Raw genomic sequence first — 57,151 nt, forward strand, 5'->3', positions numbered from 1 at the left:
GGCCGGAAGCGAGTCAGCGGACGCTACATCTACTGGTATCACGCTCGATAGCCCGACCCGCTCAGCGGAGAACGCCGATCGCAGGGTCCCTCCCAAGGGATCCTGCGATTCACCGGGGAGGGCTCATGGCACACCGCGAGAAGCGCAGCTGGCCGCCGGGCCCGCGTGGACACTGGCTGAAGGGCAACACCCGCGCGTACGAGGCCGACCGGATCGGCTTCCTGCGCCGCTGCCACCGGGACTACGGTGACGTCTTCTCCTACAACAAGCACACGCTGTTCGTGATCGACCCGGCACTCACCCACGAGGCGCTCATCCGCACCGGTGAAGCGTTTGTGACCGAGCTGGCGCCTTTTGACACGCAGCAGGATTTCGATCTGGCCACCGCACACGCCGCCTCCTGGATGTCGGATCGCCGGGCCGCGTGGCCAGGACTCAACCGGACGGCAGCCGCCGCGACCGACGACCTGACTGTCGCGATCCTCGATACGGTCATCGCCGACGGGGCCGGCCGTGACGTCGACGTGCTCAGCACGATGCGGACACTCACCGCCCGGATGATCTCCGAGTACTGCTTCGGCGCGGACTCCGCCGGCGTCCCCGATCTCCTCCACGAGACCGTCCGCGCCACCCGGCCCCTCGCGGAGTCGTCCCACGAATTCCCCGCATGGCTGCCACTCCCCCGCACCCGGCGCTTCTTCGACACCTCCCGGCGCCTGGCCGAAACACTGACCGGCAAGGTCCAAATGCGCCGCGCAGCCAAGCCCGACTCGCACCGGAACGACCTGCTCGGCTTTCTCCTCGCCGCCGAACCGGCCCCGCCGGTCAACACCGTGGCGTCGACGCTGCACAGCATCCTCATGGGCGGCCACGGAGTCCCCGCCGCCGCCCTCACCTCCCTCGTATGGGAACTCGCCCGCCGCCCCGCACTCGTGGCCGACCTCCGCAGCGAAGCGAACGGTCCGACGGACGGCGGTACCCCGCTGGCCGAGGCCGTGGTCCGTGAGACGCTCCGGCTGTACCCGCCCGTGTGGCTGATGACCCGTACCGCCAGCAGGACAACCACCCTGGGCGACTGGTCGCTCAGCCCCGGTGACGACGTACTGCTCAACCCCTACCTGATCCACCGAGACCCACGATGGTGGCCCCGGCCGGACGAGTTCGACCCCACCCGCTGGCTCAACGGACGCCCCGCCCCCGGCCCGACCTACCTCCCCTTCGGCGCCGGCCCCCGAGTCTGCCTGGGCTCCGCCCTGACCATGCGCCAACTGACACTGACCACATCCCGACTCGCCAGCCTCTTCACCATCGAATCCCCCAACGCCACGTCGGTATCCCTGGAGTTCATCGACCGCCTGGCCCCCACCCACCTCAAAGCCCGCTTCCTACCGACCGGGTAGCGATTGCCCTGGATACTCACCGGAATGGGCAGCCTAAGGGCTGTCCCGTAAATGATCTATGAGTCGCCCGGAACAGATTCGGCCGCTGTGCGGTCGCTGGCCTGTCCGACGAGGGTGAGGTTGTGCAGGCGTGCGATGCCGAGCATGGCGTGGTAAACGCCATCGCCTTTGAGGCGGCAGTTGCGGTGAATCTTCCAGGTCTTCATGCGAGCAAAGACGTGCTCGACTCAGGCGCGGACCTGCTTGTGGGACTTGTTGTGCTCCTGTTTCCAGTCGGGCGGCTCTTTGCCCTTGCCTCGGCGGTGGGGCATGACGAGCCCGGTGCCGGGATAGCCACCGCCGGCAATCGTCGTGGTCGTGCGGACGGCGGCTTTGGTGCCGGATTCCTCCCACGCCTTGCAGTCGTTGCGGTTTCCGGCGAGGGGCCGGCCCACGACGACAACCAAGCGGGTGTCGGCGTCGGTGACGACCTGGTGATTGGTGGAGTACCTGTAGTTCTTGGACTGCTCGGCCACGGTGTGGTCGCGGGTGGGGGCCAGAGTGCCATCCGCAATGAGTACGGTGTGCTTGGCGAGTACGCCGCGACCAGCAGGGCACGGTCCTCCAGCGGAAGCCTCCACTGCCGGCCCTTGCGCACCGGGTCGGTGCCCTCCCGCCGCAGCGCTGTCACGAGCTTCCCGAACTGTTGCGGGCTCAGCCCGGTAGACGGACCTGTCCAGGACGGCTCCGACGCCGTGATCACAGCAGCCACTGCGTGATCATTCCACTGCTTCGGGTTCACCCTGCTCGAACGCGATGCGGCAGCGTTCCACCTGGTCGGCCACCAGCTCCATGAACCATTGCATGATCGCGTAGGGGATGACGTGCTCGTCAGGGCTATAGGTGCGAACGGCCGGCTCCAGATCAGGGTCCTCATCGGGGATGAGTGCCACCAGGAAGGCCGGACCGGGCAGATGGGTCGCCGCGTTGGGCGTCTCAGGCCGCGCGGCTGGCGCAGGCACGGCCTCACTCAGCTCCACAGCCCAGGAATCGTCGGGCAAGGCGTAGTGGAACTGGATGGCGCGTAGTGACGACCTGCATGTTCTCTCAGCTCTGCTGGCATGACGGCAGGCTGCCACAGCACGCGGTCAAAGGCCCGGGGATATCGACCGAGGCCCAGTCTCTGAGAAGAAGCCGCGACTTGCGGGACAGCCCTGAGGAACGTGCCCTATGTGACGAGTAGGGCCAAATCGCCCGTAGCGGCAGATTGTTGTGCCGAGGCCGAGGAGGGCGCGCAATCGCTCACCACCTTCGGCATCCCATTCGTTCGCGGGATTCGATTCCTCTGCGGACGATGCAGACACCGATAAGTTTTCCACAGAGCCATTTATTGAGGCCAGGAACTTCGCATGCTTTGTCTGCGTACAGCTTGCCGGGCTTGTAGTGCCGGCCGTTTTCGGGGGCGTATCTCGTTTGGGCAGTCCATTCCTGTTGGACATGGACATGCCGTCCTGGAAAACCGGGTTTCCCCCGGTCAACGGGCTCGGGCGCCCGCACGTGGGCGGAGTCGAGGCGCGTGGGGAGATGGAGCAGTCTGCACTCGTCGATCCAGTCGATGACAGCCACGTGCAGCCACCAACCCCGCCCAAAAAAGCAACAAGCCAACCCCAACATTAGGACACAACAAATCCACCCGCGTGCGGAAAAAGCCCACCATTGACTCATGCCACTCAATGCAAATACCAAAAAAAGTCCAGGCATCGATCACCCATAAGGGCAGAACCCAAATCCCGGAGGTAGTCGACGTCAATCCAAACTCAACCGGAACAATGTAAATCTAATCAAAATATTCATGAGCCGCGAAGGGGTTCCCTTTCAATAATTCTTGAACAACTTCTATCGATATCACAGGATGAGAGTACTGAGGCGAGTCCGTCAACTTTAGACCAGGACGACAGAGTCTATAACCCTTAGAACTTCTGTAGCAAGAGATCGGAACTCCTTCAGAGTGCAAGCGCAGAGTCAATCTCCACTCCAACTCTCCAGAGACCTCAACACGGCAGCCGTTGCGGCTCATTTCAGGAATCACTTCTCGATACGAATACTCGGATAGTGGATTTCCCGTAACGTCAAATTGGAGCAATGTAGGAAGATTAAGGAGCGGGACCAGGTCTTCGACGAAGTTCCGCGGAAGGGAAAAATTTAGCAGCGACGGCGAGGTGACCCCGAAAATCTCCCTCAATCCACTGTCCTCTACCACCAGCGAACGAAGAACATCAATACCGGAGAATAGACTTGATCTAATTGGGTCGCATCCCACTATGACGAGACGCTGAAGCGCCGAGAAACCGTCCAGGCGGCCAAGATTTTCGGCGTTCCGAATATTCAGACTGGTAACAGACTCTCGCTCTTCCCGGGTTATCGGACTGCCATGACCCACAGCCCGGAACAGCGCCCTTTCCACTGCTGGATCAAGTTCCATTCCCAAGACTCCTCCGAGTGCGAATTCAGAGCAAACTCTTAATATGTGCCTCCGCCAACAAGAAATCGTCGAGCACGCGATAGTACGCATCCTGCTGTGCAGCTATAAGGTCATCGACCGTCAGCGGAGTTTCCCGCTGAGATTCCTCAGTAACTTCACCTTTGACATGGATTGACTTATAGATTGCCCTTATTGGCAAATCTCGCTGTTCAGCAGTGAAGTCGCCAGCATTCCCCCCCTTCCACATCAATTTACCAGCGGTGAGCATTTCTCGCAAATGCGCAAGATACCCAAGCGGTGTTCCGAACTCATTATTTCGGATAAATTCATCAAAATAGTCACGCAAGGGTTTATGCCATTTCTGATCTCTTCCGTTATAGATGGGATTTCCGTCATACGCCATGAACGCCCCCACGTGTGCATCCATGTCATGACTCATCACTTCAGACATATTATCAGTGACTCGCAGCTCCCATATTACGTCCGTAGTGAACGAGCGCAGCTTGTCTTGCAGCTCTATCCAAGCGACGGAATTGTTGGTCGATCCTTGATCGATGGCCGTTTGAACTATCTTGAGCATCTGATTGGTTGGAATCCACTCGTGCTTGCCTTCCGCTTCCCCTCGAAATTCCGCTTTGAGCCATTTCCTGTGCGGATTTTCACCAACGCCTTTCTCACTCCAGAGCCCCTTCAACTCATCCAATGTTAGCCCCTGCGATTTCTTGTCACGCGCCATGTCCTTCAGGAATTCAATTACCCTTCCTCCAGCCGCATGCTTCAGTCTGGGATCCAGCTCTCGCCTCGGAACCGGCAGCGAGGAAAACCTGCCAAACTGATGATCTGTCTGAAAGTTTAGTTCGTCAAGCTTGCTTTTCAGATCTCCTTTTTTTACAGAAGGCTTAGCCCCATCCTTGAGCTTACCCTCTGCACCTTTTCCTATTTTCTCATAGAAAGCCTGGCGCGTTGAATGCGCGGGAGTCGGATTGAGCTCATGAAGAGCATAGCTCTTGAATTTCGGAGAGTCTGCATCTTTATTTTTGCGATTCACGCCACCGTTTTTACTGGAATCGAAATATCCTTTCAGATTTTCGCTTGTTCGCGGTTTGCCGAGTTCATCAATAGCTTCTTCCGCAAACCCGGAAAGGACTTCTTTTTCCTCCCACGCCTGCGTGGGCCCAAGCTGATCAGTCCACCACCTGTCGGCTATTCTTTGAGAAAGTATTTCGCCATACGGGGGAAGGAACCTCGAGATAGCTGGGTCAAATTGAACCACCTCTGCTTCTTCTACCTTTTCAGCAGCACTTGCCCTGGCTAGAATCTCCCACCGATTGACTCCATCAGGTGATGATATCGGCTTGAGGCTGAGTGATTTCAGACCATACGATCGCAGTTGCCTATACACTCGAGAGATGATCGCTTCAAGCTCCGCTTTATTATCCAGAGGTTTTGCGGTCGGTCCTGCCAAAAGCTCCCGAGCCTTTCGCTTGACATTGTAGCTCTTCTTGGTGTTTCCGGTCTCGCCATTCTCGATATACCGATTCTTTCTCTTGCTGGTCTTACTGAAAATCTTTTTGCCGGCCTTGACTATTTTTTCCACCAGTTTGTCTATGGCTCGGTTTACTGGGCGGGATACCTTCTGGAAGGCTTGGCGGACTCGGTTGGATAGGCTGCCTATGCCCAGGAGGGAGGCCAGGAGGCCCAGGAGGAGGGGGATGCTGGTGGCCAGGGCTGTTTCTATGGTTTTGGGGACGCCGGCGGAGGCGCCGTTGGCTATGGCTATGACTGCGTCGAGGCAGGCGTTGACGAAGTCGAAGATTTGGGCGCCCTGGGTGACGATGAAGGTGACCAGGTCGATGATTCCCTTGACCGCGCGGACGAAGGCTGAGGCGGGGGTCAGGAGGGAGAGGATCCAGGTGATGCCTGCTATGAGGACCGTGGGGATGAGGTAGGACTTCAGGTCGTCCAGGATTGTTTTTTTGAGGTCTCCTGTTTCTTCTTTTATTTCGTTTACCGCTCCCGCCGGGCCCTCTCGTGCCAGGGCTCCCGCTACCGGGACCGACTGTTCGACCTTTGCCATCGCCTTTTCCGGGACGCCCTTGCGGGTTACTCGGGCGCGGATGTTGTCCCAGGTCAGGCCCAGGAGGGAGGCGATCAGCTGGATGATGCCCTTGAGGTCGAACTTGGCCGGGATCGCCAGGCCCGTGCTGACCGCTGTGCCCAGCAGCCAGGAGACCAGGCCCTTTTGCAGGTGGTCGGGGATGTTGGCGATGAAGAGGTTCAGGCCGGCGCCCAGGGCTGAGACCAGGTTCTTGAGGAAGCCGATCGGGTCCTTGATGATCTTGGCTATGGCGCTCGCCGCCTTGGCCAGGACTCCCATGAGCATGTTCTTCAGCTCAAGGATCGTCTGGATCACGCCTGCCACCGCGTCCATGACCGCCGCGATGATCCCCTTGTTCTCCTCCTCCAGTTTCTTGATTTCCTCGTCTACCGAGTTCAGTGCCTCCGTGTATTTCTGGGCCAGGTCCTGGACCAGTTGGGTCGACTTGTCGTTGACCTCCGACTCCAGGTCGTCGAACTTTCCCGCGAAGTCCGCCGCCGCTTCCTCGCCGAACCGCTTCAGATCCGCGGGGAGTTTCTCGACCTCGGCCTTCAGTTCGTTCCGGCCGGTCGCGATGCGTGCCTTGGCCCGGCCCAGTTCCTGGCCGATCATGTCGGCGATGGTCGAGATCACCGTCTGCAACTGCTCTACGTACAGCTCACGGGACTGCTTGAAGATGCTCAGGCCCTCCTGCGGAAGGCCCTTGAACTTGTCCTTGATCCAGCGGCCCTTGCCCATGAGGCCCGAATAGCGTTTGTCCTTGTACTCCTTCATCCGGCGCTTGTGATCCGCCGTGAAGTTCTCGCGGGCGCGCTTCTCTCCCGCCGTGAACTGCCGGTCCACCTTGCCGTCCAGGTCGTTCAGGATCTTCTCGACGTCCTTCTGCGTCGTGTCGAAGACCTTCTGGAGCTTGGCCGTGACCTGGGCGCGTTTCTGTTCGTCCGCCGACTTTGTCGCTCCCTTTCCGGAGTCGACGCCCTTGCCCGCCGCGTTACGGTCGGCCGTCATGGCCGCTATGGCCTGGGCGCCGGTCGCGGCGGCGCCCGCCTTGGCCGTGGCCAGGTGTCCGGCTTCGGCGGCGCGGCCCGTGGCCGGGGCCTGGGCGGTGTGCTGTTCGCCCTGTTTCTTCTCCGAGAGGGCCTGGTCGAAGGCGGGTTCGTTGCCCCGGGCCAGCTGGTCCTCGGTGACCTCGGCGTCGGCCATCTCCTGGTCGACCCGCTGGTTGCCCTCGCGGAAGTCCAGCACCGCGTCCGGCTGCCGCGCCGGGACCGCGTCCGCCGCGCTCGGGGCGCCCGGGTTGGCCGGGGGCTGGTCCGGGGTGAGCGGGGTGACCTGCTTCTCCGTGGCCCCCGAGGTGTCCGGCGCGGCGGTGGTGGCGGTCTCGATGGCGTCGGCGGAGGACTCCTTGCCGTCCTGCACCTTGCCGTCGACCGCGTTCTTGATGTTGTCGGCCTTGCCGGAGTCGGCGAACTTGTCCGCGTCATCAAGGTTCTTCGGCGCCTGCGCCTCGATCGCCTCGTTGACCGCCCCGACGAACGCCGCCTTGTTGAACTCGCCCGGCTTCGCGTCGTTCATCTTCTCGGCGTTCGCCGTCTTGCCCTGCGCCTCTCGGTCGTCCGGGGGCGCAACTGCCGCGGACTGGGCCGCCCTCGACTCCGTTGCCGCCGGCTTGTGCTGCTTCAGCGTCTGCTTCTTCGTCGCTACGTCCTGCTGGACCCGCCGGAAACCCGGCGCCTGCGCCGGCGGCGGCTTCACCACCTCCGCGTACCGCTGTGCCACCAGCCTCGACACCGCCGCGTTCCCGGCTCGCGTCTGGAGTCGCTGTACGGTCCTTATGCTCAGGCCCCGGCCCCGTGATGTGGTGGGAGACGCCTTTTGCGGTACGGAATCCGGCGGTACGGAATCCGGCGTCGCGGAGCGGGCGGCGGTGACCGGCGCGCGGTCCGTCGCCACGGAACTCTTCTCCGGAGGCGCCTTCACCCGCGCACCCGGTCACCGGTCCCCGACATGTCAGTCAGCCTGTGGCGGCGGCTCGCCCGCAGGGCAGTGTGCGGGGCGCTGGTCCGGGGCAGTTTTCGTTGCCCTATCGCGCAACCCGCCGCGCATGCCTCTTCGGGCACCCGGCTCGGTACGGCACGGCGGCCGTACGCACGTTCCCGGTGATCTCACCCGCCGCGAGAATCACCCGTGTTCCCCGGTCAAGGAGATATCCGTATGCCGTCCTATCTGTCCCCAGGGGTTTACGTTGAGGAAATCCAGTCCGGCTCCCGGCCGATCGAAGGCGTCGGTACATCCGTCGCCGCCTTTGTCGGATTCACCCAGCGCGGGCCGTTCAACGAGCCCACCCTGATCTCGAACTGGGGGCAGTTCGTCAGCCAGTTCGGCGATTTCGTCGAAGGAACGTATCTCGCTTCGTCCGTCTACGGGTTCTTCGCCAACGGCGGTGGCACCTGCTACGTCATCCGTATCGGCGCGGACGCGGACGCGGTCACAGCCGCGGACGCATCCCCGGTTGCGGAAAATGACGCCGCCACCGGCGCCCGCGGTGCACTCGTTCCCGGGCCCGCCGCCGCGCTCGGGCCGTACCTCGTCCGTACCCTCCCCGGTGTGACGGGTGACATCACCGTCGAGGTGACCGACCCCGAAGCCGAGGACCCGCCGCAGGACGTGTTCACCCTGCTGGTCTCCGAGGGCGGCGAGGTCGTGGAGACGTACGACGCGGTCTCCACCAAGCGCAGCAAGGACAACGTCGTCGCTCAAGTCACGCGCCGTTCCCGGCTGATCGCGATCGAGGAGACCGGGCGCGGCGCCGCGCCCGCCCGGCCGCCGGCGCAGACCCTGACGCTCGAACCCGCCGCCGTCGGCGCGGTTCCCGAGGCCGGGGTCGCCGGGCCGCTCTCCGCCGAGGCGTACGTGGGCGATCCCGACCGGCGCACCGGGCTCGGGGCGCTGGAGGCCATCGACGAGGTCACCATGGTCGCCGTACCGGATCTGATGAGCGCCTACGAACACGGCGCGCTGGACCTGGAGTCAGTGCTGTCGGTGCAGCAGAGCCTCATCAGCCACTGCGAGCTGATGGGCGACCGGATCGCGATCCTGGATCCGCCGCCCGCGCTGAGTCCGCAGCAGATCAGGGGCTGGCGCACGGACACGGCCGGCTTCGACTCCAAGTTCGCGACGCTCTACTACCCGTGGCTCAAGGTCTTCGACCCGGCGGCCGGCCGCAACACCTTCGTACCGCCGAGCGGTCATGTCGCCGGGGTGTGGGCGCGCAATGACGCGACGCGCGGGGTGCACAAGGCGCCGGCGAACGAGGTCGTACGGGGCGCGGTGGCCCTCCAGACCCAGCTGACCAAGAGCGAGCACGACCTCCTCAACCCCATCGGCCTGAACTGCATCCGCGCCTTTCCCGGCCGCGGAATCCGCATTTGGGGTGCCCGGACCCTGGCGGCCGATCCGTCATGGCGGTACCTGAATGTGCGACGGCTCTTCAACTACCTGGAGGAGTCCATTCTGAACGGGACCCAATGGGTGGTCTTCGAGCCGAACGACGACGCGTTGTGGGCCCGCATCCGGCGCACGGTCTCGGCCTTCCTCGTCAACGAGTGGCGCAGGGGCGCGCTGTTCGGACTGACACCGGACGAGGCGTTCTACGTCAAATGCGACCGCGAGACGAATCCACCCGAGACGATCGACGCCGGTCAGGTCGTCTGCGAGATCGGGGTGGCCCCGGTGAAACCGGCCGAGTTCGTGGTGTTCCGGCTGTCGCAGCTGACCGGCGGAATGGGCGCGGTCGACGAGTAGGGAGAGAGGAAAAGGAAGAGGGAGAGGAAAGGGAAAGAGAAAGGGAAACCTTTAACCGTTACGCGCGTATTGGAGGCTCGTCGTGCCACTTCCCGATCTCGACAGTTCCGTCGGACACTCCTTCGGCCTGGAATTCGACAGCGTCGTCATCAAGCAGATCACCGAGGTGAGTGGTCTGAAGATGGAGCAGGACGTCATCGAGCTGAAGCAGAACACCACCGACGGGAAGTACGCCGTCAAGAAGCTGCCGGGGCGCCCGAAGGCCGGCGAGGTCACGGTCAGCCGGGGGCTGACCGAGGACAACAGCTTCGAGCGGTGGATCAAGGACTCCCGCTTCGGCCGGATGGCCGACGCCCGGCGCAACGGCGCGATCATCGTGTACGACTACGAGGGCGTCGCCATCAAGCGCTACAAGCTGATCAACGCCTGGCCGAAGTCCCTGGAGATCGGCACGCTCAAGGCGGGCGACACCTCTGTGCTCACAGAAAAGCTGTCGATCACCTACGAGAGCATGGAAGTCGACTGATGCGGCGCGTGCTGTCCGCCACGCCCGGCGCGCCCGCCACTCCCGGCACTCCCGCACCGGAGTCCTCCGCGCCCTCGGCCTCGCACTCCGCCCCCGACCGCCTGCGGACCGAGTTCGCCTTCGAGCTGCCGCGCGGCTACGTGGACGATTCCGGCACCGTGCACCGTACGGGCGTGATGCGGCTCGCCACCGCCCGCGACGAGCTGGTCCCGCTGCGGGACGACCGGGTACGAGAGAACTCGGCGTATCTCTCGGTGGTCCTCATCGCGCGCGTGGTCACCAGGCTCGGCACCGTCGATGACGTCCACCCGGGTGTCATCGAGGATCTGTTCGCCTCCGACCTGGCGTTCCTTCAGGATTTCTACCGCCGCATCAACTCCGAGGGGCACACCAGGGCCGCCGTCACCTGCCCGTCCTGCCAGGAGAACTTCGCCGTGGATCTGGCGGGCGGCAGCGGGGGCGGCCGGGGCAGCGCGGCCGGCGGGGGTGGTCGCCCGGGGGAATCGTGACGTACGCGGCCGACCTGCTCCACGAGGAGGTCGCGTACCTCGCCTACCACTTCCACTGGTCGCTCGACCAACTGCTCGATCTGGAACACGCCGACCGGCGGCGCTACATCGCGGAGATCGCCCGGCTCACCGGCGCGAAGCATGGAAACCGACCGAGGTAACGAGGGGGGGGCTGAGGGCTCATGGGACTGCTGTCCTGGCTGCGGGGTGAACGGACGGGTACGGCCGCACCGGCCGCCGAACCCGTTGCCCCTCGTCGTACGCCGCACGACGGCTGGCGTGAACTCCCGCCCGTCCAGCGCGTCTTGGGCACACCGGACCTGGTCACCGACCCGAGCGGTTTCGAGTCCTCGCTGAGCAGCCGGCAGGACGCCACCCTGTCCTCTCCCCTCGGCCACCTGGTCAGCCCGGAGGCACCCGCCGGACTGGTGCACGGGCTCACCGCGCCGAGCGGTACGGAGGGACGCGAGCCACCGGAACGGGCCGTCGGGACCGGGGTCATCGCCTCCTGGCCCAGTGCCGTGCCGTTGCAGCGCAGTACGGTCGCCCAGGCGACGGCGGCGGCGGTATCGGGTACGGAAGCAGCGTCGGGGGCGAGCCCAGGGCCGATCCCGGGGCCGATCCCGGTCGCGGAGTCCATGGTCTCCGCCGAGGCCGCGCCGCTCGAACTGCCGGTACGTCAGTTGCTGAGCGAGCGCCCCGTCGAGCCGGTCCTGCCCCCGGCCCCGCCCGCACCGCCCACCCCGGCCGACGCGTCGGCCGGGGCCGTCCCCGACGAACCGGTACCGAATCTCCCCGTACGGAACGACCCGGCCCCCGTTCAGCGCTCCGCCGCCCCGCGCCCCTCGGGGCTCGGGGCCCCGCTCGCCGAGCTGCCGCCCACGGCCCAGCGCCGGATCGCCGCCCGGCTGCCGGGGCCGGGGCCGATCACCGAGGTGGAATCCGCGACCGGCCCCACCGACGATGACGGCGTTGACGCGACCGGTACGGAGGCCCCGCCCGCGCCCCTGCTCGGCGACGTACCGCCCCTCGTCATGCCGCCTCCCGCACCTCACGTATCGCGCCTGCCTCAGGAGTCCCAGGGACTCCAGGCGCCGCACGTTCCACGCCCGCCGCGTCTGCCCGCGTACGAAACGACGGCCACCACCGCCCCCGTACCCCTTCAGCGCCTCGACGTTCCCGGCACCCCGCTGGGTGTCCCGCGCGGTCTCCCGTACAGCACCCCGCAGACAGCGTCCGGTCCGGTGGCGCCGCTCATCGCACAGCGGGCGGTACCCCTCTTCGTCACCGGGCCGGGCGCGCCCATGGACAGCCGGCCCAGCCACCAACCCGCCGCGCCCGCCGCGCCCGTCCGCTGGGACACCCCCGGAACACCCGGACCCGGCCCCCGACCCGGCCCCGGTCCCGAACCCACCACCGTCCAGCGCCGGCTGCCCAGCAGCGGTCCTCCCGTGCCGCCACCTGGCTTCCGCGACGCCGGTTCCGTCGCGGTCGCGGCCGGGGTGGCACAGCGGATGGCCGACGGCAGTGTCGTGTTCGGTGGAAGTGGAGGTGGAGGTGGAGGTGGAGGTGGAGGTGGAGGTGGAGGTGCAAGTGCAGGTGGTGCTACCGCCACCCCGGGCGCCCCGTCCTCCTCCCCTGTCCCGGCCGGCCTCCTGCCCAGCGCGTACGGAAGCCCGAGCTTCCCCGTCATCCAGCGGGAAACGGAGTTCAGCGAGCCCTCGCCGCCGCCCGAGCCCAGCTACGAAGCGGAGCTTCCGGAACCCGCTCCCGATCCCAGTCCCGAACCCGGACCCGGCCCCGGCCCCACCACCGACTCCGAGTTCCCCGACCCGGCCCCGGCCTCCGCCGCCCCTCCCGCCGTCACCGATGAACTCGTACGCGCCCTCTACCCGCCCCTCAGCCGCCTCTTCAAAGCCGATCTGCGGCTCGAACGCGAACGCGCCGGCTTCCTCATCAACACCAGGCACTAGCGGAACAAGTACTGCGAGCACCGAGAGGTAGGTACGACCCATGCCGTCCACCGACCACGACGATCCCGCCGTCAGCGTCTGCTTCGTCGTCACCATCGACGACATCGAACTCGGCTCGTTCAACACCTGCGACGGCCTCGGCTGCGAAGTGGTCCTCGAAGCCCGTGAGGAAGGCGGGAACAACGGCCATGTCTGGCAGCTGCCCACCCGGCTCAAGTACTCCAACGTCAAGCTCTCCCGGCCCCTCACCCGCGAGACCGAGAAGGTCGCCCAGTGGTTCGCGAGCATGACGACCGGCTTCAGCCGCAAGACCGCCCGCATCGAGGCGCGTACGGGCGACGGCCGCAAGGTCGCCCAGTGGGGGCTGCTGGAGGTGGTGCCGGTGCGCTGGACCGGGCCTTCGTTCACGCCCGAGTCGCCCAAGGTCGCCGTCGAGACGATCGAGATCGCGCATCACGGCTATGTGATGGAGGGCTGAGCCGACGATGAGCGGGCCCATCGCCTTCAGCGCCGCCGGTTCGCCCGGCGCCTCCGGTACGGCCGCCGCCGGCTCCCGGGCGGCCGGTTCGGCCAGGCCCAAGCTGGAACACGCGTATCTGGAGCTGCGCACCCCGCCCGCCGGCGGCGGTCTGATGCCCGGCGGGCCGTGCGGCCGGATCGACTTCCAGTTCAATCCGAAGGAGCTGAGCCTGACCAAGGCGGCCTCCTGGAAGCGCACACCGGCCAAGGGGGCGAAGAGTTCGGGGCCGCCGGAGTACCAGGGGCCGCAGCCCAGCAAGCTGACGGTCGAGATGTTCTTCGACGCGAGCGATACGCAGGACAGCAGCGTGGTGACCTCGGTGGAGAAGCTGTTCGCCTGCTGTGTGCCGACCAACGAGACGCGCCAGCAGCAGCGTTCGTCGCCGCCGTGGGTGATCTTCCACTGGGGCGGGCTGACCGGCTTTCCCGGTTACGTCAGCCAAGTGCAGGCGAAGTACACGCTCTTCACAACCTCCGGGGTGCCGATCCGGGCGCTCTGCCAGGTGACGATGGAGGAGATCAGCGGCGAGACCCCGGGCCAGAACCCGACCTCCGGCGCACTGGCGGCGCGGCGCGTGCACCGGGTGCGGGCAGGGGATTCGCTGCCGGGGCTCGCGCACCGCGAGTACGGGGATCCGGCCGCGTGGCGGGTGATCGCCGAGGCGAACGGGATCGACGACCCGATGCGGCTGGCGCACGGGCGGGAGCTGCTGCTGCCCGCGCTGGACGAGCTGGAACGGCTGAAGGACCAGCGGACCCAGCAAAGGGACCAGCGGGCCCAGCAAGGGGACCGCCGGACCCAGCAAGGGGACCAGTGGACCCAGCAAAGGGACCGGCGGACCCAGCGATCCGTTCCACCGCGTCCGGCTCCGGAGCGTTCCCGTCCGATACGGCCGAGGTGAGTGAGCGCCCATGCCCCAGCAGAGCGTCGCGAAGTCGCTGGTCGTCGAGTTCGGCGGCAGCCCGCTGCCGCCCGCCCTCGCCAACACCCTGGTCGAAGGCTATGTGGACGACAGCCGCACCCTCCCCGATCTCTTCGTGCTCCGCTTCCGCGACCCCGCCCGCGTGCTGCTGGAGCGGACCGGCCTGAAGATCGGCGCCGAGGTCCGGCTGCTCGCGCGGGCCGGTGGCGGCGGCCCGTCGCCCACGCCGCTGCTGACCGGGGTGGTCACCGCGCTGGAGGTGGAGATCGACGACACCGGCACCTTCACGGTCGTCCGGGGCCTCGACGAGTCGCACCGGCTGTTCCGGGGCCGCCGGATCGCCGGCTACCAGAACATGACGCTCTCCGACATCTGCGCCCAGGTCGCGCAGCGGGCCGGGCTGCGGCCCGGCACGGTCGACGTGGCCGGTCCCGTACTCGCCCATGTCGCCCAACCGAACATCACCGACTGGGAGTTCGTGCGCGGGCTGGCCGAGGACGCGGGCGCGCAGGCGTACGTACGCGACGGACAGCTCCACATCACCCGGCCCACCGACGCGGGCGGCGCGCCCGACGGTTCGGCGCGGGCCGAGCAGAATCCGCTGGTGCTGGAGATGGGGAGCAATCTGATCCGCTGCCGTGCGGGGGTGTCCGCCGCCGAGCAGGTGTCGGAGGTCGAGGTACGGGGCTGGGACATGGCGGCCAAGCAGCCGCTGGTGGGCCGGGCGCCGGCCGGGCAGTCGACGACGCTGGACCTGGGGGTGACCTCGGCCGAGGTGTCGGCGCCGTTCGGGGAGGCGAGCTTCGTGGTCACGGACGCGTCGTACGGCACCCAGGCCGAGGTGGACCGGGCGGCGAAGGCGGTGGCGGAGCGGATCTCGGGGTCCTTCGCCGAGCTGGAGGCCGTGATCAGGGGAAACCCTGAGGTACGGGCGGGCAGCGCGGTCGCGCTCAACGCCGTCGGCGCGCCCTTCGAGGGCCGCTATACGGTCACGTCGTCGCGGCACGTGTTCGACGCGGTGCGCGGCTACGAGACATGGATCACGGTCTCCGGCCAGCAGGAACGCTCCCTGTTCGGGCTGACGGGCGGGGGCGGGGGAGGGTCCGGCGGTACGGGGTCGTCGGCCGGCGGGAGCTGCGCCGGGCTGGTCAACGGGACGGTGACGGACACCCAGGACCCGGAGGGGCTCGGCCGGGTGAAGGTACGTTTCCCCTGGCTGTCGGACGAGTACGCGAGCGACTGGGCGCGTACGGCGCAGTCCGGGGGTACGGGCGGCGGCGACGCGTTCATCCCCGAGGTGGGCGACGAGGTGCTGGTCGGTTTCGAGCAGGGGCATCTGGACCGGCCGTATGTCCTGGCCGGTCTCTACAACGGCCAGGACAAGCCCTCCCAGGGCGGCGGCCCGGTGGATACGGGAGCCTCCGGGAGCGCCCCCGGAGGCGGTGAGCTGGTCGATCCGACCACCGGAGCCGTCAACCGCCGCGCCTTCGCGTCCAGGAGCGGCAATCAGCTGGAGCTGCTGGACGCGGCGAACGGCCCGCAGGGCGTACGGCTGGTGACCGGCGACGGGAAGCTGAAGATCGATCTGGACCGCCGGGGCACCACCGTGGTCATCCACAGCGACGGCAGCGTGGAGATCGAGGCCGGGCAGCAGGTGTCGATCACGGCGGGGCGCGGCGTGACGCTGGACGCGGGACAGGGTGTGCTCGAACTCAGCGGCGATTCGGTGAAGTTGACGGCCCGCACCGGGGTCCAGGTGGACGGCGGGACGGGCCGGCTGCGGCTGGCCACGGGCGGTGCGCTGGATGTCCAGGGCAGTCAGGTCGCGGTCAACGGCACCTCGCGCACCGAGATCAAGGGCGGCACCACCTGCTCCATCAACGCGCCCCTGGTCAAGATCAACTAGCGCACGGCACCACCAGCACGGCACCACCAGCGCACGGCACCACCACGCAGAACCCTCGAAAGGAGTACGGAGCGATGTCGGCAGCCGCACGCGTCGGCGACCCCACCGGCCACCCCGGCACGGTCGCCCCGCCCGGGGTGACCTCGGTGCTCATCGGCGGCAGACCGGCCGCCACGGTCGGCACCCCGCACCACTGCGCCGCCCCGCCCCCGGCCACGCACCCGCCGTCAACGGTCATCGGCCCAGGCAGCGCGACCGTACTGATCGGGGGCGCCCGCGCGGCCCGTGTCGGCGACCGGGCGGGCTGCGGATCGGCCGTCGTGTCCGGCTGCGCGAGCGTACGGATCGGGGGGTGAGGGAGCCGGATGGGAGAGCAGTTCATCGGCGCGGGCTGGGCCTTTCCGCCGCATACGGACGCCACCGGCTCCATCGCCCTCGTCGGCGGGGAGCGCGCGCTGGAGGAGTCGATCCGGCTGATCCTCGCGACCTCGCCCGGCGAGCGGCCGATGCGGCCGGAGTTCGGCTGCGCCGTCAACGACTACGTGTTCGCCCCGGCCGACGCGGGGACGGCCGGGCAGCTCGCCTACGAGGTACGGCTCGCGCTGGAGCGCTGGGAGCCCCGGATCGAGGTGGCCGAGGTGACCGTCCGGTTCGACGAGGCGGACAACGGCGTGCTGTACATCGACATCGGCTACTCGGTGCGCGGCTCCAACGACCCCCGGAATCTCGTATTCCCGTTCTATGTGATCCCGCAGCACGAGGAGGACGGCGCGTGACGCTTCCCAGCCCCGATCTGGACGACCGCCGCTTCCAGGGCCTGGTCGACGAGGCCAAGCGCCTGGTCCAGCAGCGCTGCCCGGAGTGGACGGACCACAATGTCTCGGACCCGGGGGTGACGCTGATCGAGGCGTTCGCCACCATGGTCGACCAGCTGGTCTACCGGCTGAACCGGGTGCCGGAGAAGAACTATCTGACCTTTCTCGACCTCATCGGGGTACGGCTGTATCCGCCGACGGCGGCCCGTACCGAGGTCACCTTCCGGCTCTCCGCGCCCCGGCCCGAGCCGGTACGGGTGCGGGCGGGCACCGAGGTCGCCACGGTCCGTACCGAGACCGAGGAGGCGGTGGTGTTCACCACGAGCCGGGAGCTGACGCTCCTGCCCTGCGCGTACGAGCGCCTCGCGACCCGGTCCGCCGCGGGCGACGCGACCGACCGGTCGGAGGAACTGGCCCTCGGCCGGGACGTGCCCTGCTTCGGCGCCACGCCCACCCCCGGCGACGCCCTCTACGTCGGGCTGTCCCGGGCCGTACCGGCGGGCGTGGTCGTGCTGCGGCTCGACTGCCGGATCGAGGGCGTGGGCGTCGACCCGCGGCGCCCGCCGCTGCTCTGGGAGGCGTTCGACGGCACGGAGTGGCGGGCCTGCGAGATCGAGAAGGACGACACGGGCGGCTTCAACAAGTCGGGCGAGCTGATCCTGCATCTGCCCCGGACACACACCGCGTCCCAGGTCGTACGGCGCTCGGCCGGCTGGCTGCGCTGCCGGCTGCTGGCGGCGGAGCCCGGTCAGCCGCGCTATGTCGCGTCGCCGACCGTACGCCGTATCACCGCCTTCACGATCGGCGGCACGGTCGAGGCGGCGCACGCGGAGACGGTACGGGAGGAGATCCTCGGCGCGGCGGAGGGCGTGCCGGGGCAGAGCTTCCTGCTCGCGCGGCCACCGGTGGTGCCGGGGGACTTCGTGGTCGAGGTGGCGGATGTCGAGGCGCGGTCCGGCTGGGCGGACTGGACCCGGGTCGACGACTTCGCGCACTCGGGACCGGACGACCGGCACATCACGCTCGACCCCAACTCCGGCCGGGTGGACTTCGGTCCGGCCGTCCGGGAGCGGGACGGCGGACTGCGGTACTACGGCGCGGTCCCCCGCAAGGGAAGTCCCGTACGGGTACGGAGCTACCGCACCGGCGGCGGCCGGCGCGGCAACGTGGCCCGGGGCGCGCTGCGCGTGCTGCGCGGTTCGCTGCCGTTCGTGGCGCGGGTGGAGAACCGGCGGGCGGCGCTCGGCGGTGTGGACGGCGAGACGGTCGAGAGCGCCCGGGTGCGCGGGCCGATGACGCTGCGGACCCTGCACCGGGCGGTCGTGCCGCACGACTACGAGCTGCTGGCCCGTGAGGTCGCCCCGGACGCGGCGCGCGTCCACTGCGTACCGGCGGGCCGGGACGCGGACGCGGGCGGGGTACGGCTGCTGGTCGTACCGTCCGGGAGCGGTGACGAACAGGGCCGGATCGGCTTCGAGGAGCTGACCCCGCCGCCGGACACGATGGAGCAGATCCGGGCCCATCTGGAGGAGCGCCGGCCGATCGGCGCGCGGCTGGTGGTGGAGCCGCCGTTCTACCAGGGGGTGACGGTCGTGGCCCAGGTGCAGGCGCGCCGGGGCGCGGTGCCCGAGCGGCTGCGCGAGGAGGCGCTGACCGCGCTGTACGGCTACTTCAACCCGCTGACGGGCGGCCCGGACGGGCAGGGCTGGCCGTTCGGGCGGCCCATCCAGTCGGGCGAGGCGTTCGCGGTGCTCCAGCGGGTCGCGGACGTGGATCTGGTGGAGGACGTACGGCTGTACCCGGCGGATCCGATGACGGGCCGGCGCGGCGAGCCGACCACCCGGATCACGCTCGACCGGCACGCGCTGGCCTTCAGTTTCGAACACCAGCTGCGGATCCGGGAGGCGTGAGCCCATGCGCGCGACCGTACCCGGGCTGGCCTCGCCGCATCCGCTGGTCGAACTGCTGCCCGCGCTCTATCTGGAGCAGGATTTCGTACGGCGCTTCCTGTCGGCGCTGGACGATGTACTGGCCCCGGTGCAGCTGACCCTCGACAATCTGCCGGCCCATCTGGACCCGCGCAGCGCGCCGGAGGACTTCCTCGACTGGGTGGCCCAGTGGGTGGCGGCGGAGCCGCGCCCGGACGAACCGGTCGACCGGCGCCGGACGGCGGTCACCGAGGCGGTCGCGCGGCACAGCCGCCGGGGCACGCGCGGCGGTCTGTCGGACGCGGTCGCCCGGCTGACGGGGGTCGTACCGGAGATCGAGGAGAGCGGCGGCTCGGCATGGTCCCCGACCCCGTACACCGACCTGCCGGGCGACGAACGGGCCCGGGTGGTCGTACGGTTGCGGGTCGCCGACCCGGACGGGGTGGACCGGGTCGGGGTGGAGGAGCTGATCGAGGGCGAGATCCCGGCGCACATCGGGTACGCCCTGGAGATCCTGCCGAGCACGACGGACGGCACACCCGGCGCGTCCGGCGCACCCGGCGCGTCCGGAGGGACACCGTGAACTGCCCGGAGTGCGGCCACCGCAACACGCCGGGCGCGACGTTCTGCGCGTCCTGCTCGGCGTTCCTGGACTGGACCGACCCGGACGCGGGCAGCGGCGCAGGGAGGGGTACGGGCACAGGTACGGATACGGGCGGCGCACCGGCCCCCACGGGCACGGTCACCGGAGCGGGCCCCGGCGTAAGTACCGCTCCCGAACCACCGTTGCCGGCGCCGGCACCTGACGCCGGATCGAGGTCCGGTACGGACCCGGTCCCGCCCCCGGCACGGCCCACGCAACCGCCCGTACCCCCCACGCCGCCCGCGCCTCCCGCGCCGACCAATCCCATAGGCCCCACAGGACCTGTGGGCCCCACCGGCCCCCGCCGCCCCGGCGACCGGTTGGACGTCCCCGTGCCCGGCCCGGCCGAGGAGCCCGACGCCGGGCCGCCGGATCCGGCGGCCGTCCTCCCCCCGGCCGCAGGCGGGCCGTCCGTCCGCTGCCCCAACTGCCGTACGGAGAACGCGCCGGAGCGTACGCTCTGCCGGCGCTGCGGGCTGCTGCTGGATCCCGGCCCGCCGCCGGACGTACCGCTCCCGTGGTGGCGGCGGATCCTGCGCCGGCGGCGGGGCGGCCGGGTGCTGCCGGTCGCCGGTACCCGCCCCAAGGGGCGGCTGTGGCGCAGGCCGCGGCTGGCCGTGCCGATCGCGCTCGCGGTGCTGGCGGGCGCGCTCTGGTTCGGGCGCCCGTATCTGCCGGAGGCGTGGGACTTCACCCGCGACAGCACCGGCACGCCCGACGAGCTGCGTCCCAGCGGTATCCGCGCGTCCAGTTCTCTGCCGGACCATCCGCCGGCCACCGCGATCGACACGTACACCAACCGCTTCTGGGTGCCGAAGGAGGCGGGGCCCGGGATCGGTGAGTTCCTGGAGGTCGACTTCGAGCGGCCGGTGCGGGTGACGCGGCTGGTGGTGTTCTCCGGGCGGTCCGCGAAGGAGGACGAGTTCCTCGCGCAGTCCCGGCCGGCCGCGCTGACCGTGACGCTGCGCTCCGAGGACGGCGGCTCCGCCGAGAAGCGGATCGCGCTCAAGGACCGTCCTGGCCAGCAGACCTTCGAGGTACGGGGCTCGGACGTCGTCCGGGTGCGGCTCGCGATAGCCGAGGTCTACGGCGCGGGTCCCGGGCGGCGGCCCGCCATCGCCGAGATCGAGTTCTTCGGCCGGAATTGACCGTGCGTGTCATCTTTCGGGAGTCCGTCGCCGTCGGCCGTGCGTGGCTCTTGGCCCGGGGCGCCCGCTGCCGGAGACTGAACCGATGACACAGCGTGTGGATCTCGCGACCGTGATGGACCGGCTGGCCATCGACGAGGTGGTCACCGGATACGCGGTGGCCGTGGACGACGCCGACTGGCCCGCGTACCGGGCCCTGTTCACACCGGACGGCCGTGCCGACTACACCGCGGCGGGCGGGATCGAGGGGCCGGCCGCCGAGGTGGGTGACTGGCTGGCCGGCATCCTGCGCCCGTACCGCGTCCGGCAGCACCTGATCGTCAACCGACGGCTGCGGATCGAGGACCTCGGCGGCTATCCGGGGGACCGGGCCGAGGTGCGGGCCGAGTATCTGAGCCCGCTGCGCCATGAGTCGGGCGAGGACCTGATGTGCGGCGGCGGGTTCACGTTCGGCCTGGTGCGCGGGGACGGGGGGTGGCTGCTGCGGACGGTGGCCGCCCGGGAGAAGTGGCGGCACGCCGCACGCCACCACGGCTGACCCGCCGGTGGGGCCGCCCGGGGCCGCCCGGGGCGGCTTCGCTTCGGCGTCCGCGCGAGGGGGAAGGGAGTGCTGGACCGCCCGACGGCCAGGACGAGGAGGCTCCCGTATGCGGATCCGGTGGTGGCGGGGCGCGGCGGCGGCCGGGGCGGGCGCCCTGCCCGCGCTCGCCTTTCCCGCGCCGTCCCTCTGGTGGTCGGCGTACGCGGCGCTGGTGCCCTGGATGCTGCTCGTACGGTCCGCGCCGACCGCCCGCCGGGCCGCGCTGGAGGGCTGGCTGGGCGGGCTGGGCTTCATGGCCGCCGTGCACCACTGGCTGCTGCCGAGTCTGCATGTCTTCCTCGTGGTGCTGGCCGCGCTGCTCGGGCTGCTCTGGGCGCCCTGGGGAGTGCTGGTGCGGTACGCGCTGGGCGGTACGCCGTCGGTCAGGCGGGCCGGTGCGGCGGTGGCGGTGGTGCCGTCGGGGTGGCTGATGGTCGAGCTGGCCAGGTCCTGGGAGGGGCTCGGCGGGCCCTGGGGGCTGCTCGGCGCCGGCCAGTGGGAGGTGTCCCCGGCGCTGCGGCTCGCTTCGGTGGGCGGGGTGTGGCTGGTGAGTCTGCTGGTGGTCGCGGTGAACACGGCGCTGGTGGTGGCGATCGCGGTGGCCGGGGCGAGGAGGGTGGGGGCTGGGGCACTGGTGCTGTGCGCGGTGGTGGTGGGTTCGGTGGAGGTGTGGCTTCCGCGCCCGTCGGGTCTTCCGGAGCCGTCGAGTACGGGATCGGGCACGGCGGGATCGGGCAGCGCGTCGGCGTCCGCCCCGGTCCGGATCGCGGTCGTACAGCCGGGGGTGGTGGCGCCCGGGGTGGTCGACGGTGCCGATTCCGTCGAGCGCCGGTTCGCCCGGGGTGAGGCGCTGACGCGCACGCTGGCCGGTCAGGATCTCGCTCTGGTGGTGTGGGGCGAGAGCAGTGTGGGCGCCGATCTGGCCACGCGGCCGGATCTGGCGGCGCGGCTGGCGGTGCTGTCCCGGCGGGTCGGTGCCCCGCTGCTGGTCAATGTGGACGCGCGCAGTACGGACGCGGCGGGCCGTACGGGGGTCTTCAAGCGTGCGGCGCTGGTGGGTCCGGCCGGGCCGACGGGCGATACGTACGACAAAATGCGGCTGGTGCCGTTCGGTGAGTACGTACCGGCGCGGTCGGCGCTCGGCTGGGTGACGTCGGTGGGCCGGGCGGCGGGCGAGGACCGGGTGCGGGGCACCGGGCAGGTGGTGATGGTACTGCCGGGCGAGGGCCGGGGCGGGCCCCGGGTGGGGCCGCTGATCTGTTTCGAGACGGCGTTCCCCGATATGAGCAGACGGCTGGTGCGGGAGGGGGCCCAGGTGCTGGTGGGGCAGTCCTCGACGTCGTCGTTCCAGGGGAGTTGGGCGCCGGAGCAGCATGCCTCGCTGGCGGCGCTGCGGGCGGCGGAGACCGGCCGGCCGATGGTGCACGCGACACTGACCGGGGTCAGCGCGGTGTTCGGCCCGGACGGGGAGCGGGTGGGCGGGGCGATCGGTACGGACCGTTCGGCCGCGGCGGTGTTCGACGTCCCGCCGGGCGGCGGGACGACCGCGTACGTACGGTTCGGCGACTGGGCGGTGTACGGCGCGCTGGCCGTGCTGGCGGTGCTCGGCGCGGTGGAGGGCCGGCGGGCGCTCAGAGCCTGTCGGGTGACCTTCGATCGGATAGCGGACGCGGTCTGGCGCGTGCGATTCCAAGGCGCCGGAAAGTCCTCGTAGCGGAGCTACTAGGGCATTTCGGCAACGCGGGAAGCGTGCGTGTCAGGGCGTGGCCGCCCGGTCAGAGGTCACCCGACAGGCTCTCAGACAGCGGCCTGGTCCTGGGCCGCTCGTACCACCCGCTCGCACAGTTCGTGCGTCCGCAGGGCGTCGCGCGCGCTGAGGTGCTTGCCGGCCCGTACGGCGTCGAGGAAGGCCAGGACGCACTGCTCGACGCCGCGCTGGCGGGACACGGAGACCCAGTCGCCGCGCCGCCGGACGCTGGGCTGGCCCTTGTGGTCGATGATCGTGGCGAGGTTGTGGACGGCGCGTTTGGTGTCCTGGCCGGAGACTTCGAGGATCTCCTCGGCCGATCCGCTCATCCGGTTCATCGTGCCGATGGCGGTGAAGCCGTCGCCGGAGAGTTGCAGGACGATGTGGTGCAGCAGGCCGTCCCGGATCCGGGCCCGTACGTCGGTGTGCTCGACGGGGCCCGGAAGCAGGAAGCGCAGGGTGTCGACGACATGGATGAAGTCGTCCAGCACGAGGGTGCGCGGGTCCTCGGGCAGGCCGACCCGGTTCTTCTGCATGAGGATCAGATCGCGCGGATGCTCCAGGCACTGGGCGTAGCCGGGCGCGTGGCGGCGGTTGAAGCCGACGGCGAGGCTGACACGGCCCTCGTCGGCGAGGCGGACGACGCGCTCGGAGTCGGCGTACTCGTAGGAGATCGGCTTGTCGACGTACGTCGGCACGCCTGCCGCGATGAGCTGGCAGACGATGTCGACGTGCGCGGCGGTCGGCGCGTGGACGAACGCGGCGTCCAGCTCCTCGAAGAGCAGTGATTCGAGGTCGGTGTGGCAGCGCTCGGCGGGGATGCGGTAGGTCTCCGCGATCCGGGTGAGGGTGGCGGGGGTGCGGGTCTGGAGGTGCAGTTCGATCTCGGGCCGTGTGGCGAGCACCGGCAGATATGCCTTGCGCGCGATGTCACCGAGACCGATGCAGCCGACCTTCACGTGTGCCTCCCTGACCTGTCATGAGTCTGTTCGGTCCGCGATCACCGTGTCCGTCATGATGTCCGGCCAGATGTCCGTCCCGGTGTCCGGGAAGCATACGGGTGGCCGGGCGGGCGCCAGTCGGCGATCCCCTCCATCGTGCGCAGGACGAGTCCGGGGCCGAACCGGGAGGCGGCGGCCATCAGGTTGTCGCGTACGGCGACGGCCGCGGGGGCGGAGAAGGACGCGAGCCGTCCGGCGCTCGCCGCCCGGCGGACGACCATGGTGGTGCGGGGCAGCCGGTCGGCGGAGTACGCGGCGAGGACCGCCGGGTCGAAGGGGTCCGTACCGCTGCCGGCGTGGTGGGCGAGGACGACGGCGTCCTCGATGGACTGGTTGCCGCCCTGGGCGAGGGTGGGCTGCATGGCGTGTGCCGCGTCACCGAGGAGGGCGGTCCTGCCGCGGTGGAAGGCGGGCAGCGGCTCGTTCATCTCGTACACGTCATGGCGCAGGACCTGGCCGGCCTCCGCCGCCTCGATGACGCGGGGTACGGGGTCGTGCCAGTCCCCGAAGAGCCGCCGCAGCTCGGCCTGTTCACTGTCGGGGGCGTGCGCGCCCGCGGGGGCCGCGGCGGCGGCGTACGCGTAGACGCGGCCGTCCTTGAGCGGCTGGGTGCCCCAGAGCCGGCCCCGGCCCCAGGTCTCGTGCGGCGCGAAGTCCGGTCCGGCGGGGACGATCACGCGCCAGGTGGTGTAGCCGGCGTAGCGGGGGCCGGGGTGGCCGGGGAAGAGCTGGGCGCGCGCGGCGGAGTGGATGCCGTCACCGGCCACGACGAGATCGGCGGCCAGCTCGCCGTCGTCCGTACGGACCACGGCGGTACGGGCGGGCGCCCCGGCCGTGCCCACGGCGCCGCCCGGGTCCTCGATCCGGGCGGCGGCGCCGGTACGGACCGCTCCCGCCGGGAGGGCGGCGGTGAGGAGGTCGACGAGGGTGGCGCGGTGGACCAGGACGAGCGGTCCGCCGAAGCGGGCGGCGGCGGCCTCGCCGCTCAGCCGGTTGAGCCAGCGGCCCCGGGGGGTACGGAGCCCGCCGTCGCCCTGCCAGGCGGCGAGGGCGCGGACACGGTCGCCGAGGCCGAGGGTGTCGAGGGCGCGCTGGGAGTTGGGGGCGAGGCCGAGGCCGGCGCCGACGGGGGCGGTGGAGGAGGCGCGTTCGAGGACGGTGACGGCCCAGCCGCGCTGGTGCAGGGCCACGGCGGCGGTGAGTCCGCCGATGCCGCCACCGATGACGACGGCGCGGGACTGTTGCATGACTTCTCCCTCTCACAACACACGACACGACACGCAAACTCGCGCGGAAACTACAGGTGTAGTGACCTGTCTCCACCGTACTACAGCCGTAGTGGACGGGATAGATTGGGGCCATGGCACCTCGCACCACCAGCACCGCTCCCGCGTCCACCGCTTCCGCGTCCACCACTCCGGCGTCCACCGCTCCCGCGTCGCCCTCCGCGCGCCCCTCGGGCGTCTCCCGGGCCGAGCTGATCGCCGACACCGCCCTCACCCTGCTCACCGAGCGCGGTATGCGCGGGCTGACCCATCGCGCGGTGGACGAACGGGCCGGGCTGCCGCAGGGCTCGACGTCCAACCACGCGCGCACCCGGCAGGCGCTGCTCGAAGCGGCGGTACGGCGACAGGCGGAGCGCGAGGCGCGGGTGCTCACCCCGGTGGGGACGGCCCTCACCGGCGACGGCCGCACGGCGCCGGCCGACGCCCTGGCGCTCGCGCTGCACCGCTATCTGACCGCCCACCCCGAGCTGCTCGTCGCCCGGTACGAACTGGCGCTGGAGGCCACCCGGCGTCCGGAGCTGCGGGCGTTCTACGACGCGACGGGCCGCCAGTTCCGCGACCCGCTGGTCGCGATGATGCGGGCGGCCGGTTCCACCGAGCCCGAGCGGCACGCGCACTCGCTGGTGGCCTGGTGCGACGGGCTGCTGTTCTCCTGCGCGGCGGGCTCGTACCACAGCGCCGTACCGTCGCTGGACGATCTGCGCCGGGGCTTCACCGAGCTGCTGCGCGGCATGCTCGGCGACGGCGCGGCGGAGCGCGGCGCCGAGGAGCGCGGCGCGGGCGGATAATCCCTGGCCGGGGCGGCCTCGCGCACGTGAGGATGGCGGCCATGAACACACCTGAGCGCATCGATCCCTCCACCGTCGCGGGCGAACGCGAGATGCTGGAGAGCTGGCTGGAGTACCACCGCGAGACCCTCGCCCTGAAGTGCGCGGGGCTGACGGAGAAACAGCTCAGGGAAGCGTCCGTGCCGCCCTCCGGGCTGACCCTGATCGGCCTCGTCCGGCACATGGCCGAGGTGGAGCGCGCCTGGTTCCGCAGAACCCTGGCCGCCGAGGAGGCCGGCCCGATCTATTACACGGACGACGACAGGGACGGCGACTTCCACCCCGGCGAGGGCGACACCTGGGACGAGGCGCACACCACCTGGCGGGCGGAGATCGCCCGCGCCCGCGCACTCGCCTCGGGACACTCGCTGGACGACCCGGGCGCCGGCCGGCGCGACCGGGCCACGGGCCATCCGTACAGCCTGCGCTGGATCTACCTCCACATGATCGAGGAGTACGCCCGGCACAACGGCCACGCCGATCTGATCCGCGAGCGCCTCGACGGCGTGACGGGCGAATAGCGGCAGAGGCAGCCGCCCGCCGCGCCCGTTGCCGTGCGGGTCGGTGCGGTCGGCAGCGGGGTCGCGCGGTCAGCGGGGTGGTGGCCGGTATCACCCATCCGGGCCAAATCCGCGCCTTTCCCCTCCCCTACGGCCGCCGCGACCAGCAGAGTTGCCCAGGTGCACAGAACAAGAAGCGCGGCGATGGTCCTGGTCGGGATGGCGGTCACGGCCGTCTCCGGTTGTGTGGCCGTCGAGCCGCTGTCCACAGCGGGGCCCACGCCCTGGACGGAGACATCCAGCGAGGGCCCCGGCCCGGGATCCGCCCCCACGGCCGCCGGTGAGGTAACGCCACCGATCGCCCAGGCGCCGGGCAGGGAGGCGCTGGAGGCGGTCGCTCCCGCACCGGCCCCGCCCGGCGCCCCGCCCGGAGCGCGGGCTCCGGCGTCCGCCCCGCGCGACTCCGGCGCGGCTCCCCCGGCATCGGCCGGGCGACCGGTCCCCGGCGCGCCGGGGACCGCCGGGCACCCGCCGCGCGAGCGGCCCGCCCCCCGATGGCCCACGGCGCTCCCGCCACTGCCGACCGGCGCCGGATCAGGAGCCGGTCCGGGCGCCGGATCCGTACCGGGCGCGGCCGATCTCTGCGGCCTCGGCGAGACGTTGGGAGGCTGGCCGGCGGACAGCCCCCAGGCGCAGGCCTGCCGCACCGCCCAAGCCTCCGGCCCCGGCTCCGGTCAGGGCCAGGGCTCCGGTCATTGACCGCGCGACCGCAGGCTCCGCTCCAGCCGGTCGATACCCGCCCAGACCCCTTGTCCGTACCCCCCGTCCCCCAGCGCGTCCGCCGCCGCCCGCGCCCGGTCCAGATGGAGCCGTGCCGCCTCGGGCCGCTGGAGCTTCAGATAGTCCGCGGCGAGGTTGAGATGGAGCGCCGGGTAGAAGGCGCGCACCGCCGACGCGGCCGACGTTTCCCCCTGCGCGCCGTCGGTGTCCCGCCCGTACCCACCCCTGCCGCCCTCCCCGTGTCCATATCCGTCGGCCGCGGTCAGCGCCCGCAGATCCCAGGCCAGTTCGTCCCCCGGGTCGTCCTGGGTGTCCGCCATGTAGTGCGCGAGTGTGCAGCGGTGGAGCGTGTCCCCCGTCTCGCCGATCTCCGTCCAGAGCGCGCCGAAGCGGTTGCGCGCCTCCTCGCGATCACCGGCGTGGAGGAGCATGACCGCCTGCCCGATCCGGGTCATGACGGCGTCCTCCGACGTCTGCTGCCGCTCCATCACTGCCGCCTCCGCTTGCCCGTCCAGTAAATCCGACAAACAAGACGCTAACCGCAGCGGCGGACAATCCCCCTCAGGCTCGGTCGGCGAGATCCGGGATGCGCCAGTCGATGGGCTCGTGTCCCTGCGCCGCGATCGCCTCGTTGATCCGGCTGAACGGACGCGAGCCGAAGAACTTCTTCGCGGAGAGCGGCGAGGGATGCGCGCCCTTCACCACCACATGCCGCTCCTCGTCGATCAAGGGCAGCTTCTTCTGCGCGTAGGCACCCCAGAGGACGAAGACCGCCGGGTCGGGCCGCTCGGCCACCGCGCGGATCACCGCGTCCGTCACCTTCTCCCAGCCCTTGCCCTTGTGGGAGTTCGCCTCGCCCTCGCGGACCGTCAGCACCGCGTTCAGCAGGAGGACGCCCTGCTCGGCCCAGGGCATCAGATAGCCGTTGTCCGGGACGGGGTGGCCCAGCTCCTCCTTCATCTCCTTGTAGATGTTCCGCAGGGAGGGCGGGGTCCTGACGCCGGGGCGCACGGAGAAGCACAGCCCGTGCCCCTGGCCCGCTCCGTGGTACGGGTCCTGGCCGAGGACCAGCACCTTCACCCGCTCGTACGGGGTGGCGTCGAGCGCCGCGAAGACCTCGTCCCGGGGCGGATAGACGGGACCCTTCGCCCGCTCCTCCGCCACGAAGTCGGTCAGCTCCTTGAAGTAGGGCTTCTCCAGCTCCTCGCCGAGGACGCCGCGCCAGGACTCGGGCAGCATGTCGGTGTAGGTCACGTCAACAACCTCCGGTAGGGGATCACTTGCGAACTGCCACCGAACTTACCGGGCACCACTGACAATCGCCCCTACCAGCTGGTTTTCCGCTCCAGCTCCCACATCTGCATGACCGTCTGAGGGTCGAGCGCGCGCTCCCCGCCGCCGATGTCGTCCGTGGACGCCACGTACAGCTTGCCCTGCCACAGCGGCAGCAGCCGGACGTCCTCCACGAGGATCTGCTGCGCGCGTCCGAAGTGGCCCCCGACGGTCGCGCGGTCGCTCAGCCTGCGCGACTCGGGCAGCAGTTTCCCGGTGATCTCGGGGCTCTCGTACGGCGTGCTCAGCGCGTTCTCCTTGCCGACGAAGGGGGCGACGAAGTTGTCCGGGTCCGGGAAGTCCGGGAACCAGCCGCGGCCGAAGACGGGGTACTCGCCCTTCTGGTAGCCGGCCTGGAACTGCTTCCACGGCTGGCTCCGCAGGGTGACGTCGAACAGCTTCGACGCCTCCAGCTGGCGCTTCAGCTCCACGAACTCCAGCTCCGTACCCGACCCGTAGCGGTCCGAGGTGAACCAGAGCGTGAGCGGTACGGGGGTGCTGATCCCCGCCTCTTCGAGGAAACGTTTCGCCTTGGCCGTGGAAGGGTCGCCGTACTGGTCGAAAAAGCTGGTGGCGTGCCCGGCGATGCCCTTGGGCACCATCGAGTACAGCGGCTCGGCCGTCCCCTGGTAGACCTTGGCGACCAGCGCGTCCCGGTCCACGACCTGCGCCACGGCCCGCCGTACGGCGAGCTTCCCGGCCGCCGGATCCGCGGGGTTGAACACGAGGTAGCGGATGTCCGCGCCGACGGTCTCGACCAACTGGAGATACTCGTTCCCGGGTCTGCGCTCTTCGAGTTCGACGACCTGTTCCGAGGTGAGTCCCCGGTACACGGCGTCGACCTGCTTTTTCTTGAGCGCCTCGAAGACCTTGTCGGAGTCCGTGAAGTAGCGGATCGTGACAGCGCCGTTCTTGCGCTTCGCGAACCCGCTGTAATTCTCGTTCCTCGTCAGCTCCGCCTTTTCCCCGCTGACGTACGAGGCGAGTTCATAGGGACCGGAGCCGGTGACTCCGCCGTCCTGTCTGAGCTTGTCCGCCGGGTAACTCCCGGGAGAGACAAGGGACATGGCGGGCGTGGCGAGAATGAAGGGAAAGGTCGCGTCGGGTTTCTTGAGCCGGAAGACAACGGTCAGGTCACCCCGTGTCTCGACCTGTTCGAGGGAATCGAGGAGTCCGGCCGGTCCGCCCTTTGCCTTGATCGTGAGGATCCGGTCGAACGTGTACTTCACGGCGGACGCGTCGAGCCGTTCCCCGTCCGTGAATTTCAGCCCCTCGCGCAGTTCGCACTCGAAGACCCGCTGGTCTCCGTCGGCGAACCGGCAGGACCTGGCCGCGTCCGGCTGCGGCGCCGAGCTGCCGGTCGGGAAGCTGACCAGAGTCTGGAAGACATTGCGGAACAGCTCCCAGGAGTTGTCCCAGGAAGCCGCCGGGTCGAGCGTGCTGGGCTCGCTCGTCGTCCCGACGACGATACGCCGGCTCGAATCCTCGCCGCCCGGCAAAAGGCCGCATCCGGTGAGCAGCGATATCAGGGTCAATGCCGTAGTGGCCCGGCGGCCGGTCCGGTGGAACACGCACACGCTCCTTGTTCAGCCCGTGGATCCGGCAGACCATACCGCAAAGCCCCGCCGGCTCCTCAGAGAATCCGGCGGGGCTTTTCGAACGGTGAACGGGCGGCGGTCAACCCGCTACCGCTCCGTTCCGCTATGCGGTTCACAGAACTCCGAATTCCGGAACAGCGGCACCGAATTCCGGTTTCACCGTCCCGATATTCGGTTTGCCGGGGCCGGTCAGCCCACTCCGGCGTTGAGGAAGATTCCGCCGTCGATCACCAGTGTCTGCCCCGTGATCCAGTCGGACTGGTCCGAGGTGAGGAACGCGGCGGCGCCGCCGATGTCCTCGGGCACCCCCAGCCGCCCCAACGGGTAGGCGGCCGCGGCCTCGGCCTCCCTGCCCTCGTACAGCGCCTGCGCGAACTTCGTCTTGACGACGGCCGGCGCGATGGCGTTGACGCGGACGACCGGGGCGAACTCGTGGGCCAGCTGGAGCGTCAGATTGACCATCGCGGCCTTGCTCATGCCGTACGCGCCGATGAAGGGCGAGGCCGAGATCCCGGCGACCGACGCGATGTTGACGATGGCGCCGCCGTTCTCCCGCTGCCAGGCGCGCCAGGTCTGCTGGGCGAAGCCGAGCGCCGAGATGACGTTGGTCTCGTACACCTTGCGCGCGACGGCGAGGTCCAGCTCGGCGAGCGGGCCGAAGACCGGGTTCGTACCGGCGTTGTTGACGAGGAAGTCGACCCGGCCGAACTCCTCCATGACGCGTTCCACGGCGAGTGCCTGGTGCGCCTCGTCGTGTGCCTTGCCGGCGACGCCGATGACCCGGTCGGAGCCGAGCCGCTCGACGGCCTCCTTGAGCCTCTCCTCGTCGCGCCCGGTGATACACACGCGGTCGCCGCGGGCGACGAGCGCCTCGGCGATCCCGTACCCGATGCCCCGGCTCGCTCCCGTGACCAGGGCGACCCGGCCGCTCTCCGGGACCTGCCGCGGCTGCTCCGCCGTCGTCACTGTTTCCGTCATGTCCGTCTCCCCCGTTCTCAGTTGAGCGGTCCGCCGGCGACGTACAGGACCTGGCCGGAGACGAATCCGGCGTCCTCGCCCGTGAAGAAGGCGATGGCGTTCGCGATGTCCTCCGGCTTCCCGACGCGCGCGACCGGGATCTGGGTGGCCGCCGCGGCCTGGAACTCCTCGAAGCCCATGCCGACGCGGGCGGCGGTCTGCGCGGTCATCTCGGTGACGACGAAGCCGGGCGCCACCGCGTTGGCGGTGATGCCGAACTTGCCCAGTTCCTTGGCGAGGGTCTTGGTGAAGCCCTGGAGCCCCGCCTTGACGGCCGCGTAGTTGGCCTGGCCCCGGTTGCCGAGCGCGGAGCTGGAGGAGAGGCTGACGATCCGGCCGAAGCCGGCGTCCACCATGTACTTCTGACATGCCTTCGACATCAGGAACGCGCCCTTGAGGTGCACGTTCACCACGGTGTCCCAGTCGGACTCGCTCATCTTGAAGAGCAGGTTGTCCCGGAGCACGCCCGCGTTGTTCACGAGGACCGTCGGCGCCCCCAGCTCGGCGGCGACCCGGGTGACGGCGGCCGTCACCTGTGCGCTGTCGGAGACGTCGCAGGCGACGGCGAGCGCGGTGCCGCCGGCCGCGGTGATCTTCTCGACGGTGTCCTTGCACGCGGCCTCGTCGAGGTCGAGTACGGCGACGGCCCGGCCCTCCGCCGCCAGCCGGACCGCGGTGGCGGCGCCAATGCCCCGCGCCGCCCCGGTCACGACGGCGACGCGCTGCTCGGTGGTGGACATCCCTTGGTTCTCCTCGCCCTTGGCTTCCGCGGCTCTCCCGACCACTGAGCACCGCTGAGCAACCGCTTAGTAGGTAGCAGTCGAAGACGCTAGAAGCCCCGGCACCCGGTGTCAACGCCCACGGCACCCGAGGACCGGATCGGCGCGGGAGATCACACGCCCGCGTCCGCCCGGCCCGTCAGCGCACCAGCAGATCGAGCAGCCGCTCGGCCTCGGCCCGCGGATCGGCGGTCAGCCCGGTGTGTACGGGACCGGGCTGTACGACGGTCGAGCGCGGGGCGATCAGCCACCGGAACCGCCGGCCGGCGTCGTCACCCGCCGCCTGCCCGGCCGCGTCACCGCCGGCGCAGACGCCCTCGACCGCGCGCAGGGCGGCCCGTACCCCCACGATGTCGGCCGTCGGGTCGAGGGCCCTCAGCTTCCCCTCGTCCAGCAGGGTCCTGGCCGCGACATAGGAGTGCGCGCGGCAGTAGACCAGCACCCCGGCGTTGAAACACTCGCCGCGCTCGACACGCGGCACGACGCGCAGCAGCGCGTACTCGTAGACGTCCCGCCCGCCGCTCATCGCCCACCTTCCTTGGCGTCCTGGGCGTCCTGGGCCGTCACATCACTCGTACGCACGTCACGGGCCCGGTCCTGCCGAGGCGTCAGCCGCTCGGCGAGCCAGCCGGGGGCCCTGGACGGGGTGTCCCTGGTGGGCGCGTCCAGGACGATCCGCTCGTGGACGGTCGCGGCGCGCGCGAGCAGCGGCTCCACATACGCGCGGCGCAGCGCGTCGAGCGAGTCGAACCCCGGCTCGTCGATCAGCCACTCGTCCGGCACCTCGGCGGCGATCTCGGTCAGCAGCTCCTCGGTGACCAGCGGCGCGAGCCGCGCGGCGGCCGCCGCGACCTCCGGCCCGAAGGGCGCGAGGGCGTGGTCGGAGGCGTTGTACGGCTTCGCGGCGGAGGTCGCGGCGCCCGGCCAGTTGTGGTGCCAGATCATGGTGGCGCCGTGGTCGATGAGCCAGAGATCGCCGTGCCAGACCAGCAGGTTGGGGTTGCGCCAGGACCGGTCGACGTTGTTGATCACCGCGTCGAACCAGACGACCCGCCCCGCCTCCTCCGGATCCACCTCGTAGGCGAGCGGATCGAAGCCGATCGATCCGGGCAGAAAGTCCATCCCGAGGTTCAGCCCGCCGCTCGCCTTGAGCAGCTCCTGCACCTCCTGGTCCGGCTCGGAGAGCCCGATGACCGGATCGAGCCGCATCCGCGCCAACTCCGGCACCCGCAACCCGAGCCGCCGCCCGAGCTGCCCGCAGATCACCTCGGCGACCAGGGTCTTGCGCCCCTGCCCGGCACCGGTGAACTTCATGACATACGTACCGAGATCGTCGGCCTCGACGATCCCCGGAAGCGAGCCGCCCTCACGCAGGGGCGTGACATAGCGGGTCGCAACGATCTCTCTCAGCACTTTCCCGGGCCACCCATCTCTTTGGCCTTGGGGAGAATCCGGGGAGTTCCGACGGTCATACGCTTCCCCCTCCTTCCTTACCCGGGCGGTCCGTCGACGACGGTGTGCGCCCCTTGCTTCCGGCCTCTGGCATGAAGGGAGCATCGTAACCGAGGGTGATCACGGCGCAGGCGCGCCGCAGCGCACGGAAGCTCCACCTCAACCGGCGGGAACAATGCGCCGTGCCGCTTCAACTCCCCGGCCAGGAACACCCCTCCGGTAGTCGATGTCCTCAGCACTCGATGTCCGGCACGCTCCTCGGAACCCCCGGCTGCGCCCAGAGCCGCCGCCCGCCCTGATGACGATGCCAGCGGCTGCGTCCGCCGCTCCGGCTCCGCAGCCGGACCTCGCAGCCGCCGCCGGCTGCTGGTACAGCGGAAGTCACTGGTGGTGCAACAACCGGTATGCCGCGCCTGTCTACCGATGGCAGGGCCCGGACGGCACCACCCGGACCTTGGTCGGATACATGTACACGACCACCAGTTGGTTCACGGGCCGCAGCTACTGTGCCGGCGGCAATTACGACAACGGTACGACCTCCCCTCACCCCTACCGGTGGATCTACACCCAGGCCGACAACGGTCAGTGGGGCTGGATGAGCGACAAGGACATCTCCAGCGAGACCAACCCGCTGCCCGACCTGGGCTATTGCAGGATGTAACCCTGCTGCAACCATGCTCTCCGGAGCATCTGAGGCTGGACGCAGGCGCCTCTCCGGAGGAGTCCCACATCGTGCCCGCCGGTCCCGTGAACCGGAGAGCAGGGCGGGTCAGCGGCCGGCCGGGAAGAGGTCTTCCAGGTAGAGGCCGACGCGGCCGGTGCGGGTGGCTCGGCCGGTGAGTTCTTGGACGCGGTCGGCGCTGACCACGGCGGACGGTCCGTTGAGCATCCACTCCTGCGCCTGCTCCTGGGTCATGCCCGTGGGCGGCTCACCGGCGTAGGGCAGGACGTTGATGGGGGTGCCGGCCTCGTGGCGCCAGCTGTCGGCGAGTGAGCCGACGTCGAGGGCGTCGTAGCCGAGGGTGTCCATGAACCGGACGGCCTCGGCCTTGGCCTCTGTGTTGTCGCCGGTGAGGGGCAGGGTGCTGCGTTCGGGGTGGCCGGAGGGGCGGGCCGAGCTGTACAGGCGGAGGAAGTCCATGTTGCCGAACGTCTTGACGATGTGTGATCCGGAGAGGTGGCGCTGGAGCAGCTCGCTGCTGGTGGTGCGCCGTTCCTCCAGGTCGTCGATCCGGCCGTCGCGTTCGGGGAAGTAGTGCATCGTGTCGATGACCGTTCTGCCGGTGAGGGCATCGGCGGGGAGCTTGTCGTAGGCGTGGAACGGGAGGGAGACCACGACGAGGGCGGCGGCCTGTGCGGCCTGGGCCGGGGTGGCGGCGCGGGCGGGGGCGCCGAGTTCGGCGACGGCGTCGGCCAGGGTCTCGGGTCCGCGCGAGTTGCTCAGGACGACGTCGAGGCCGGCGTCGACGGCGAGGCGGGCGAGGGTGCGGCCGATGTTGCCGCTTCCGATGAAGGCGATGGTCTGGGGCATGACGGACGTCTCGTTTCTGAATGCTGGGGGGAGAGAGAGCGTGGCTTGTGCAGGGGGCCGGGTCGGCGTGTGCGGTCATGGGCGCGAGGTCGGGTGAGCGGCCGTGGCCGCTGGTGTGGCGGCGGGGCGGGTCACATGTCGCGGTACCGCTTGGCCGCGGCGAGCAGGGGGCGCAGGGTGTCCGCGGTGACGGGTTGTCCCGGGCCGGGGGCGGCGCCCTGGGCGGTGGCGGTCAGGCTGTGGCCGGTGCCGAAGTACGGCTCGCTGTAGGCGGTGGTGTCGCGCTGGAAGCGCCAGCCCTCGGCGAGGGGGCCGGCGTCCAGGGCGTCGTAGCCGAGGGAGTCGAGGAACGCCTCTACGGTCTTCTTGGCGTCCGGATCGTCGCCGGCGATGGCCAGGGCTGAGCGTTCTGGGTGGCCGGTGGGCCGGGAGAGATTGCCGAGGTGGACGTGGAAGATGTTGTTCATCGCCTTGACCACGCGCGACTCGGGCAGGTGGGCCTGGAGCAGTTCGCTGGTCGTGGTGGTCTCGGCGTCGAGCTCGGCGATACGGCCGTCGCGCTGGGGGTAGTAGTTGTTGGTGTCGATGACGACCTTGCCGCGCAGCGGTTCCACGGGGACCGTGCGGTAGGCGTGCAAGGGGATGGTCACAACCACGATGTCGCCCGCGGCGGCGGCCTCGGCGGGGGTGGCGGCGCGGGCCCGGGGGCCGAGCTCCGCCACCAGGGCGGTCAGGCTCCCGGGTCCCCGCCGGTTGCTCAGGACGACGTTGTGACCGGCGGCAACGGTCAGGCGTGCGACGGTGCCGCCGATCAGTCCGCTGCCGATCAGTGCGATGGTGCTCATTCAAGGTCCTTTCGAGACGGGGTGGGACAGGGGGCGTGCGGGAGCCGTAGCCGTTACCGGGAGGCGGAGGCGGGCTCGGGTGCCTCGGCGACCGCCGGGACGTGTACGGGCGTGGCGCGCGGGTGGCGGCGGGTGAGGTGCCGGTCCAGCATGGTGCTCGCGACGGCTGCCAGGGCGAATGCCGCGCCGACCCAGCCGATGCCGGCCAGGCCGGGGCCCGCGTCGATGACCAGGCCGGAGATCCAGGGAGCGACGGCGATACCGCGTTGAAAGCGGCGATGTCCACCGCTCCGCCCAGCGTGCCCCGCGCGGTCCCGGCCGCGACGAACACCACCTGAAAGCAGGCCGGCGCCACGCGGCGGGGCAGCTTCAGGGTGGCCGGCGCCAGCAGCGGAGCGCCGACGACCATGCCGATCGCGAAGGCCGAGACCAGCAGCCCCGCCTCGTACAGCGAGACATCCAGATCCCCGGCAAGGGAGGGGCAGCAGCCCGGAGAGCATGAACTCCGAGGTGCCCTGGGCGAGCGTGCCGAACCCGAGAGCGTAGATGATCAAAGGCATGATGGAGGTGCTCCAGAGGACATCGCCGGGCGAGCGGGGGTGCCGCGCGGGCAGACGGTCGGGCCGAGCGGGACCGCCGTCATCCAGGTTCACGCCAACCGCACAGCCGATCAGCCGCCAAACCTGTCCCAGCCGAACCTGGGTCCAGCTGGGCCACCCTGAGCGGAGCGGCCACTGCCCTCCCGGCGAATACTGGAGAGATGGAGCAGAACGCTGAGCTGGCCGACTTCCTCCGCACCCGCCGGGCCCGCCTGACCCCGGCCGAGGCGGGACTGCCCCCGGGCATCGGTGCCCGCCGGGTCCCGGGGCTGCGCCGCGAGGAGGTCGCCCAGCTCGCCGGGGTGAGCACGGACTACTACACCCGCCTCGAACAGGGCCGCCACCCCAACGTCTCCGAGGCCGTCCTGGACTCCGTCGCCCGCGCCCTGCGCCTGGACGACGACGAACGGGCCCACCTCTTCGACCTCGCCCGCACCCGCACCGCACGTCCACGCGGCCGTCCCCAGCCGGTGCAGCGGGTGCGCCCCGAGGTCCACCGGATGCTGGACGTCCTCAACAGCGTCTCCCCGGCCTTCGTCACCAACCACCGCGGCGACGTGCTCGCCGCCAACCAGCTGGCCAAGGCCCTGATCACCGACTGGCAGGCAAAGCCCTACCGGGAGCGCGGCTTCGCCCGCTTCGTACTGTTCGATCCGGCCGCCCGCGAGCTGTACCGCAACTGGAACGAGGTCGCGGAGATCGTCGTGGCCAACCTGCGCCTCGAAGCCGGACGCCACCCCGACGACGCCCTGCTCAACGAGCTGATCGGCGAGGCCGTCGTCAAGGTGCCCGAGTTCAGCACCTGGTGGGACAGCCACCGGGTGGCCCAGTGCGCCCACGGCACCCAGCACTTCCACCACCCCGTGGTCGGCGAACTCACCCTGAACCACGAGACCCTGGCCCTGCCGGCCGACCCGGACCAGACCATCTGCGTCTACATCGCGGAACCCGGCACCGCCTCCGCACAGGCCCTCGCCCTCCTCGCCAGCTGGAGCGCCCCCGACGCCGTCCGCGGCGACGGCGCGTCCCAGGCCGACCGGCCCGGCACCGCGATACACCCTGAGTGACCGACAAGCAGCAGCCCGCGCACGCGCGGGCTCGTCACTCCCGCTCACTTCCCGTCGCCCGTACCCGTGAAAGGAAGCCATGCCCCACACCACCGCCCCCGCCGACACGTACCGCGGCCCCGGCGACCATCTGCGTCTTCTCTGGCCCCAGTGGCAGGGCGCCGGTGCCGCCGCCGTCAAGGAGCTGGCACCCGAGTTCCCGCTCGGCATCGCCCGCCGCGGTTACGCGCTCGGCACCAAGGTGCTCGAAGCGATCCTGCCGCCGCACGAGGGCCCCACCGCGACCGTCCCCGTCACCATGAGCGACGACGGCCTGGAGGAGCGAGACGGCGTCGAGGCCAAAGCGGTGGTGCTGAAGCAGCTGGCGAGCGCCCTGGATGTGATCCGCGCTCACGATCCGGCACGGATCACCACCCTCGGCGGCGAGTGCGCGGTCAGCGTGGCCCCCTTCGCCGAACTCGCCCGCCGTTACGGCGACGACCTGGCCGTCATCTGGATCGACTCCCACCCCGACGTCGCGACCCCCAGCAGCGCCTACCGTGGGTACCACGCGATGGCCGTCACCGCCCTCACCGGCCACGGCGACAACGACATACGCAAACTGCTGCCCGCCACCGTGGCCGCGGACCGCCTCGCCCTCGTCGGACTGCACGAGTGGACCGACGACGACTTCCCCAACATCGCCGCCTGGGGCATCCACCCCTTCAGCCCCGACCAACTGCGGGCCACCACCGGGCCCCTCCTCGACTGGCTGAGGGCCACCGGCTGCACCCGCGTCGCCGTCCACTTCGACGTCGACACCATCGACAGCAGCGAGATCGGCCTCGGACTCGGGTTCGTTCCCGGCGGACTCACCAGCAGCGAAGTACGACGCATCGTCACCGACATCGACAAAGCCGCGGACATCGTCGGCCTCACGATCGCCGAGTTCATCCCCCGGCAGGTCATGCGCCTCCAGCAGATCCTCAGCGGCTTCCCCCTGCTCCAGAACAGCTCACCTGCCCACTGACGACGCAGGCCCCCCCGGCCGGGCGGCGCCCCCGTACGCACAGGGGTGCCACCCGTACGACACCGGACGTACGCCCCGGGGCTCACGGAGCCCCGGGGGACAACACCGCGAAGCCGGGACAGGACGGCGGGGCCGTGAGTCAGACCAGCTGCGCCGTGCAGCCGATCTGCTCGGCGAGGCTCAGTTCCTGGCACATGAACCACAGGTCGGTGATCCTGCCCTCGTCGTTGAAGTGCAGCACACCGATCTCCTCCCACTCCACGCGCTTGCCCGTGGCCGGAGCGCCGGCGAACGTGCTGGAGTGCAGGGCGGTCATGCGGTAGTGGAGCATGACGGTGTTGCCGGAGGCCACGATGTCGCGGGCTTCCGCCTTCTGGTCGGTCAACGCTCCGGACAGCACCTTCCAGCCCGCTTCGAGCCACTCCACGAAGTTGCCGCTCTGCGGGATCGTGTCCCCGGTGAGCGCGTACAGGTCCGCGAAGCCGGCCCGGCGGATCGGGGCATCCACGGTCACCAGCGAGCGGATGAGGTCGAAGTCGCCCCTCGGCATCGCGTCCTGAAGCAGCAGCAGCGTGTTGTCGAGGTTGCGCTGGACAACGGCGTCGGTCATGTCGGTTCCTCTCACGACGGGGAGACGCCCGGGCGACGCGATCGATCCGCGTCGACGTTCTCCCGCGTGCCGAGCAGCGGGCCGTACGGGCTTGGGACGGCCGCCGCGTGAGCTACCGCGCGGCGCTCGCTCCCGTCGCCGCGGAAGCTCTCGGCAGCGCTTCCCTCCCCGTCGCTTCAGGGCCGCCGTGGCCCGCACCCTCGGGGCCGATCCCTACGGCAGCGGTTCCATTTTTGTGGCCGGTGGGAGAGCCTCTCCCACCGGGTGTACACGTCAGGCATCTTCCGAACTGGACAGGGCTTCGCTGATCATGCGTGTGGCGAAGTCACGGTCGTCGGTGAGGCGGTTGATGTGCTCGGCGAGCAGGAAGGTGGTGGCTTCCAGGGAGGTCATCTCGTCCTTGGTCCAGTACCCGTACTGTTTGCGCCACAGGCTGGGGCTCAGGTCACTGGCCGCAGCGACGAGCAGGCCGGCCATCGTGGGGATGACCTCGGGACGGACGCTCTTGGGCATCATGCGCATCGTGGCCACGAGGTTGGGCACCACGCATGCGATGACGTCCTTGTCGTGATCCTCGTAGGCCATGCGCAGCCACTTCATGAACATGAAGATGAGCGTGCACGTACCGTCCAGCACGTCATCGACTTGCCTGGGCCCCAAGGACGCGGCGAACTGGTCGATCAGCGCCTGCTCTTCAGGGTCGGTCCCGGTCCTGGAGTCATAGATGGCCTTGAGCCGGGAGTCGATCATCATGAGTGCCGCGCCCACATCGCCGGCGGGCGCGTACTGGGGGTCACAGGGCGATTCCACGGAACTCCTCCTCGTCCGACCACGGTAGGTAGCGTGGCGCATCCATACAGTAGGCCGCCGATGAGGCCGGGGTGGCCCCAATTCACGGCACGGAGGCCGATCGACCGCAGCGCTCGCGACTGCCGCTCCGCCGTCGCGCCGCCCCGGTTGGACCCGGCGCAGCGCGGCGGCCTTGTGTGCGGCGCGCCGAGGACTCGTCGCACAGAGCGCTGTGGCCCGAGCATCAATAAGGAAATAGTCTCCGTTTTGTGCGGCGGGCATACGGAAGCAGAAGCAGCCTCCGCATGGGTCAACGGGAGGTGCGAGGGCATGGGTGTCTCAGGCGTGGACGGGCGTCGGCCGCGGACGGACAAGCAGCGCAACCGCTTGCACATCCTCGAAGTCGCGGAGCAGTTCTTCGCCGAGCACGGCATCACCGGCTCCAGTGCCACCATGGCTGACACCTCATCGCCCCAGGCACTCACGACGCTGATGAAATCCGGGTGGCAGATGCCCGCGAACACACGGTGAGACTTCCGTCGAGGTACGCGCTGTGAACGATCACCCAGGTCGGGCAGGGTTCCGCGTCACGTAATCGCCCGTGGGGACAGCGGACTGTCCCTCGCTGTGCGGGCGGGTACGCCCGAGGCTCCTGGTCAGGTTACGGAGCGAGGCGCGTAGAGGGCGGCTGTCGCGGTGGCCTTGCGGGCCAGGGCCTGGCGGAGGTCGTCGGGGGCGAGGACCTCCGCGTCCGGGCCGAAGGCGAGTAGCATCTCGGCGGCCACGAGGGCGCGGAAGCGCAGCTCGATTCTCGTCCAGCCCGGCTCGTGCCCGGCCTCCGGCGTGCCGGTCCGATGGGGTGGGGCGAGGTCGGGTTCATGGATGCGCAGGAACTTGGCGAGGATCTCGTCGCGGACCTTGACGGTGACGGCGAGCGGGGCGGGGATGTCGTCGATGCGGCGGCGCAGGGTGTCCCACACCTCGGCCAGTTCCACCCGGTCGCGGCGGCGGGCCGGCTGGTCGAGGACCGTGGCGGACAGGGCGCGGTCGGTGCGGAAGAGATGGGGTTCGCCGTCGTGGTCGGCGACGAGGTACCAGACGCCGGCCTTGCTGACGAGACCGTAGGGATCGAGGGCGTAGGTCCGCAGGCGGTTGTCGCGGCCGTGGCGGTAACGCAACCGCAAGCGGCGGTCGGTGAACACGGCCTGCTGGAACGCGGCCAGGTCGGTGGCGGGCTGGTCGGGGCCGGGGGTGCCGCGCCAGCGGACGGGGTCGATGAGGATACGGCGGCTGACCAGGTCGGCGTCAAGGCGGTGGGGCGCGGGCAGGGCGGCCATGACCTTGCGCAAGGCGGAGCCGAGCGCCGGCCCCAGGCCGAGGTCGGCGTGGGCGGGGCCGGAGAGCAGCACGAACAGGGCGCGGCTCTCGTCGGCGGTCAGTCCGGTGACGTCGGTGCGGAAGCCCGGGAGCAGGGCGATCCCGCCCTGCGGGCCGCGGACAGTGTAGACGGGGACACCTGCGGCGGACAGGGCTTCCACGTCCCGCATGATCGTGCGGACCGAGACCTCCAGGCGGTCGGCCAGCTCGGAGGCGGGCAGCTGCTGGTGGGTCTGCAGCAGCAGCATGATCGAGAGCAGTCGGTCGGATTTCATGGCTCCAAAAATCCCTCACGTATATGACCAAAGGTGTCATATATGGCGGGGAGGATGCAGTCATCGGGCCGCCGCCGGGGCGGACCGGACGCTCCTGACAGGCAGGCCGGCGGTCTGCCGGATGTACTGGAGCGAACGAGAAGGAAAGGTGCATCCCATGACTTCCACCACCGCATCCGCGCAGGAGATCGCCCGGGCGTACACCGAGGCGTGGATGAACGGCGACGTCGACAAGGCGCTGGCCTATGTCGCGAACGACGCGGTCTGCAAGGCGCCGAACGGCACGTTCGAGGGCAAGGACGGCTTCCAGCGGTTCATCGGGCCCTTCGCCGGCTCGCTGAACGGCGCCACCCTCATCGACGTCCTGGGCGACGCCACCCACGCCGCCGTCGTCTACACCCTGGACGCCCCGTTCAAGAGCGACTTCCCCGGCATGGACTACGTCACCGTCAAGGACGGCCGGGTCACCGAGGTCCTCAGCCACTTCGACCTGTCCCCGCTCATCCAGGCCGGCGGCAACCCCCAGCACTGACCCCCACGTGCCCGGGCCGGTACGCCACAACCCGCCGGCCCCGGGCGCGGTACCCCGTAGCCCACTACGGCACATGATCGAAGGCAGCATGAGCACCGCCGCGCTCACCACCCAAGGCGACACGATCGTCTTCCCCGAGCCGCTGATCCGGGCCAGGATCGTCCGGCGTCCGAACCGGTTCATCATCGACGCCGACGTCGACGGGACCGGAAACGAGACCGCCTGCCACTGCCCGACCACCGGCCGCATCGGCAACCTGGTCCTGGACGGACTCGACTGCCTGCTCTCACGCAGCCGCAATCCCGCCCGCAAGACCCCGTACACCGTGGAAGCCGTCAGCGTCGACGCGCCCGGCACCGGCCGTCCGGCCTGGATCGGGATCAACCAGAGCGCCGTCAACCGGTATGTCGAACAGGCCCTGGTCCACCATCTGCTGCCGAAGATCGTCACCGCGCACACCGTGCTGCGCGAACAGCCCCTCGGCAGCTCCCGCCTCGACTTCCTCGTCGACGACGACACCTATGTCGAGGTGAAGACCCCGCTGGACAACCTCCAGGTCGCCCTGGGCGATCACGTCCGCACCCGCCCCAGCCCGCCGCTGGCCTCCACCGACCGGCTGGTCAAGCACATCGGGGAACTAGGCCGCGGCCTGAAAGCCCATCAGCGCGCCGTCCTGCTCGTCTGCTTCCTCTACGACAACCCCGGCTTCCAGGTCCGCCCCAGCAGCCACCACGACGAGGTCCGGGCGTCCGTCGCCCAAGCCGTGCAGGACGGTGTCGAGATCTGGCAGGTCAACTTCCGCCTCGATACGACCGGCGTCCGCGTCGCGCGCCACCGCGACCTCACCGGCCGGTTCCGCTCCTGAGGGCGACCGCCGCCCGCCCCGGAAACCACGGCGCGACCTGAGCCCCAGTACCCCTCCTCCGCCCAGCCGCGCGGATCTCCTCGAAGGAACACCTCTCATGCGCAGGATTCAGTACCACCGCTACGGCGCCCCGGACACGATGCGACTCCAGGACTTCGTCCTGCCCTCGCCGCGGGAAGGAGAGGTCGCGGTCTCCGTCGTCGCGGCCGCGGTCAACCCGATCGACTGGAAGGTCCGCCAGGGCGAGCTGAAGATGATGACCGGCCGGTCCTTCCCCCGCGCGATGGGCTCGGACTTCGCCGGGACGGTCACCGCGGTCGGCCCCGGTGTCACCGGCCTGAAGCCCGGCGACGAGGTGTACGGGATCACTCCTCTCAAGCCCAGCGGGGCCTTCGCCGAGGCCGTCATCGCCCCCGCGTCCCATCTGGCGCTCAAGCCCGCCGGCCTCTCCTTCGAACAAGCCGCCGCGCTCGCCACCCCGGCGGTCATGGCCTTCGCCGGGCTCGTCGACCGCGCCCGCCTCCAAGCCGGGCAACGGGTCTTCGTCAACGGGGCGACCGGCGGCGTCGGCGAAGCCGTCGTCCAGCTCGCCCGCTCCCTCGGCGCCACCGTCAGCGGCACCAGCGGCCCCACCTCACAACACCGGGCCATCGGCCTCGACCGCGTCTACGACTACACCGCCGTCGACCCTGCCGGCCAGAGCGAGCTACAGGGTGCGTTCGACGTCGTCTACGACACCAACGGCTTCCTACCGGTCAAGACCGCGACGCGGCTGCTGAACAAGAGCGGCGTCTACCTCGACATCAACGCCACCCCCGCCAAATTCGCGCACGCCGCCGTCATCCGCCGCCACAAGATCTTCTTCTGCAAGCCCGACACCAAGACCCTCACCGCCGCCGCCGACCGGGCCGCCGCCGGGGGCATCCGTATGTCCATCGGCGAAACCGTCCGCCTTGAGGACGCCATCGGCCTGATCGCCGGTCTGGAGAAGGGCCGCAAGATCAACGGCAAGGGCCTGATCCTCGCCGGCCCCAACAACTGACACCGCCACACTGTCCCTGGCCGCCGCCTCCTCCGGCTTCCTGTGCATCGAGCTCGCCGCCGAGGCGGAGCGCCACACCCCGCACGCTTGCGATGCGGAGGATGTCTCCGTATTGCCGGAAAGGAAAGCGGATGCATTCTCCGTTTTTCTTTCGCCGTGCCCTGAGGAGCGACCATGACAAGCCGACAGATGCTCCTGGGCATGCAGTTCACCAGCGGTTACGGGGCCGAGCCCGGCGCGTGGCGCCTGCCCGGGGTGAACCTGTCCGGCTACACGGACATGGACCAGTTCGTGCGCTACGCGCAGGCCGCCGAGCGCGATCCAACTGCTGTTCATCGCTGACACCCCGGTCCTTGACGTGGATCTCGATGACCAGGCCCCGCACTTCCCCATGGACCCTCTCCTCGTCTCACCGCCATCGCACGGGAGACGGAGCGGATCGGCCTGGTCCGGCACGCACACGCCACTGGCCGCCTGACCGACGCGGTCATCCACAGCGCCGCGCGCTGCGCGGCACGGCGGATGTCCTCCGCGGGAGGAACCGGGCACCTCCGTCCGGCTACGGACGCCGCCCCGTCAGGTTTCGAACGAAGTGACCTCGACCGTCACAAACGAGACCACGGCGGTAAAGAGCGGTCCCCGAACCGAGGGTGATCACGGGTGAGGGGTTCGCGCCGGCGCCGGGGGCTGGCCGGTGCCGGCGCGGACCGGTGGGATCAGGTCGCCGGCTCGACGCGGAGGTCCACGGAGAGTGTCCCGGAGAAGCTGATGGTGAGGATGCGATGTGTGCGATTGCCCAGGTACGACCGGTCCATCGGCGCGTACTTCGCTTCGCGGTCCACTCCCCAGTCGATGACGAACCGGAGGTTTCCGCGGGTGACGGTGAGGCCGCGGGTGACGGTGATGGTCTCCTGTCCGTAGGGCGCCGCGGTGCCGTTCGCGAAGGCCACGCGGTCCGCGGTGCCGATGATGAGGGGGATGCGTTCGCGGGAGGCTCCCGGTGTGGTGAGCACCCGCCTGATGCCGTCGGAGCGGTGCGTCACGTCCGTGGTCACGGCGCCGTCCGTGGTGACGTATCTCGTGGTGAACACGCCCGTGTATCCGGTCAGCGAGTCCGCAGGGATGACGGCGCCGGACGCTGTCGACCCGGCGTGGTGCGTCGCGTTCACCGGGCCTCGGGAGGAGGCGGTGCCGACGGTGTCGGCGACGGTCGTCCAGTCGTCCGGACCCGTGCTGTTGACGGTGAGGGCGAGCATGCCCGCGACGGGGTGCCAGAACGCGTTCGTCCCCGTCCGCTGGAGCGAGTTCTGCCGTACGCCGTAGAGGGCGGCGGTGTAGTACCCGGGGCGGCGGACGAACACGTACTGCTGGTCGAGGGTGCCCTTGCGGAGTTCGGTGAACGTGGACTCGCGCAGATAGCGCAGGGCGGCGACCTGTGCGTCGCGCTGGGCTCCGGGGATCCCGGTCGGGGCCTGCGGGACATGCATGTGCAGCCGCGGCGACGAGTCCTGCTTCTGCCGGGGGGAGACCGGCGCCGTGGAGGCGCTCCAGGCGTTGCGCGCCTGGGTCTTCTCCTCCGCGCTGGCGAAGAACGCGCCCAGCGCGGGCACATGGGGCACCAGGGTCCGGGCGAGCGCGCTGCGGTCCAGGTCGTCCACCGGGGTGGTGACGAACGTGGCGACGATGTTGCGCGCGCTCGTCCCGGAGAGGATGAAGCCCTCGTTGCGTCCGGGTTCCATGACGACGATGTATCCGAACCAGGCGGCGAACCGCTCGGCCAGCTGGATGATCGCCGGGTCCGGCAGCCGCTTGTACAGCGCGCCGAGATCGGGAAGCATCACGTCGAAGTTGTACCCGGCGTCCGGTGCGACGGGCTCGTGGAAGAACCCGGCGGGTGCCTGTCCGTCCTTGAGGATGATCTGAAGCCGGTTCGGTACGGAGGCGCTGACGGCCGGTTCGCCGAGGATGTGCGCCGCTTCGACGACACCGGAGAGCCCCGCGACGACCTGGTTGGCGTACTGGACCGGGCGGTTCCAGTGCGGACGGGAGGTGTCGACGAGCCACGCCGAGCTGGCGCGGATGGCGTCGCGGATCTGGAGCCGGCGGTCGTACAGCTCACCGGCGGCGCGGAGGTCCCGGAGGACGGCGGAGAGGGCGACGGTGCCGAACCCGGTCGGGGAGAGGTGGTGCTCGGTCGGCGAGTACTCCGGGTACGACCCGTCGGAGTGCTGCAAGGAGAGGTAGAAACCGAGGGCGGCGTCCAGGCGCGCGAGGAGCGCGGGGTCGCGGTAGTACGGGTTCCACGGCCGGTCGTTGGCGTAGAACCACGAGAGGGTGGCGACATGCTCCATGATCCGGGAGTTGTAGGGCTGGTTGGGCGTGCGCTGCCAGCCGTCCTCCATCCACCCGTAGTTCGGCGCGACGTCCCGGATGCTGTTGGCGAGCGGAGCGACGATCATCAGGTACGCGGCGAGTACCTGCTCGTTGGGCGCGAACTGCGTGCGTACCGGCCGCCCGGCCGGGAGCGGGGCGACGAGCGGCAGCACGGTGCCGTCCGAGGTCGCCAGCGCGGGCGCCGCTCCCGCGCTCCCCATGCCTATGACCGCCGCGGCGGTGCCGACGCCGACCAGGAAGTTCCGTCGGCTGAGCGGCGGAAGCATCGGTGGGCGTGTCTGATCCTCATGCGTCATCTCGACTCCTTTGTCGTGCGACCGGGGCGATGAGGTCAGCGGCGGCGTCCGGTCCTCGTCGTCGCTGTGGTGGATCGGCTCATCCCGGGTCAGATCGTCCCGGGTCGGCTCATCCCTTGAGCCCGGTCTGGGCGAGGCCCTGGACGAACTGCTTCTGCGCGATGAGGAACACCACGAGGATCGGGACGACGGTCAGGGACGCGGCGCCGAGCTGTGTGTTCCACATCTGCTCGCCGTAGAAGTCCTGATAGCGCGTGATCGCGAGCCCGAGCGTGAAGTTCTCGGGGGTGCGCAGGAAGATGAGCGCTTCGAAGTACATGTTGAACGAGCGCAGGAACGCCATGATCCCGACCGCCGCGACCGCCGGCGTCGCCAGCGGGAGGGCGATCCGGAAGAACACCCCGGCGCGTGACACACCGTCCAGCCGTGCGGCCTCCTCGTACTCCTTCGGGAAGCTGAGGAAGTGCTGCCGGAAGATGAACACGGAGACGACCGCCGTGGGCCCGAAGATCGGCAGGATGATGAGCGGCCAGTGTGTGTTGGTGAGGCCCATCGCCCGGACCGCGGTGAAGATCGGGATGATCGTCACCTCGGTCGGCACCATCATCGTGGCGAGCATGAGCGTGAACGCCGCGTTGCGCAGGGGGAAGCGGATACGGGCGAACGCGTAGCCCGCCATCGCCGACAGCAGAATCGATGCCAGGGTGACGACCACCGCGATGTACATCGAGTTGCCGTACTGCCGCAGGAACGGCTGCGCGGTGAAGACCTGCGCGAACCCGTCCAGCGTCCACTCCTTGGGGAGCAGTGTGGGCGGCTGGAGGAAGATCTCGTTCGCCGGCTTGAACGACGAGAAGATCATCCACAGCGTCGGATAGAGGAACGGGAGGGACGCGACCACGAGCAGCACATACAGCGTGACGGTCGTCACCCGTGAGCGGCTGCGTGCCGCGCTCGACGGATCAGACCTCATCGTGCACCCACTTCCGGCGGGAGGTCCACTGGAGCATCGTCAGGGCCAGGATGATGGCGAAGAGCACCACGCCGATGGCGCTGGCGTATCCGAACTGCTGGCTGACGAAGGCCGTGCGGTAGAGGAAGAACGGCAGGACGTTGGTGGCGTTTCCCGGCCCGCCGTCGGTGAGCAGCTGTACGGGAGCGAAGACTTCGAGCGAGCCGATGGTGGTGAGGATCCCGGTGAGGAGGATCGTCGGCGCGATCATCGGGACGGTGATCGACCAGAACGATTTCCACGGCGTCGCGCCGTCCAGCTGGGCGGCCTCCCGGATCTCCTCCGGGACGCTCTGGAGAGCGGCGAGGAAGAGCACCATGTTCATGCCGACGCCCTTGAACACCTGGACGACGACGAGGGAGATGAGCGCGGTCGAGGAGTCGGCGAGCCAGCTGGGGCCGTCGATGCCGAGGACCTTGAGCGCGCCGTTGATGCCTCCGTTGGGGGCGAGGAGGAAGCCCCAGGTCACGGACCAGGCGACCACCGACACCACGACCGGCGAGAAGAAGATCGTACGGAACGCGGTGATGCCCTTCATCCGCCGGTTGAGGAGAACGGCGAGGCTGATGGCGATCACGAGGTTCAGCACGAGGACGCCCGCGCTGAAGAACAGACTCGCGACGACCGAGGCGGAGAAGGTCGGATCGGCGAAGAGCCGGGAGTAGTTGCCGAGTCCGGTGAACTCCATCTCGCCGGTGAGCGGCCGCCACTCGTTGAGGCTGTACCAGATGACAAAAAGGAAGGGTACGACGCCGAGGACGATGACGCCGAGGACCTGGGGCGCGACGAAGGCCACGCCGAGCCAGCGGTCCCGGTCAGGACGGGGGCGCGGGTTCGGCACGACTCTTCGGCCGTCCGGTGCGGAGGTACGTGCGGTCACTGGGTTCAGCCCTTGAGCGTCGGCGAGATCTGTTCGCATATGCCGGTGACGGCGGCCTTCACGTCGCCTCCCGACCACACCGAGTCGAGGCCCGCGCGGACCTTGTCGGAGAACTGTGAGAGCACCCGGTGCTGCGACTTCACCTTGGCCTCGGGGACCACATCGATGATCGCCGACTGGATGGCCTCGGGCGAGAGCTTCGGCGCGGCCTTGGCGAGCGTCTCCACATTGAGGAGCGACTTACGGGGCGGCGGGAAGAACTGCGCGAGCAGCTCGGCGTTCGTGGGGTTCGTCAGGTAGGCGAGGAAATCGGCCGCCTGCTCCTTGTGGGTGCCGCGTTCGAGCACGCTCACCCCCGCCTGTCCGACGATGGGGTGGTAGCCCTTCGGGCCCGCCGGGAGGGGCAGGAACGACCACTTGAAGCTGTCGTCGAGGCTGCCCGACTGGCTGAGCTGCGCGATGCTGAAGGCCACGTCGCCGCTCGCGAACGCCGCGGGCTCCGCGTTCCCCGAGACGGCGGGGATGGCGCCGCGGCTGATCTGCTTCTGGTACCAGGTGAGGTACTCGGTCATCTCCGGCGACGCGAACTCGCAGGTGCTGCCGTCCTCGGACCACGGAGTGGCACCCCATCCGCCGGCGAGCATGGTCACCGCGCTCCAGTTCGTGGGGTTGAACGTCGGGATGTTCAGCCCCACGGCCTTTGTCTTGCCGTGCGTCGCCGCGGCGATGTCGCTGATCTTCTGCCACGTGTAGTCCGGGGTCCCGACCAGCGCTGCCACATCGGGCTGGCCGGCGGTCTTCAGGAGGTCTTCGTTGACGTAGAGCGCGAAGGGCGAGTTGGAGAACGGGTACGCGTAGACGCCGCCCTTGTCGTCCTGCCACGGAGCGAGCGCGGCGGGGAGGATGTCGTCGAGTTTGTAGCCGTCGGTGCCCTTCAGTGTGTCGCGGACGTCGTGCAGGACGCCCGCGTCGACGAACTCGGGGCCGCTCGCCTCGGGTATCCAGGCCAGGTCGGGGATGTCGCCGCCGGCGATCTGCGTTGTCAGCCCGGCGATGTAGTCCGGGTTCGTGACGGGCTCGAACGTGATCGACTTGACCGTGTCGCCGTGCTCCGCGACATAGGCGTCGCCGACCTTCTTCAGCAGTGCCAGGTGATCCTTGTTGGACGACCAGAGCGCCATCTTCAGGTCGGCGGGACCTGACTCACCGGTGTCCCCGCCGCTGCACGCGCTGAGGAACAGGGCCAGGACTCCGGTGAGCGCGATGGCGGCTCTTCGGGATCGGGTAGCTCGCATGAAGTACTCCTTCGTACATTCCGCGCCTCGTAGCGCTCCGCGGAAAGTAAAGTACCAGCGCTACCGAGAAAATCAAGCCATATTTTCGAGAACTTGCGGAACCGTTGTCGAGTCGCGAACGATCAGCTCTGTCGCCAGATCGGTGTGGAAGACGGGCGGCGCTCCCCCGAGGAGCAGCTTGTGCGCGACGTCCACGGCGTACGAGCCCATCGCCTCCGACGGCTGTCGGATGGTCGTCAGCCGCGGCGCCGTCATCCGCGCGACGGGCTGATCGTCGAACCCGATGACGCTGAGGTCGCGCGGGACGGAGATACCGGCCCGCCGCGCCGCCTCCAGCACCCCGGCCGCCTGGGCGTCGCTCGCCGCGAAGATCGCCGTGACGCGGCCCGGCCGCTCCAGGAGGGACTCCGCGGCCAGCAGCCCCGATTCGTACGTGAAGTCGCCCTCCTCGACAATGCCGTCGCCGGGCTGGATGCCCGCGGAGGCGAGCGCGGCCAGATGCCCGTGCTTGCGCGCGATCGACGCCTGTGTGTCGGACACACCACCGAGGAAGCCGATACGCGTGTGCCCGAGCGACAGCAGATGCTGGGTGGCCGCCATACCGCCGGCGAAGTTCGTCGCGCCGACAGAGTACGAGTCGCTGTCGGGCAACCGGTAGGTGTCGACCTCGACGAGCGGCACTCCGTTCTTCGCGAGCTTCGCCCGCTCCTCCGTCCTCAGCCGGGACTTCACCGCGATCACGGCCACCGGCCCGTTCCGCTTCGTCCGCTCGATCCACCCCGCGGCCGGCACCCCGTCGGGAAGATCGAGAAGGACCAGCTCAAGCCCTGTCTCGTGGGCCGCGCGCATGGCACCGCGCAGAATCTCCACGGTCAGCGGCGACGACATGCTCGAACTCGCGAGCACCACCACCACCGTCGCCAGATCGCGCCGGGAGCGCTGCTTCGGCGACAGGTACTGCTTGTCGCGCAGCACGGACTCCACCCGCACCCGGGTGTCGGCGGCGACGTCCGGCGCCCCGTTCACGACCTTCGAGACGGTGGAGACCGAAACACCCGCCTCGCCCGCCACCTCGGCGAGCGACGGTCGACGCTCCTTCTCGCGCATGAGTATCCCTTCGATCACTTTGAGTTCTGGAAGTCTACGGCGAACGACGTCACCCAGAGAGATTTTGCTTAAGTATGATCGAGAAACTTATCGAGAGTTCTCGGGAAAGAAAGGGGTTCTCCCGTGACACGACAGCAGGCCGACCTTCTCATCGTCGGTGGTGGCGTCGGCGGCGTCTCCGCCGCGCTCGCGGCTCTGCGCCGCGGCAGATCAGTGATCATGACCGAGCAGACACCATGGCTGGGCGGACAGCTGACGGCTCAGCTGGTGCCCAGCGACGAGCACCGGCGCATCGAGACCACCGGCCGCAACCGCAGCTACGCCCAGTTCCGCGAGCTGGTACGCGAGCACTACCGCACCTACTACCCGCTCACCGCGGCCGCGCGAGCCCACGAGCACCTCAACCCCGGCGCGGCATGGGTCAGCCCGCTCAGCGTCGAGCCCAAGGCCATCCTCGCGGTGATCCACGGCATGCTGCGCCCGTACGAGGCGTCCGGACGGCTCACGCTCCTGCTGGAGACCTCGCCCGCCGCCGTCCACACCGACGGCGACCGCGTCACCGCGGTGACGGTGCGCGACCGCGAGGGAGTCGAGCACGACCTCGCCGCGCCGTTCGTGCTGGACGCCACCGAACTGGGCGACCTCCTGGAACTCGGCGGAGTCGAGTTCGTCACCGGCCGCGAGTCCCGCGGCGAGACCGGCGAGCCCGGCGCACCGGAGACCGGCGATCCCCTCGACATGCAGAGCGTCACGTGGTGCTTCGCGATCGAGCACCTCGCCGGCCAGGACCACACCATCGACCGGCCCGACGACTACGGCTTCTTCCGCGACTGGCGCCCGCCGCAGCTCGACGGCGAGAAGATGCTCGGGTTCCGCCGCGCCGCCCACGACGGATCGATCGCCAGGGAGTACACCCTGCGCGTGAACGACGACGACGACCCGTTCGCCATCGACGTGGACCACCGCAACATGGGCAAGGCCCCCGAGCTGTGGAACTACCGACGCGTCGCGGCGCGGCGCCAGTTCGAGGACGGCGCGTACGAGAGCGACATAGTCATCGTGAACTGGCCGATGAACGACTACGTCGGCGGTACGTTGTTCGGCGGCGACGACGCGGCGGTCCACTGGGACCGGTCGAAGGCGCTGAGCCGCTCGCTGCTCTACTGGCTCCAGACGGAGGCGCCGCGCCCCGACGGCGGCGCCGGCTGGCCCGGACTCCGCACCGTGCCGCGCGTCACGGGGACGCCGGACGGTTTCGCGATGATGCCGTACTTCCGGGAGTCACGCCGTATCCGGGCGGAACGGACGATCCTGGAGCAGGACTTCGACCGGGACTTCCGCGACGGCCGGGGCGCCGAGCGCTATCCCGACACGGTGGGCGTCGGTCACTACTACTGGATCGACCGGCACTCCACGACCGGGGGCAGCGCGGGCGGCGGCGGCCTGCCGGAGCCGTTCGAGATCCCGCTCGGCGCCCTTCTGCCCCGGCGCGTACGGAACCTGCTGCCCGCCGCGAAGAACATCGGCACCACGCACATCTCGAACGGCAGCTACCGGTTGCAGCCCGTCGAGTGGTCCATCGGCGAGGCCGTTGGAGCCCTCGCCTCGTACTGCCTCGAACACGGCCTGGAGCCGTCCGCGGTGCGCTCCGACGCGCGCCGGCTCGACGACTTCCAGCGCGACCTCGAACGCGGCGGCGTACAGCTGCGGTGGGATCCCGCGCTCCGCTGGTAGCGCGCCGCGCGGGTCAGACCTCGGCCGGCGCCCGTCCGGTCGAGGCTCTGACCCGCAACGCCGGGGTCGCGTCCTGATGGGTGGACGGGTCCGCGCCGTCGATGACATCGAGCAGCCGGCGCGCGGCATGGGCGCCGAGGGCGACGATGTCATGGCCGAGCGCCGTCAGTCCGGGCGTCACGAGGCGGCAGAGCAGCGAGTCGTCCCACGCGATGATGGAGACATCGCCCGGGACCGAGAGCCCCAGTTCGTGCGCGGTGGTCAGCGCCACGACCGCCATGACGTCGTTGTCGAACAGCAGACCCGTCGGCGCCCGGGGCGACGACAGCACGGCGCGCGCCGCCGCCGCACCGGAATCCGGTGAGAGATCGGTACGTACGATGTCGTGTGCGAGGCCCGCGGCGCGCGCGGCGTGCTCGAACGCGTCGTCGCGGATGGCCGTGTACGCGTAACGGCGGGGACCCGCGACCCGGGTGACGCGCCGGTGGCCGAGGGCCGCGAGATGCCCGACCGCCCGCCGTGTCGCCTCGGCGTCGTCCGTCCACACCGTCGTCAGTCCGGCCGCGACGCTCGGGTCGCCGACGACGACCGCGGGGATGGCGCCCTCCGACACGACGGAGATCCGCGGATCGTCCGGGACCAGATCGGTGAGCAGGACGCCGTCGACCCGGCGCGATCTGTGCCAGCGCCGGATCGCCTCGGCCTCGGCGTCCGTGTCGGGCACGACCTCCAGCAGGAGCCCCATCGAGCGGGACGCGAGCGTCGTCTCCACACCGGCGATGAACTGCATGTAGAACGGCTCGACGGAGAGATCACGAGGGTCCTTGGCGAGCACCAGACCGATCGTCTCCGCGCCCGCGCCCGCCAGCGTGCGGGCGGCGCTCGCCGGCGACCAGCCGAGCCGGGCCGCCACCTCCAGAACCCGTTCGCGGGTGGCCGAGGACACACCGGAGCGGCCGTTCAGCGCGTAGGAGACGCTCGCGGTCGACGTCCGCGCCTCCCGTGCGACGTCCGCGATGGTGACCCGCCGGGGCTGCGGAGCACTCGTCATCACCGATGCCAGCTCCCGTCATTCGGAGTCGATCGTATCCCTCAGCGAGGCGACGACGAACGCCGCGCGCGCCGAGGCGGCGTCGAGCGGCTCCGGCGCGCGGACCCGGAAGACCTCCGTCTCCCCCGGCAGCACGGTGGTGAAGCCGCGGTCGACCGTCGCCCCGGGATGGATCCGGTCCGGCTGGACGAGTACGTCGCGCGCGAGGTGACGTGAGTGCACACCGATGTCCAGCCCACCGGTGACGGCGGTGACCGTGACCTCCAGCGGCGTTCCGCCGAGCCGCGCGTCCCTCGGCGCGGCGAAGTGCCAAAAGGCCCGCTCGCCGTCGACCGTCGCGAGGAGGAACTCAGCACCGGGATCCGACGGCTCGGCGACGGCCGACGGCAGCGCCATGCGGGTCACCGAACGCGGCGGAACGGAGAGCGCGTACGACCGCTCCGCGACGGGCTCGCCGTCGAGACGCCGCCGGACGAGGTGCGCGGTCGTGTCCCACGCCTCGTCGTCGTCGTTGATGACGCAGAGCTCCAGTCCGCCGTCACCCGGCTCGACGGTCACGACCCGCGGCGCGTAGATGTCGCGCAGGGCGAAGTAGAGCGGCTTGAGGCGGCCGGCGCTGTCGATCGCGGACCACGAGGTGACGGGCCAGAGGTCGTTGAGCTGCCACACGATGGTGCCCGCGGTCCGCGGCCAGCCCGCGCGCCAGTGCAGCACACCGGTACGGACCGCCTCGACCTGCATCCACTGCGTCTGGAGGTGCCACCGGTCGAAGTCCTCCGTCGGCGGGAGGTGCCGGGCGAGGTTGCGCGCGATCTTCGTGTGTCCGTCGATGGCCTTCTGATGGTGGCGTACGTTCTCGGCGTCGACGCGCAGTTCGGGGTCCGTGACCGCGTCCCGGAGTGTTCGCCAGGCCGCGGCGCCCTGCCAGCCGAACTCGGAGACGAAGCGCGGAGAGCTGTCCCGGTAGACCGCGTAGTCGTCCTCGTTCCAGGCGTCCCAGGAGTGGAACGTCTGGTGGTCGGTGTCGTTCGGCTCGTACGCCCAACTGCCCGACCAGGGGCTCCCCTCCGTGTAGGGGCGGGTGGGGTCGAGTTCACGGACGAGGTCCGGAAGCCATTCGAGGTAGTACCGCTCGCCCCAGGTGAGCGCGCCTCCTGGCTGCGCCGCCCAGTCCTTGTCGAGGCGCATCCAGAGGTTCTCGTTGTTCCCGTTCCAGACGGCGAGGCTGGCATGAGAGCTGAGCCGCACGATGTTCTCGCGGGCCTCGGCGAGCACCTCGGAGCGGATCGGCTCCTCCTCGGGGTAGGCGGCGCACGCGAAGAGGAAGTCCTGCCACACGAGCAGGCCGAGTTCGTCGCACGCCGTGTAGAACGCCTCGCTCTCGTAGACCCCTCCGCCCCATACGCGGACGAGGTTCACATGCGCGTCGGCGGCCTGTTCCAGCCGGGTCCGGACGCGGTCGTCGGTGACCTCCCCGGGGAAGACGCTCTCGGGGATCCAGTTCACGCCCTTGACGAACAGCGGGCGTTCGTTCACCGTCACGACGAACGGGGTGCCCTCGGCGTCGGGTTCCCGGTCGACCGTGACCGTACGGAAGCCGACCCGTGTGCGGTGCTCGTCGAGCCGCTCCTTCCCGGACCGGAGCGAGACCGCGACCGGATACAGGTGTGGTTCGCCGAGTCCTCGCGGGTACCACCGCCGTACGCCGGGAACGGCCACGACGACGGTCGCGGAGTCCTCGCCCGGAGGGACCTCGGCGTGGACGGCCTGCCCGGCGATCTCGACCTCCAGCTGCAACGGGAGCGCGGCGCCCGAGGCGGTTCGCTCGATGTCGATGTGGGCGGCGAGGATGCCGGTGTCCTCGAACACGTCGACCAGGGGGCGGACCGCGGCGATCCGCGCCGTGCTCCAGGTCTCCACCCTGACGTCACGCCACAGTCCGCACCCCGGGAGAGTCGGTCCCCAGTCCCAGCCGAAACCGCTCGCCATCTTCCTGATGAACGCGAAGGGCTGCGGGTAGGCGCTGGGCCGTGCTCCGAGCGTGTGTTCCCACTGCTCCACCTCGGTGTACGGGGAGGTGAACCGGACGTCGACGCTATTCGTCCCGGCCGCGACCGCCGTGATGTCGAACCGGAAGGAACGGTGCATGTTCCGGGTGCTTCCGACCGTCCGCCCGTTGACCTCGACGGACGCGACGGTGTCGACACCGTCGAGGACGAGGTCGATGCGCTCCGCGCCGAGGTCGGCGGTGAAGGTGCGGCTGAGGGCCCAGTCGCATCTCGACACCCACGCGACCTCGTCCTCGTTCCGGTCGACGAAGGGGTCGGGGATGAGGTCCGCCGCCAGCAGATCGAGGTGGACCGCCCCCGGAACCCGCGCCTCGATGGCCCGGCCGACGAGCGGAACGGCCGCTTCCGGCACCGGAGTCCGGCCGTCGGTGACGACTGTCCATGTCCAACGTCCTGCCAGGTCCAACGTCGTGCGCATGCGGACTTCTCCTCGCCGAGTCACGTGGCGGCCCAGCGTAGCCTAAGCGCTTAAGTTCGGGACAGGCCCCTGCCGCATCAGGCATGCGCCCGTCGGCTCCCCTTTGAGTATGAAGAAATGACTAATTACTCCGAATGGGCGAGATCCACCCGGGTGAAAATGGCGCTGCCAACCCACTCTGATCAGCACATACGGCCTCACCCGCACCGGTGGGAATATTGCTCCGTACGTGCAACAAATGGCAGCCGTACGCCAAAGTGGCATCGGACGGGTACCCGAGTCCAGCAGTGAACCCGGCGCATCAGCGGCGGGGTCATCACACATAACAAAGAAGTAGGTAACTCAAATGATCGCGAAGATTCGAGGCGCGCTCGGCATGCAGAGCCGTACGCTGGCCGGCCGCTACGAGATGTACACCTGGGCCCTTTAATCGGAGCCGAGTGATGACTGGGGAGGGGCATGTGCACTCATGCTCCTCCCCAGCCCTTTTTTATGGCTCGACACAAGTGGCGGAGACACAGCATGTGCGGAATTACCGGATGGGTCTCGTACAGCAGGAACCTCTCCTCTGAGCAGGAGACCATCGACGACATGACCGAGACGATGGCCTACCGGGGTCCGGACGACCGCGGTACCTGGACGTCCGGGCCCGTCGCACTCGGCCACCGGCGGCTGGCGGTCATCGACCTGCCCGGCGGCCGGCAGCCGATGACGCTGGACACCCCGGACGGCCCGCTCACCCTCGTCTACTCGGGCGAGACCTACAACTTCGAAGAGCTGCGCGAGGAACTCGCGGGCCGCG

52 protein-coding genes and 2 pseudogenes (1 of these 54 only partly in view) are annotated in these 57,151 nt (G+C 69.6%); 29 read left to right on the top strand and 25 right to left on the bottom strand.

All coding sequences use genetic code 11. From position 1 onward, the window contains the following. Positions 1-125: 125 nt before the first annotated feature. Positions 126-1,400 carry a cytochrome P450 gene (locus DVK44_RS02415; protein WP_114658100.1) on the top strand — a complete coding sequence of 425 codons (1,275 nt, stop codon included), beginning with the start codon at positions 126-128 and terminating at the stop codon, positions 1,398-1,400. A 56-nt stretch (positions 1,401-1,456) separates the two neighbouring features. Here DVK44_RS02415 and DVK44_RS02420 read toward each other — a convergent pair. The 3 genes and pseudogenes from DVK44_RS02420 to DVK44_RS36925 all read right to left on the bottom strand — a co-directional run bounded on the left by DVK44_RS02420 (position 1,457) and on the right by DVK44_RS36925 (position 7,912). Then, positions 1,457-2,151, bottom strand: a pseudogene (locus DVK44_RS02420) (transposase). Between the two features lie 7 nt (positions 2,152-2,158). Further along, the gene (locus DVK44_RS02425; RefSeq protein WP_228446958.1) at positions 2,159-2,419 is read right to left on the bottom strand and encodes a hypothetical protein; all 261 of its coding nucleotides are present in this window, start codon (positions 2,417-2,419) and stop codon (positions 2,159-2,161) included. A gap of 1,467 nt (positions 2,420-3,886) precedes the next feature. Then, positions 3,887-7,912, bottom strand: a complete 4,026-nt coding sequence (locus DVK44_RS36925) for a phage tail protein (RefSeq protein ID WP_228446959.1) — start codon at positions 7,910-7,912, stop codon at positions 3,887-3,889. Between the two features lie 261 nt (positions 7,913-8,173). Between DVK44_RS36925 and DVK44_RS02435 the strand changes: the two genes are divergently transcribed. From DVK44_RS02435 to lnt, 15 genes are all read left to right on the top strand, one after another. After that, positions 8,174-9,763: a phage tail sheath family protein gene (locus DVK44_RS02435; protein ID WP_114658101.1), complete on the top strand. Its 1,590-nt coding sequence runs from the start codon at positions 8,174-8,176 to the stop codon at positions 9,761-9,763. A gap of 82 nt (positions 9,764-9,845) precedes the next feature. Beyond that, complete coding sequence (locus DVK44_RS02440) at positions 9,846-10,289, top strand: phage tail protein (protein WP_114658102.1); 444 nt, start codon at positions 9,846-9,848, stop codon at positions 10,287-10,289. Continuing rightward, entirely contained in the window at positions 10,289-10,798 is a 510-nt protein-coding gene (locus tag DVK44_RS02445) for a hypothetical protein (protein ID WP_114658103.1), read from the top strand. The genes DVK44_RS02440 and DVK44_RS02445 overlap by 1 nt, the downstream gene beginning before the upstream one ends. Further along, positions 10,795-10,959 (top strand): DUF6760 family protein, encoded by a 165-nt coding sequence (locus DVK44_RS36650; RefSeq protein ID WP_181957386.1) that lies wholly within the window; start codon positions 10,795-10,797, stop codon positions 10,957-10,959. Before DVK44_RS02445 ends, DVK44_RS36650 begins: the two co-directional genes overlap by 4 nt. Before the next feature lie 21 nt (positions 10,960-10,980). Next, a complete protein-coding gene (locus DVK44_RS36230; protein ID WP_162793634.1) occupies positions 10,981-12,771 on the top strand; it encodes a hypothetical protein in 1,791 nt (596 codons plus the stop codon). 40 nt (positions 12,772-12,811) lie between these two features. After that, on the top strand, positions 12,812-13,249 hold the full coding sequence (locus DVK44_RS02455; protein WP_114658105.1) for a phage tail protein: 438 nt from the start codon (positions 12,812-12,814) through the stop codon (positions 13,247-13,249). Between the two features lie 7 nt (positions 13,250-13,256). Next, positions 13,257-14,192, top strand: a complete 936-nt coding sequence (locus DVK44_RS02460; protein ID WP_228446960.1) for a CIS tube protein — start codon at positions 13,257-13,259, stop codon at positions 14,190-14,192. Between the two features lie 10 nt (positions 14,193-14,202). Then, on the top strand, positions 14,203-16,119 hold the full coding sequence (locus tag DVK44_RS02465) for a VgrG-related protein (protein WP_114658106.1): 1,917 nt from the start codon (positions 14,203-14,205) through the stop codon (positions 16,117-16,119). Between the two features lie 74 nt (positions 16,120-16,193). Further along, positions 16,194-16,475 carry a PAAR domain-containing protein gene (locus tag DVK44_RS02470; RefSeq protein ID WP_114658107.1) on the top strand — a complete coding sequence of 94 codons (282 nt, stop codon included), beginning with the start codon at positions 16,194-16,196 and terminating at the stop codon, positions 16,473-16,475. Between the two features lie 9 nt (positions 16,476-16,484). Continuing rightward, positions 16,485-16,895 carry a GPW/gp25 family protein gene (locus DVK44_RS02475; RefSeq protein ID WP_114658108.1) on the top strand — a complete coding sequence of 137 codons (411 nt, stop codon included), beginning with the start codon at positions 16,485-16,487 and terminating at the stop codon, positions 16,893-16,895. Next, positions 16,892-18,844: a putative baseplate assembly protein gene (locus DVK44_RS02480; RefSeq protein WP_114658109.1), complete on the top strand. Its 1,953-nt coding sequence runs from the start codon at positions 16,892-16,894 to the stop codon at positions 18,842-18,844. Before DVK44_RS02475 ends, DVK44_RS02480 begins: the two co-directional genes overlap by 4 nt. 4 nt (positions 18,845-18,848) lie before the next feature. Continuing rightward, positions 18,849-19,445, top strand: a complete 597-nt coding sequence (locus tag DVK44_RS02485; RefSeq protein ID WP_114658110.1) for a phage tail protein — start codon at positions 18,849-18,851, stop codon at positions 19,443-19,445. Positions 19,446-19,789: 344 nt separating this feature from the next. Then, on the top strand, positions 19,790-20,653 hold the full coding sequence (locus tag DVK44_RS02490) for a discoidin domain-containing protein (protein ID WP_228446961.1): 864 nt from the start codon (positions 19,790-19,792) through the stop codon (positions 20,651-20,653). Between the two features lie 85 nt (positions 20,654-20,738). Beyond that, the gene (locus tag DVK44_RS02495) at positions 20,739-21,191 is read left to right on the top strand and encodes a nuclear transport factor 2 family protein (RefSeq protein WP_181957387.1); all 453 of its coding nucleotides are present in this window, start codon (positions 20,739-20,741) and stop codon (positions 21,189-21,191) included. A 109-nt stretch (positions 21,192-21,300) separates the two neighbouring features. Next, positions 21,301-22,947 (top strand): apolipoprotein N-acyltransferase, encoded by a 1,647-nt coding sequence (gene lnt / locus DVK44_RS02500; protein WP_114658111.1) that lies wholly within the window; start codon positions 21,301-21,303, stop codon positions 22,945-22,947. 83 nt (positions 22,948-23,030) lie between these two features. Here the strand turns inward: lnt and DVK44_RS02505 are convergent, their stop codons facing one another. Then, positions 23,031-23,939, bottom strand: coding sequence for a Gfo/Idh/MocA family protein (locus tag DVK44_RS02505; protein WP_114658112.1), 909 nt, complete (start codon positions 23,937-23,939; stop codon positions 23,031-23,033). Between the two features lie 53 nt (positions 23,940-23,992). Continuing rightward, entirely contained in the window at positions 23,993-25,228 is a 1,236-nt protein-coding gene (locus tag DVK44_RS02510; RefSeq protein ID WP_114658113.1) for an FAD-dependent monooxygenase, read from the bottom strand. Between the two features lie 113 nt (positions 25,229-25,341). Here DVK44_RS02510 and DVK44_RS02515 point away from each other — a divergent pair, with 113 nt between their 5' ends. From DVK44_RS02515 to DVK44_RS02525, 3 genes are all read left to right on the top strand, one after another. Further along, positions 25,342-26,055 carry a TetR/AcrR family transcriptional regulator gene (locus DVK44_RS02515; RefSeq protein ID WP_114658114.1) on the top strand — a complete coding sequence of 238 codons (714 nt, stop codon included), beginning with the start codon at positions 25,342-25,344 and terminating at the stop codon, positions 26,053-26,055. A 41-nt stretch (positions 26,056-26,096) separates the two neighbouring features. Continuing rightward, positions 26,097-26,615 carry a DinB family protein gene (locus tag DVK44_RS02520; RefSeq protein WP_114658115.1) on the top strand — a complete coding sequence of 173 codons (519 nt, stop codon included), beginning with the start codon at positions 26,097-26,099 and terminating at the stop codon, positions 26,613-26,615. Positions 26,616-26,774: 159 nt separating this feature from the next. Further along, positions 26,775-27,353, top strand: a complete 579-nt coding sequence (locus DVK44_RS02525; RefSeq protein WP_114658116.1) for a hypothetical protein — start codon at positions 26,775-26,777, stop codon at positions 27,351-27,353. On the opposite strand, the gene DVK44_RS02530 is transcribed toward DVK44_RS02525, so the two are convergent. The 7 genes from DVK44_RS02530 to DVK44_RS02560 all read right to left on the bottom strand — a co-directional run bounded on the left by DVK44_RS02530 (position 27,347) and on the right by DVK44_RS02560 (position 33,513). Further along, positions 27,347-27,862 carry a hypothetical protein gene (locus tag DVK44_RS02530; protein WP_181957388.1) on the bottom strand — a complete coding sequence of 172 codons (516 nt, stop codon included), beginning with the start codon at positions 27,860-27,862 and terminating at the stop codon, positions 27,347-27,349. The genes DVK44_RS02525 and DVK44_RS02530 overlap by 7 nt on opposite strands. 73 nt (positions 27,863-27,935) lie before the next feature. Beyond that, a complete protein-coding gene (locus tag DVK44_RS02535) occupies positions 27,936-28,628 on the bottom strand; it encodes a uracil-DNA glycosylase (RefSeq protein WP_114658118.1) in 693 nt (230 codons plus the stop codon). A 71-nt stretch (positions 28,629-28,699) separates the two neighbouring features. Beyond that, positions 28,700-30,277: an ABC transporter substrate-binding protein gene (locus tag DVK44_RS02540; RefSeq protein ID WP_114658119.1), complete on the bottom strand. Its 1,578-nt coding sequence runs from the start codon at positions 30,275-30,277 to the stop codon at positions 28,700-28,702. A 216-nt stretch (positions 30,278-30,493) separates the two neighbouring features. Next, positions 30,494-31,282, bottom strand: coding sequence for an SDR family oxidoreductase (locus tag DVK44_RS02545; protein WP_114658120.1), 789 nt, complete (start codon positions 31,280-31,282; stop codon positions 30,494-30,496). 17 nt (positions 31,283-31,299) lie between these two features. Further along, entirely contained in the window at positions 31,300-32,061 is a 762-nt protein-coding gene (gene fabG, locus DVK44_RS02550) for a 3-oxoacyl-ACP reductase FabG (protein ID WP_114658121.1), read from the bottom strand. Positions 32,062-32,239: 178 nt separating this feature from the next. After that, positions 32,240-32,626 (bottom strand): DUF3037 domain-containing protein, encoded by a 387-nt coding sequence (locus tag DVK44_RS02555; RefSeq protein ID WP_114658122.1) that lies wholly within the window; start codon positions 32,624-32,626, stop codon positions 32,240-32,242. Next, complete coding sequence (locus DVK44_RS02560; RefSeq protein WP_228446962.1) at positions 32,623-33,513, bottom strand: HipA family kinase; 891 nt, start codon at positions 33,511-33,513, stop codon at positions 32,623-32,625. Before DVK44_RS02560 ends, DVK44_RS02555 begins: the two co-directional genes overlap by 4 nt. 493 nt (positions 33,514-34,006) lie before the next feature. Here DVK44_RS02560 and DVK44_RS02565 point away from each other — a divergent pair, with 493 nt between their 5' ends. After that, entirely contained in the window at positions 34,007-34,213 is a 207-nt protein-coding gene (locus DVK44_RS02565) for a hypothetical protein (RefSeq protein ID WP_162793636.1), read from the top strand. Positions 34,214-34,321: 108 nt separating this feature from the next. On the opposite strand, the gene DVK44_RS02570 is transcribed toward DVK44_RS02565, so the two are convergent. The 3 genes and pseudogenes from DVK44_RS02570 to DVK44_RS36930 form a co-directional block, all read right to left on the bottom strand. Beyond that, positions 34,322-35,083: an NADPH-dependent F420 reductase gene (locus tag DVK44_RS02570; protein ID WP_114658124.1), complete on the bottom strand. Its 762-nt coding sequence runs from the start codon at positions 35,081-35,083 to the stop codon at positions 34,322-34,324. Between the two features lie 131 nt (positions 35,084-35,214). Further along, positions 35,215-35,928 carry an NADPH-dependent F420 reductase gene (locus tag DVK44_RS02575; RefSeq protein ID WP_114658125.1) on the bottom strand — a complete coding sequence of 238 codons (714 nt, stop codon included), beginning with the start codon at positions 35,926-35,928 and terminating at the stop codon, positions 35,215-35,217. A gap of 381 nt (positions 35,929-36,309) precedes the next feature. Further along, positions 36,310-36,488 (bottom strand): annotated as a pseudogene (locus DVK44_RS36930) (Cmx/CmrA family chloramphenicol efflux MFS transporter); the annotation flags it as partial. 200 nt (positions 36,489-36,688) lie between these two features. On the opposite strand from DVK44_RS36930, the gene DVK44_RS02585 reads away from it, so the two are divergent. Both DVK44_RS02585 and DVK44_RS02590 read left to right on the top strand, forming a co-directional pair. Continuing rightward, positions 36,689-37,594 carry a helix-turn-helix transcriptional regulator gene (locus DVK44_RS02585; RefSeq protein ID WP_114658126.1) on the top strand — a complete coding sequence of 302 codons (906 nt, stop codon included), beginning with the start codon at positions 36,689-36,691 and terminating at the stop codon, positions 37,592-37,594. 79 nt (positions 37,595-37,673) lie between these two features. Beyond that, positions 37,674-38,603: an arginase family protein gene (locus DVK44_RS02590; RefSeq protein ID WP_114658127.1), complete on the top strand. Its 930-nt coding sequence runs from the start codon at positions 37,674-37,676 to the stop codon at positions 38,601-38,603. Positions 38,604-38,742: 139 nt separating this feature from the next. Here the strand turns inward: DVK44_RS02590 and DVK44_RS02595 are convergent, their stop codons facing one another. After that, the gene (locus tag DVK44_RS02595; protein WP_114658128.1) at positions 38,743-39,213 is read right to left on the bottom strand and encodes an ester cyclase; all 471 of its coding nucleotides are present in this window, start codon (positions 39,211-39,213) and stop codon (positions 38,743-38,745) included. Positions 39,214-39,486: 273 nt separating this feature from the next. Continuing rightward, positions 39,487-40,023, bottom strand: a complete 537-nt coding sequence (locus tag DVK44_RS02600; protein WP_114658129.1) for a hypothetical protein — start codon at positions 40,021-40,023, stop codon at positions 39,487-39,489. Positions 40,024-40,332: 309 nt separating this feature from the next. On the opposite strand from DVK44_RS02600, the gene DVK44_RS36655 reads away from it, so the two are divergent. Continuing rightward, a complete protein-coding gene (locus DVK44_RS36655; RefSeq protein WP_181957389.1) occupies positions 40,333-40,533 on the top strand; it encodes a hypothetical protein in 201 nt (66 codons plus the stop codon). A 125-nt stretch (positions 40,534-40,658) separates the two neighbouring features. Here the strand turns inward: DVK44_RS36655 and DVK44_RS02610 are convergent, their stop codons facing one another. Next, entirely contained in the window at positions 40,659-41,654 is a 996-nt protein-coding gene (locus DVK44_RS02610) for a helix-turn-helix transcriptional regulator (RefSeq protein ID WP_114658130.1), read from the bottom strand. A 157-nt stretch (positions 41,655-41,811) separates the two neighbouring features. Between DVK44_RS02610 and DVK44_RS36235 the strand changes: the two genes are divergently transcribed. From DVK44_RS36235 to DVK44_RS36660, 4 genes are all read left to right on the top strand, one after another. Continuing rightward, positions 41,812-42,186: a nuclear transport factor 2 family protein gene (locus DVK44_RS36235; protein WP_162793638.1), complete on the top strand. Its 375-nt coding sequence runs from the start codon at positions 41,812-41,814 to the stop codon at positions 42,184-42,186. 73 nt (positions 42,187-42,259) lie between these two features. Continuing rightward, complete coding sequence (locus DVK44_RS02620) at positions 42,260-43,051, top strand: DNA/RNA nuclease SfsA (protein WP_228446963.1); 792 nt, start codon at positions 42,260-42,262, stop codon at positions 43,049-43,051. 97 nt (positions 43,052-43,148) lie between these two features. Beyond that, entirely contained in the window at positions 43,149-44,093 is a 945-nt protein-coding gene (locus DVK44_RS02625; RefSeq protein WP_114658131.1) for an NAD(P)-dependent alcohol dehydrogenase, read from the top strand. Positions 44,094-44,267: 174 nt separating this feature from the next. Then, the gene (locus tag DVK44_RS36660; protein WP_181957390.1) at positions 44,268-44,435 is read left to right on the top strand and encodes a hypothetical protein; all 168 of its coding nucleotides are present in this window, start codon (positions 44,268-44,270) and stop codon (positions 44,433-44,435) included. A gap of 374 nt (positions 44,436-44,809) precedes the next feature. On the opposite strand, the gene DVK44_RS02635 is transcribed toward DVK44_RS36660, so the two are convergent. The 5 genes from DVK44_RS02635 to DVK44_RS02655 all read right to left on the bottom strand — a co-directional run bounded on the left by DVK44_RS02635 (position 44,810) and on the right by DVK44_RS02655 (position 51,077). Continuing rightward, positions 44,810-46,783: a hypothetical protein gene (locus tag DVK44_RS02635; protein WP_114658132.1), complete on the bottom strand. Its 1,974-nt coding sequence runs from the start codon at positions 46,781-46,783 to the stop codon at positions 44,810-44,812. Between the two features lie 109 nt (positions 46,784-46,892). After that, positions 46,893-47,714: a carbohydrate ABC transporter permease gene (locus DVK44_RS02640; protein WP_331461569.1), complete on the bottom strand. Its 822-nt coding sequence runs from the start codon at positions 47,712-47,714 to the stop codon at positions 46,893-46,895. Between the two features lie 31 nt (positions 47,715-47,745). Continuing rightward, positions 47,746-48,675, bottom strand: coding sequence for a carbohydrate ABC transporter permease (locus DVK44_RS02645; protein ID WP_228446964.1), 930 nt, complete (start codon positions 48,673-48,675; stop codon positions 47,746-47,748). Positions 48,676-48,680: 5 nt separating this feature from the next. After that, a complete protein-coding gene (locus DVK44_RS02650) occupies positions 48,681-49,970 on the bottom strand; it encodes an ABC transporter substrate-binding protein (RefSeq protein WP_114658135.1) in 1,290 nt (429 codons plus the stop codon). Between the two features lie 72 nt (positions 49,971-50,042). Further along, positions 50,043-51,077, bottom strand: a complete 1,035-nt coding sequence (locus tag DVK44_RS02655) for a LacI family DNA-binding transcriptional regulator (protein WP_162793640.1) — start codon at positions 51,075-51,077, stop codon at positions 50,043-50,045. 123 nt (positions 51,078-51,200) lie between these two features. Between DVK44_RS02655 and DVK44_RS02660 the strand changes: the two genes are divergently transcribed. After that, positions 51,201-52,811 (top strand): FAD-dependent oxidoreductase, encoded by a 1,611-nt coding sequence (locus DVK44_RS02660; RefSeq protein WP_114658137.1) that lies wholly within the window; start codon positions 51,201-51,203, stop codon positions 52,809-52,811. 13 nt (positions 52,812-52,824) lie between these two features. Here the strand turns inward: DVK44_RS02660 and DVK44_RS02665 are convergent, their stop codons facing one another. Together DVK44_RS02665 and DVK44_RS02670 are read right to left on the bottom strand one after the other, a co-directional pair. Next, positions 52,825-53,862, bottom strand: a complete 1,038-nt coding sequence (locus DVK44_RS02665; RefSeq protein ID WP_114658138.1) for a LacI family DNA-binding transcriptional regulator — start codon at positions 53,860-53,862, stop codon at positions 52,825-52,827. 18 nt (positions 53,863-53,880) lie between these two features. Next, positions 53,881-56,349: a glycoside hydrolase family 2 protein gene (locus DVK44_RS02670; RefSeq protein WP_114658139.1), complete on the bottom strand. Its 2,469-nt coding sequence runs from the start codon at positions 56,347-56,349 to the stop codon at positions 53,881-53,883. A 522-nt stretch (positions 56,350-56,871) separates the two neighbouring features. Between DVK44_RS02670 and asnB the strand changes: the two genes are divergently transcribed. Continuing rightward, positions 56,872-57,151 carry the 5' end (the start) of an asparagine synthase (glutamine-hydrolyzing) gene (gene asnB, locus DVK44_RS02675; RefSeq protein ID WP_114658140.1) on the top strand. Its footprint extends 1,562 nt past the window's final position, so the window shows 280 of its 1,842 coding nt (coding positions 1-280); it begins with the start codon at positions 56,872-56,874; the stop codon falls past the right edge of the window.

This window comes from Streptomyces paludis, from assembly GCF_003344965.1.
Taxonomy (GTDB): domain Bacteria; phylum Actinomycetota; class Actinomycetes; order Streptomycetales; family Streptomycetaceae; genus Streptomyces; species Streptomyces paludis.

What these genes read in the sequence shown, in the direction of transcription:
- DVK44_RS02475 (WP_114658108.1), top strand. Translation starts at nt 16,485, where the DNA reads ATGGGAGAGCAGTTCATCGGCGCGGGCTGGGCCTTTCCGCCGCATACG.
- DVK44_RS02590 (WP_114658127.1), top strand. Translation starts at nt 37,674, where the DNA reads ATGCCCCACACCACCGCCCCCGCCGACACGTACCGCGGCCCCGGCGAC.
- DVK44_RS02635 (WP_114658132.1), bottom strand. Translation starts at nt 46,783, where the DNA reads ATGACGCATGAGGATCAGACACGCCCACCGATGCTTCCGCCGCTCAGC.
- DVK44_RS02620 (WP_228446963.1), top strand. Translation starts at nt 42,260, where the DNA reads ATGATCGAAGGCAGCATGAGCACCGCCGCGCTCACCACCCAAGGCGAC.
- DVK44_RS02485 (WP_114658110.1), top strand. Translation starts at nt 18,849, where the DNA reads ATGCGCGCGACCGTACCCGGGCTGGCCTCGCCGCATCCGCTGGTCGAA.
- DVK44_RS36655 (WP_181957389.1), top strand. Translation starts at nt 40,333, where the DNA reads ATGGGTGTCTCAGGCGTGGACGGGCGTCGGCCGCGGACGGACAAGCAG.
- DVK44_RS02670 (WP_114658139.1), bottom strand. Translation starts at nt 56,349, where the DNA reads ATGCGCACGACGTTGGACCTGGCAGGACGTTGGACATGGACAGTCGTC.
- DVK44_RS36235 (WP_162793638.1), top strand. Translation starts at nt 41,812, where the DNA reads ATGACTTCCACCACCGCATCCGCGCAGGAGATCGCCCGGGCGTACACC.
- DVK44_RS02460 (WP_228446960.1), top strand. Translation starts at nt 13,257, where the DNA reads ATGAGCGGGCCCATCGCCTTCAGCGCCGCCGGTTCGCCCGGCGCCTCC.
- DVK44_RS02510 (WP_114658113.1), bottom strand. Translation starts at nt 25,228, where the DNA reads ATGCAACAGTCCCGCGCCGTCGTCATCGGTGGCGGCATCGGCGGACTC.
- DVK44_RS02575 (WP_114658125.1), bottom strand. Translation starts at nt 35,928, where the DNA reads ATGAGCACCATCGCACTGATCGGCAGCGGACTGATCGGCGGCACCGTC.
- DVK44_RS36230 (WP_162793634.1), top strand. Translation starts at nt 10,981, where the DNA reads ATGGGACTGCTGTCCTGGCTGCGGGGTGAACGGACGGGTACGGCCGCA.
- DVK44_RS02415 (WP_114658100.1), top strand. Translation starts at nt 126, where the DNA reads ATGGCACACCGCGAGAAGCGCAGCTGGCCGCCGGGCCCGCGTGGACAC.
- DVK44_RS02570 (WP_114658124.1), bottom strand. Translation starts at nt 35,083, where the DNA reads ATGCCCCAGACCATCGCCTTCATCGGAAGCGGCAACATCGGCCGCACC.
- DVK44_RS02445 (WP_114658103.1), top strand. Translation starts at nt 10,289, where the DNA reads ATGCGGCGCGTGCTGTCCGCCACGCCCGGCGCGCCCGCCACTCCCGGC.
- DVK44_RS02515 (WP_114658114.1), top strand. Translation starts at nt 25,342, where the DNA reads ATGGCACCTCGCACCACCAGCACCGCTCCCGCGTCCACCGCTTCCGCG.
- DVK44_RS02555 (WP_114658122.1), bottom strand. Translation starts at nt 32,626, where the DNA reads ATGAGCGGCGGGCGGGACGTCTACGAGTACGCGCTGCTGCGCGTCGTG.
- DVK44_RS02545 (WP_114658120.1), bottom strand. Translation starts at nt 31,282, where the DNA reads ATGACGGAAACAGTGACGACGGCGGAGCAGCCGCGGCAGGTCCCGGAG.
- fabG (WP_114658121.1), bottom strand. Translation starts at nt 32,061, where the DNA reads ATGTCCACCACCGAGCAGCGCGTCGCCGTCGTGACCGGGGCGGCGCGG.
- DVK44_RS02495 (WP_181957387.1), top strand. Translation starts at nt 20,739, where the DNA reads ATGACACAGCGTGTGGATCTCGCGACCGTGATGGACCGGCTGGCCATC.
- DVK44_RS02470 (WP_114658107.1), top strand. Translation starts at nt 16,194, where the DNA reads ATGTCGGCAGCCGCACGCGTCGGCGACCCCACCGGCCACCCCGGCACG.
- DVK44_RS02585 (WP_114658126.1), top strand. Translation starts at nt 36,689, where the DNA reads ATGGAGCAGAACGCTGAGCTGGCCGACTTCCTCCGCACCCGCCGGGCC.
- DVK44_RS02530 (WP_181957388.1), bottom strand. Translation starts at nt 27,862, where the DNA reads ATGGAGCGGCAGCAGACGTCGGAGGACGCCGTCATGACCCGGATCGGG.
- DVK44_RS36660 (WP_181957390.1), top strand. Translation starts at nt 44,268, where the DNA reads ATGACAAGCCGACAGATGCTCCTGGGCATGCAGTTCACCAGCGGTTAC.
- DVK44_RS02610 (WP_114658130.1), bottom strand. Translation starts at nt 41,654, where the DNA reads ATGAAATCCGACCGACTGCTCTCGATCATGCTGCTGCTGCAGACCCAC.
- DVK44_RS02665 (WP_114658138.1), bottom strand. Translation starts at nt 53,862, where the DNA reads ATGACGAGTGCTCCGCAGCCCCGGCGGGTCACCATCGCGGACGTCGCA.
- DVK44_RS02655 (WP_162793640.1), bottom strand. Translation starts at nt 51,077, where the DNA reads ATGCGCGAGAAGGAGCGTCGACCGTCGCTCGCCGAGGTGGCGGGCGAG.
- DVK44_RS02465 (WP_114658106.1), top strand. Translation starts at nt 14,203, where the DNA reads ATGCCCCAGCAGAGCGTCGCGAAGTCGCTGGTCGTCGAGTTCGGCGGC.
- DVK44_RS02650 (WP_114658135.1), bottom strand. Translation starts at nt 49,970, where the DNA reads ATGCGAGCTACCCGATCCCGAAGAGCCGCCATCGCGCTCACCGGAGTC.
- lnt (WP_114658111.1), top strand. Translation starts at nt 21,301, where the DNA reads ATGCGGATCCGGTGGTGGCGGGGCGCGGCGGCGGCCGGGGCGGGCGCC.
- DVK44_RS02625 (WP_114658131.1), top strand. Translation starts at nt 43,149, where the DNA reads ATGCGCAGGATTCAGTACCACCGCTACGGCGCCCCGGACACGATGCGA.
- DVK44_RS02435 (WP_114658101.1), top strand. Translation starts at nt 8,174, where the DNA reads ATGCCGTCCTATCTGTCCCCAGGGGTTTACGTTGAGGAAATCCAGTCC.
- DVK44_RS02520 (WP_114658115.1), top strand. Translation starts at nt 26,097, where the DNA reads ATGAACACACCTGAGCGCATCGATCCCTCCACCGTCGCGGGCGAACGC.
- DVK44_RS02595 (WP_114658128.1), bottom strand. Translation starts at nt 39,213, where the DNA reads ATGACCGACGCCGTTGTCCAGCGCAACCTCGACAACACGCTGCTGCTG.
- DVK44_RS02455 (WP_114658105.1), top strand. Translation starts at nt 12,812, where the DNA reads ATGCCGTCCACCGACCACGACGATCCCGCCGTCAGCGTCTGCTTCGTC.